This is a genomic window from uncultured Dysgonomonas sp. (assembly GCF_900079725.1).
GTDB lineage: Bacteria > Bacteroidota > Bacteroidia > Bacteroidales > Dysgonomonadaceae > Dysgonomonas.
Window position 1 is genome coordinate 4,119,713 of sequence record NZ_LT599032.1, and the last position, 57,671, is coordinate 4,177,383.

The 57,671-nt window shown below is 39.6% G+C and carries 47 protein-coding genes and 1 pseudogene (2 of these 48 running past the window's edge); 29 read left to right on the forward strand and 19 right to left on the reverse strand.

Translation table 11 applies throughout. The annotated features are described in order from the left end of the window. Window positions 1–992 carry the 5' end (the start) of a methionine--tRNA ligase gene (gene metG / locus QZL88_RS16955; protein WP_296945123.1) on the reverse strand. 1,081 nt of this gene lie to the left of the window's left edge, so the window shows 992 of its 2,073 coding nt (coding positions 1–992); its start codon is at window positions 990–992; its stop codon lies beyond the left edge, outside the window. A gap of 208 nt (window positions 993–1,200) precedes the next feature. On the opposite strand from metG, the gene eco reads away from it, so the two are divergent. From eco to QZL88_RS16970, 3 genes are all read left to right on the forward strand, one after another. Then, window positions 1,201–1,695 carry a serine protease inhibitor ecotin gene (gene eco, locus QZL88_RS16960; RefSeq protein ID WP_296943064.1) on the forward strand — a complete coding sequence of 165 codons (495 nt, stop codon included), beginning with the start codon at window positions 1,201–1,203 and terminating at the stop codon, window positions 1,693–1,695. An 84-nt stretch (window positions 1,696–1,779) separates the two neighbouring features. Then, a complete protein-coding gene (locus QZL88_RS16965) occupies window positions 1,780–2,301 on the forward strand; it encodes a hypothetical protein (RefSeq protein WP_296941046.1) in 522 nt (173 codons plus the stop codon). Then, a complete protein-coding gene (locus QZL88_RS16970) occupies window positions 2,223–3,122 on the forward strand; it encodes an IS3 family transposase (RefSeq protein ID WP_296945052.1) in 900 nt (299 codons plus the stop codon). Before QZL88_RS16965 ends, QZL88_RS16970 begins: the two co-directional genes overlap by 79 nt. Window positions 3,123–3,183: 61 nt before the next feature. On the opposite strand, the gene QZL88_RS16975 is transcribed toward QZL88_RS16970, so the two are convergent. From QZL88_RS16975 to QZL88_RS16990, 4 genes are all read right to left on the reverse strand, one after another. Then, a complete protein-coding gene (locus QZL88_RS16975; protein ID WP_296943066.1) occupies window positions 3,184–4,014 on the reverse strand; it encodes a LytTR family DNA-binding domain-containing protein in 831 nt (276 codons plus the stop codon). Window positions 4,015–4,116: 102 nt separating this feature from the next. Continuing rightward, window positions 4,117–4,908, reverse strand: coding sequence for a LiaF domain-containing protein (locus tag QZL88_RS16980; RefSeq protein ID WP_296943068.1), 792 nt, complete (start codon window positions 4,906–4,908; stop codon window positions 4,117–4,119). 115 nt (window positions 4,909–5,023) lie between these two features. Then, the gene (locus QZL88_RS16985) at window positions 5,024–6,667 is read right to left on the reverse strand and encodes a hypothetical protein (protein WP_296943070.1); all 1,644 of its coding nucleotides are present in this window, start codon (window positions 6,665–6,667) and stop codon (window positions 5,024–5,026) included. A gap of 315 nt (window positions 6,668–6,982) precedes the next feature. Further along, window positions 6,983–7,171, reverse strand: coding sequence for a hypothetical protein (locus tag QZL88_RS16990; RefSeq protein WP_296943072.1), 189 nt, complete (start codon window positions 7,169–7,171; stop codon window positions 6,983–6,985). 212 nt (window positions 7,172–7,383) lie between these two features. Here QZL88_RS16990 and QZL88_RS16995 point away from each other — a divergent pair, with 212 nt between their 5' ends. The 5 genes from QZL88_RS16995 to QZL88_RS17015 all read left to right on the forward strand — a co-directional run bounded on the left by QZL88_RS16995 (window position 7,384) and on the right by QZL88_RS17015 (window position 12,549). Then, complete coding sequence (locus QZL88_RS16995; RefSeq protein ID WP_296943074.1) at window positions 7,384–8,076, forward strand: helix-turn-helix domain-containing protein; 693 nt, start codon at window positions 7,384–7,386, stop codon at window positions 8,074–8,076. Between the two features lie 554 nt (window positions 8,077–8,630). Further along, window positions 8,631–9,902 carry a serine--tRNA ligase gene (serS, locus tag QZL88_RS17000; RefSeq protein WP_296943076.1) on the forward strand — a complete coding sequence of 424 codons (1,272 nt, stop codon included), beginning with the start codon at window positions 8,631–8,633 and terminating at the stop codon, window positions 9,900–9,902. Between the two features lie 99 nt (window positions 9,903–10,001). Then, window positions 10,002–10,526 (forward strand): SPOR domain-containing protein, encoded by a 525-nt coding sequence (locus QZL88_RS17005; RefSeq protein WP_006799694.1) that lies wholly within the window; start codon window positions 10,002–10,004, stop codon window positions 10,524–10,526. Window positions 10,527–10,831: 305 nt separating this feature from the next. Further along, the gene (locus QZL88_RS17010) at window positions 10,832–11,764 is read left to right on the forward strand and encodes an SPOR domain-containing protein (protein WP_296943079.1); all 933 of its coding nucleotides are present in this window, start codon (window positions 10,832–10,834) and stop codon (window positions 11,762–11,764) included. A 23-nt stretch (window positions 11,765–11,787) separates the two neighbouring features. After that, entirely contained in the window at window positions 11,788–12,549 is a 762-nt protein-coding gene (locus tag QZL88_RS17015) for an MBL fold metallo-hydrolase (RefSeq protein ID WP_296943081.1), read from the forward strand. Between the two features lie 8 nt (window positions 12,550–12,557). On the opposite strand, the gene QZL88_RS17020 is transcribed toward QZL88_RS17015, so the two are convergent. The 5 genes from QZL88_RS17020 to QZL88_RS17040 form a co-directional block, all read right to left on the reverse strand. Then, entirely contained in the window at window positions 12,558–13,136 is a 579-nt protein-coding gene (locus tag QZL88_RS17020; RefSeq protein WP_296943083.1) for a flavin reductase family protein, read from the reverse strand. Continuing rightward, window positions 13,133–13,594, reverse strand: a complete 462-nt coding sequence (gene pyrI / locus QZL88_RS17025) for an aspartate carbamoyltransferase regulatory subunit (RefSeq protein WP_296943085.1) — start codon at window positions 13,592–13,594, stop codon at window positions 13,133–13,135. Before pyrI ends, QZL88_RS17020 begins: the two co-directional genes overlap by 4 nt. A 15-nt stretch (window positions 13,595–13,609) precedes the next feature. Next, the gene (gene pyrB, locus QZL88_RS17030) at window positions 13,610–14,527 is read right to left on the reverse strand and encodes an aspartate carbamoyltransferase (protein WP_296943088.1); all 918 of its coding nucleotides are present in this window, start codon (window positions 14,525–14,527) and stop codon (window positions 13,610–13,612) included. A 339-nt stretch (window positions 14,528–14,866) separates the two neighbouring features. After that, the gene (locus QZL88_RS17035) at window positions 14,867–16,060 is read right to left on the reverse strand and encodes a saccharopine dehydrogenase family protein (protein WP_296943090.1); all 1,194 of its coding nucleotides are present in this window, start codon (window positions 16,058–16,060) and stop codon (window positions 14,867–14,869) included. Between the two features lie 105 nt (window positions 16,061–16,165). Next, complete coding sequence (locus QZL88_RS17040; RefSeq protein WP_296943092.1) at window positions 16,166–17,986, reverse strand: hypothetical protein; 1,821 nt, start codon at window positions 17,984–17,986, stop codon at window positions 16,166–16,168. A gap of 369 nt (window positions 17,987–18,355) precedes the next feature. Between QZL88_RS17040 and atpD the strand changes: the two genes are divergently transcribed. From atpD to QZL88_RS17095, 11 genes are all read left to right on the forward strand, one after another. Beyond that, the gene (gene atpD / locus QZL88_RS17045) at window positions 18,356–19,870 is read left to right on the forward strand and encodes a F0F1 ATP synthase subunit beta (protein WP_296943094.1); all 1,515 of its coding nucleotides are present in this window, start codon (window positions 18,356–18,358) and stop codon (window positions 19,868–19,870) included. An 11-nt stretch (window positions 19,871–19,881) separates the two neighbouring features. Continuing rightward, window positions 19,882–20,130: an ATP synthase F1 subunit epsilon gene (atpC, locus tag QZL88_RS17050; protein ID WP_006799684.1), complete on the forward strand. Its 249-nt coding sequence runs from the start codon at window positions 19,882–19,884 to the stop codon at window positions 20,128–20,130. Between the two features lie 3 nt (window positions 20,131–20,133). After that, complete coding sequence (locus QZL88_RS17055; protein ID WP_296943098.1) at window positions 20,134–20,535, forward strand: hypothetical protein; 402 nt, start codon at window positions 20,134–20,136, stop codon at window positions 20,533–20,535. A gap of 3 nt (window positions 20,536–20,538) precedes the next feature. After that, window positions 20,539–21,651 carry a F0F1 ATP synthase subunit A gene (gene atpB / locus QZL88_RS17060; RefSeq protein WP_296943100.1) on the forward strand — a complete coding sequence of 371 codons (1,113 nt, stop codon included), beginning with the start codon at window positions 20,539–20,541 and terminating at the stop codon, window positions 21,649–21,651. Window positions 21,652–21,710: 59 nt separating this feature from the next. Continuing rightward, complete coding sequence (gene atpE, locus QZL88_RS17065; protein WP_006799681.1) at window positions 21,711–21,959, forward strand: ATP synthase F0 subunit C; 249 nt, start codon at window positions 21,711–21,713, stop codon at window positions 21,957–21,959. A 99-nt stretch (window positions 21,960–22,058) separates the two neighbouring features. Further along, a complete protein-coding gene (atpF, locus tag QZL88_RS17070; protein WP_006799680.1) occupies window positions 22,059–22,559 on the forward strand; it encodes a F0F1 ATP synthase subunit B in 501 nt (166 codons plus the stop codon). A gap of 5 nt (window positions 22,560–22,564) precedes the next feature. Next, a complete protein-coding gene (locus QZL88_RS17075; protein WP_296943103.1) occupies window positions 22,565–23,119 on the forward strand; it encodes a F0F1 ATP synthase subunit delta in 555 nt (184 codons plus the stop codon). Window positions 23,120–23,196: 77 nt separating this feature from the next. After that, on the forward strand, window positions 23,197–24,783 hold the full coding sequence (gene atpA / locus QZL88_RS17080) for a F0F1 ATP synthase subunit alpha (protein WP_296943104.1): 1,587 nt from the start codon (window positions 23,197–23,199) through the stop codon (window positions 24,781–24,783). Between the two features lie 7 nt (window positions 24,784–24,790). Then, a complete protein-coding gene (locus QZL88_RS17085) occupies window positions 24,791–25,678 on the forward strand; it encodes a F0F1 ATP synthase subunit gamma (protein ID WP_296943106.1) in 888 nt (295 codons plus the stop codon). A 248-nt stretch (window positions 25,679–25,926) separates the two neighbouring features. Next, window positions 25,927–29,556, forward strand: a complete 3,630-nt coding sequence (locus QZL88_RS17090) for a tetratricopeptide repeat protein (protein WP_296943108.1) — start codon at window positions 25,927–25,929, stop codon at window positions 29,554–29,556. Window positions 29,557–29,682: 126 nt separating this feature from the next. Further along, on the forward strand, window positions 29,683–31,785 hold the full coding sequence (locus QZL88_RS17095; RefSeq protein WP_296943110.1) for a DUF349 domain-containing protein: 2,103 nt from the start codon (window positions 29,683–29,685) through the stop codon (window positions 31,783–31,785). Window positions 31,786–31,856: 71 nt separating this feature from the next. On the opposite strand, the gene QZL88_RS17100 is transcribed toward QZL88_RS17095, so the two are convergent. Together QZL88_RS17100 and QZL88_RS17105 are read right to left on the reverse strand one after the other, a co-directional pair. Beyond that, window positions 31,857–32,969, reverse strand: a complete 1,113-nt coding sequence (locus QZL88_RS17100) for an ABC transporter permease (RefSeq protein WP_296943112.1) — start codon at window positions 32,967–32,969, stop codon at window positions 31,857–31,859. Window positions 32,970–33,047: 78 nt separating this feature from the next. Continuing rightward, window positions 33,048–34,154: an ABC transporter permease gene (locus QZL88_RS17105; protein ID WP_296943114.1), complete on the reverse strand. Its 1,107-nt coding sequence runs from the start codon at window positions 34,152–34,154 to the stop codon at window positions 33,048–33,050. A gap of 101 nt (window positions 34,155–34,255) precedes the next feature. Between QZL88_RS17105 and QZL88_RS17110 the strand changes: the two genes are divergently transcribed. Then, window positions 34,256–34,606 carry a four helix bundle protein gene (locus QZL88_RS17110; protein ID WP_296943115.1) on the forward strand — a complete coding sequence of 117 codons (351 nt, stop codon included), beginning with the start codon at window positions 34,256–34,258 and terminating at the stop codon, window positions 34,604–34,606. A gap of 40 nt (window positions 34,607–34,646) precedes the next feature. On the opposite strand, the pseudogene QZL88_RS17115 reads toward QZL88_RS17110, so the two are convergent. The 7 genes and pseudogenes from QZL88_RS17115 to QZL88_RS17145 all read right to left on the reverse strand — a co-directional run. Continuing rightward, a pseudogene (locus QZL88_RS17115) lies at window positions 34,647–35,360 on the reverse strand (ABC transporter ATP-binding protein); the annotation flags it as partial. Between the two features lie 29 nt (window positions 35,361–35,389). Further along, the gene (locus QZL88_RS17120; protein WP_296943118.1) at window positions 35,390–36,301 is read right to left on the reverse strand and encodes an ABC transporter ATP-binding protein; all 912 of its coding nucleotides are present in this window, start codon (window positions 36,299–36,301) and stop codon (window positions 35,390–35,392) included. Window positions 36,302–36,355: 54 nt separating this feature from the next. Then, window positions 36,356–37,027: a helix-turn-helix domain-containing protein gene (locus QZL88_RS17125; protein WP_296943120.1), complete on the reverse strand. Its 672-nt coding sequence runs from the start codon at window positions 37,025–37,027 to the stop codon at window positions 36,356–36,358. A 209-nt stretch (window positions 37,028–37,236) separates the two neighbouring features. Next, the gene (locus QZL88_RS17130; RefSeq protein WP_296943122.1) at window positions 37,237–37,443 is read right to left on the reverse strand and encodes a winged helix-turn-helix domain-containing protein; all 207 of its coding nucleotides are present in this window, start codon (window positions 37,441–37,443) and stop codon (window positions 37,237–37,239) included. A gap of 212 nt (window positions 37,444–37,655) precedes the next feature. Continuing rightward, a complete protein-coding gene (locus QZL88_RS17135) occupies window positions 37,656–38,555 on the reverse strand; it encodes an HlyD family efflux transporter periplasmic adaptor subunit (RefSeq protein ID WP_296943124.1) in 900 nt (299 codons plus the stop codon). 4 nt (window positions 38,556–38,559) lie between these two features. Next, window positions 38,560–39,819: a TolC family protein gene (locus QZL88_RS17140; RefSeq protein ID WP_296943126.1), complete on the reverse strand. Its 1,260-nt coding sequence runs from the start codon at window positions 39,817–39,819 to the stop codon at window positions 38,560–38,562. An 11-nt stretch (window positions 39,820–39,830) separates the two neighbouring features. Next, the gene (locus QZL88_RS17145; RefSeq protein WP_296943128.1) at window positions 39,831–40,451 is read right to left on the reverse strand and encodes a TetR/AcrR family transcriptional regulator; all 621 of its coding nucleotides are present in this window, start codon (window positions 40,449–40,451) and stop codon (window positions 39,831–39,833) included. A gap of 716 nt (window positions 40,452–41,167) precedes the next feature. Between QZL88_RS17145 and QZL88_RS17150 the strand changes: the two genes are divergently transcribed. From QZL88_RS17150 to QZL88_RS17190, 9 genes are all read left to right on the forward strand, one after another. After that, a complete protein-coding gene (locus tag QZL88_RS17150) occupies window positions 41,168–43,327 on the forward strand; it encodes an elongation factor G (protein ID WP_296943129.1) in 2,160 nt (719 codons plus the stop codon). Window positions 43,328–43,425: 98 nt separating this feature from the next. After that, window positions 43,426–44,307: a hypothetical protein gene (locus QZL88_RS17155; protein WP_296943131.1), complete on the forward strand. Its 882-nt coding sequence runs from the start codon at window positions 43,426–43,428 to the stop codon at window positions 44,305–44,307. Between the two features lie 101 nt (window positions 44,308–44,408). Next, window positions 44,409–45,374 (forward strand): DUF5106 domain-containing protein, encoded by a 966-nt coding sequence (locus QZL88_RS17160; protein WP_296943133.1) that lies wholly within the window; start codon window positions 44,409–44,411, stop codon window positions 45,372–45,374. Beyond that, a complete protein-coding gene (locus QZL88_RS17165) occupies window positions 45,374–45,880 on the forward strand; it encodes a hypothetical protein (protein WP_296943135.1) in 507 nt (168 codons plus the stop codon). The genes QZL88_RS17160 and QZL88_RS17165 overlap by 1 nt, the downstream gene beginning before the upstream one ends. An 88-nt stretch (window positions 45,881–45,968) precedes the next feature. Then, window positions 45,969–47,243 (forward strand): efflux RND transporter periplasmic adaptor subunit, encoded by a 1,275-nt coding sequence (locus tag QZL88_RS17170; protein ID WP_296943137.1) that lies wholly within the window; start codon window positions 45,969–45,971, stop codon window positions 47,241–47,243. Window positions 47,244–47,261: 18 nt separating this feature from the next. Next, the gene (locus tag QZL88_RS17175; RefSeq protein WP_296943139.1) at window positions 47,262–50,360 is read left to right on the forward strand and encodes an efflux RND transporter permease subunit; all 3,099 of its coding nucleotides are present in this window, start codon (window positions 47,262–47,264) and stop codon (window positions 50,358–50,360) included. A gap of 157 nt (window positions 50,361–50,517) precedes the next feature. Beyond that, the gene (locus tag QZL88_RS17180; protein ID WP_296943141.1) at window positions 50,518–51,702 is read left to right on the forward strand and encodes a TolC family protein; all 1,185 of its coding nucleotides are present in this window, start codon (window positions 50,518–50,520) and stop codon (window positions 51,700–51,702) included. Between the two features lie 241 nt (window positions 51,703–51,943). Further along, on the forward strand, window positions 51,944–54,769 hold the full coding sequence (locus QZL88_RS17185; protein ID WP_296943143.1) for a triple tyrosine motif-containing protein: 2,826 nt from the start codon (window positions 51,944–51,946) through the stop codon (window positions 54,767–54,769). Between the two features lie 306 nt (window positions 54,770–55,075). Further along, window positions 55,076–57,671, forward strand: partial view of a TonB-dependent receptor gene (locus QZL88_RS17190; protein ID WP_296943145.1) — the 5' portion only. It continues 488 nt past the right edge of the window; 2,596 of the gene's 3,084 nt are visible here — the first part of the coding sequence; it begins with the start codon at window positions 55,076–55,078; its stop codon lies off the right edge, out of view.

The window sequence follows — 57,671 nt, forward strand, 5'->3', positions numbered from 1 at the left end:
GGAACGTTTTCAGGTAAGATAAACGAGCCTTCTGCTTTCAGCATAGCAGGGAATACGATGCAATGGAATACGATATTGTCTTTACCGATGAAGTGAAGTAATTTTGTATCTTCCGATTTCCACCATTTCTCCCAGCTGTCAGGTAACAATTCTTTTGTATTCGATATATAGCCGATAGGTGCATCGAACCATACATAAAGCACTTTTCCCTTGGCATCCGGCAGAGGAATAGGTACCCCCCAGTCGAGGTCGCGGCTTACGGCACGGGGTTGTAATCCCATATCCAGCCATGATTTGCATTGTCCGTATACATTCGATTTCCATTCCTTATGATCTTCGAGTATCCACTGGCGAAGCCATGACTCGTGTTTATCGAGAGGCAGGTACCAGTGTTTTGTTTCGCGCATTACAGGCGTTGAACCGGAAATTGTGGAACGGGGATTCTTCAGGTCGGTAGGACTTAAAGATGTTCCGCACGATTCGCACTGGTCTCCGTATGCGTTCGGATTGCCGCAATGCGGACATTCACCCATTATATAGCGGTCGGCAAGGAACATTTGCGCCTCTTGGTCGAAATATTGTTCGCTTGTTTTTTCTTCAAAATCTCCGTTTTGGTATAGTTTGAGGAAAAAGTCAGAAGCTGTTTGCTTATGTATCTCCGAGCTTGTACGTGAATAGATATCGAAAGATATGCCGAAGTCTTCAAACGACTTTTTGATTATGGCGTGATATTTATCTACGATATCCTGTGGCGTCACGCCTTCTTTCTTGGCGCGTATGGTAATAGGTACGCCATGTTCGTCAGAACCTCCGATGTGTATTACTTCCTGGCCTTTCAGCCTGAGGTAACGCACATAAATGTCGGCAGGGATATAAACGCCTGCCAGATGTCCGATATGGACAGGCCCGTTGGCATAGGGGAGGGCCGATGTAACGAGGGTTCTTTTGAATTTCTTAGTCATATAGTATATTGTTTTATATTTTTTCAGAATATCAGGATGCAAAGATAGAAACTAAAAAGGAAAAGATATTTTTTTTATAAATTAATTCGTTCCTATTTTCCATGTTAAGAAGATTATATAAACAAATAGGTCTGTCCGGATGTTAACTAACCGGAGATATAGATGCAGCTTTTTAACATTTTATTCATCTATATAGTATAAGTGATTAAATATAGGTATTAATTAAAAGTAAGGAAAAATGAAGAACTTAACAAAAACAATGCTGACACTATTTTCGGTAGCCGTATTATTATCATTCACAACATCAATGAATGCGCAGAATCAAAAAGTAGATTTAGATAAAGAACTGGCTGCCTTTCCTAAAGCGGAGGGTGATATGGTAAGGCACGTAATAGAAATGAAAAAGAAATCTGACGAATCATTGTACAAAGTAGAAATAATCCCGGGAAAAGTGATGAGTGTAGACTGTAATCATCACTCGCTTATGGGTAAACTGGAGGAAAAAGACCTGCAAGGTTGGGGATATACTTATTATGAGTTTACTTCCGACGGGCAAACCCGTTCTACAATGATGGCTTGTAACAAACCGAATGAAAACAGGTTTGTGAGCGGTCAGACTCTTATCGTAAGATACAACAGCAAATTGCCGATTGTAGTATATGCGCCAAAGGGGTATGAAGTGAAATACAGGATATGGAAAGCCGATAAAGAAAAAAGTTCGGTAGAGAAGTAAGTATTGCAATATAAAAGAAAGAGCCTGAATCAATGCAGATGAAGTGAGCCCCAAAGTTTGGACAAAAAACTTTGGGGTTTATTTATGAATAAAACACATTCCTTTTCCGACCGTCTCATGTATATGCATCTGCTTGAAGACGGTTACAGTATCAATTACGTAAGTACAAAGTATGGGATCGGTTTTAAGCTCTTAACTTGTTTGTGGATTCAGTATAAGCAGCATGGTTTAGAAGCCTTACGCAAAAAGAAGAATATTTGTGCAAGTGGAGAGCTAAAGCGTACAATAGTCTCCGATATTGAAAATAATCATTTATCTTTGGTTGAAGCTTCGTTAAAATATGGAGCAAGCGACAGCCGTATATCCACTTGGCTACGGATAGCCAGAACTGACGGTTTGAATGCGCTTGATATTACAAAAAAACGAGGCCGCGCAAAAGGTATGGGAAGACCTAAGAAGAAAGCACCTGAGACGGAACTCGAAAAGCTCCGTGAAGAGAATCTTAAGCTCAAAATAGAGAATGAGCTATTAAAAAAAGTGAAAGCCTTAGTCGAAGAAAAGGAAGCCCGTCTACGCAAGATTGGGCGCAAGCCATCCAAGGACTAAGGCAGAAAGGTCATGATCTTCAAACAATACTGAGGATCCATGGGATGGCTCGCTCAACCTTCTATTATCATATATCCCGTATTAACAGCACAGACAAATATGCTGATATAAGAAAACGTATAGTTGATATTTTTGAAGCTCACCACAAACGTTATGGGTATCGTCGGGTGTATATGCAGCTCCTAAATGAGGGATATTTGATTAATCATAAGACGGTGCAAAAACTTATGGCAGAAATGCATCTGAAATCAAAAGTCCGTAAGGTAAAATATAAGTCATATAAAGGAGAAGTTGGCAGGATTGCTCCTAACGTACTTAATCGTGACTTTAAAGCTGAAAAGCCATACCGAAAATGGGCTACAGATGTTACTGAATTTAAAATTGAGGGTAAGAAGGCATATCTTTCTCCTATTATTGATATGTTCAATGGGGAAATCATATCTTATACCATATCCGACAGTCCTGATTTAAAGATGGTTATGGATATGATAAAAAAGGCTCAAAATAAAGTGAACATAACCGGCGAACTTATTTTGCACTCAGATCAGGGATATCATTATCAACATAAGCAATATCAGATGACACTTAAAAAGAATGGAATTATACAAAGCATGTCTCGCAAAGGTAATTGTTTGGATAACGCTGTTATGGAGAATTTCTTTGGCATTATGAAGTCTGAATTACTATATTTGAAGAAATTTAAGAGCATCAGTGAGTTTAAAAAGGAACTGACAGAATACATCGAGTATTATAATAATGAGAGAATCAAACTTAAATTAAAAGGAAAGAGCCCGGTAAAATACCGAACTCTATACACTTGAATTTTTTATTAATCCGTCCAACTTTTTGGGGTCAGATCACAGATTCAGGCTCTTTTATTTTTTACAAACCCAGCGTCTTTTTCAAAGCCTTATACCCACTCAGGCTTATGCGCACCTGTCCTCCGTTTTTCAGTTTCAGTAACTGGCTTTGCTTGTCATAGAGTTCTATCTGCGATATAAACTCTATATTGACTATGCTGGAACGGTGTACCCTTACAAATTTATCTTGTGGCAACCCGCTTTCGAACGATTTCATGGTTTGCTCTTTCAGGAATTTCCCCTTTGTAGAGTGTATCATTACATAATCGCCTTCGGCCTGTAGGTGTATGATTTCGGATACCAGCACTACATCTATCTTTTGCCCGTTTTTTACGGCAATACGTTCCAGTGTTTCATTATTTTCAGTTTCAATCACAGGCTCTTGTATATTGTCCGGGAGTTCCTTGTCCTCTTTCTCTTCCCCAATCGTTATACCGGCAACCTTTTCCTCCGATGTGTACAATCGTGTAAATATTGTTATTGTAAGACTGTATACGAGTAATGCCAGTACCGTACGTATAGGAACCGTGTGTAACAGGGGTGTCCATTCTTCTTCGGGAAATACCAGGTATAGAATCAGGTACTGGATACAGAGCCAGCAAGCTACAAAGAGAATGGCCAATGCACTGTAATTGATAAGTTGTTGCCTTACCGGAAAAGATGAAATATGACTGTATTGAGCTATATTCCTCAATAATAGGAGCAATCCCGAAAGAACAATTCCCGATATGGCTGAATCAGTAGTCAATACAGATTCTGATACATCCACCAGCGATTTCATACATATGTATAAAATAATGGCCGCTGACAATGCAATGAGAATATGTATGTAAATCAGTTTGCGGTTTTCCATTTCACAGAGTTTTAAGTGAAAGAAGTATTTGATGCAACGTTGTTTAATAGTAACCGGCTATTACTGTTGCAGATACAAAATTAAATAAATGGGCCTGGGACCTTAGCTTCTTATTTCACCACTTCCGAACATGGCACTCCCTTTTATAATAAGGCGTGGCGCACTGCTTTCTGATATTTTATTGCTGATATGATAGCGTTTGTCTTCGAACGAACCAAGAAAGGAACTGCTTTTTAATTCTACAGTCCAGTCGGACGGTGTATATATGACAATACTGCCAAACATCACATTAGCCTCGAGTATACCGGGGTATTCGCTTAGGTTTGCCCTGCGCAAATCTATAATCAGCTCACCAAACATCACATTGGCTTCTCCTCCCTTGAAGTTTTGCGAGAGAACTATTTGTTCAGAGCTTCCGAACATCAGATTTTTATCAACATAGTCAGCACTGTTTTGTTCTGCCGGATTATAATTGTCATTTGTTGATTCATATCTGTATTCTTTACGATGGCCTCTTTTCGAAGAAGGGAATGAGCGGCTTATTACTAAAAGAATACCTCCGGCAATAAGCAGAACCGGCCAATATGTTTTAATATCGACATCGAATCTTACAAAGTGTTCAGGAAATACGCTGCACAAAACAGGATAAATGAAAAAACATCCGATAGCTATGAGAAAGAAAGCTCCGACAAATTGTTTTTTTAATAAGTTCCAAATACCTAATACGATCAGGAGCATCTGCCAGGATATAAGTATCCGTTTATATTCTATAGGTATAATACCAAGATTGAGGAATAGGTATATTCCACCAAAAAGAATAAGAAAAAGAGCAAATCCGATTCCATTTCCCCGGTTTCTCTTAAATAGGTATTTATCTTTAAAATCTCTTTCCATAAGAATAAGTTTTGGGTTTCTGATGTAAAAGTACATTTGTTGAAGTTAACAGGCAATGATAAATCGACAAACAAATACTATTTCCCGATGAGCGAGGAATAAATAACTGCAAATATTATTTCATTTGTTTCACTCGGAATCCATCCTGCAGGCTGTTCCCTCTGGCTTCCACTGTGTTTATATCCTGCATTTTCCATTCTTCGGCAATAGCCGCATCTCCTGTACACGGGAATATGCCAAAGCATGAACCCGTCCTTTGAGTGGTTATATAGATAGTGATACTATCGCTGATTTTATGGGGGATTATTTCGAAGGTCAGGTTATGCGATGTCTTTTCAAACAGGGCCGAATCCTCCATTTTATATTCTGCCGGATAAGGGCGATAAAGCATTACCAAAACATAATCCTTTATATTTCTTTCTTTTAAAGCGTGGTAATACTGACTGCCGGCTTTGGCAAAAGATATGAAAATGAGTATGGTAAAACCTGCAATAATAATGTTTCCCGTTTTTGCTCCCACTCTTTTATTGTCTTTCAGTATCAAGGAAATGGCAAAAAACAGCATGGCGAATATTACTCCCGCGCAAAACCTGAAATCGCGAGCAGTCAAAAGCCAATATATCATATTTATACTTAATACAACGAATATGAAATACATATATGCCGGGGTGTTCCCTTTCTTTCGGATATACCAAAAGCCTGTAATAAAGACAGCGATAACCGACAGGAAGAAATAAGTTGTCCATGACAGGAAAAAAGTAGAGAACGTCAGGTTTTCCAGATAATGGGGTATAGCATAGCCGAAACCTCCGTTGCCGATTTCACTGATGTATTCACGTTGTTTGATAAGGACATATTGCGGCACTTTCCAGTCGAAGGAAAACAAATCTATTTCTCCTAACGGATACACCAGATAGCCTGTAATGATTACATTCCGTATGAGCCAAAGTATGATGACAGCCATAGCACTGAGACACGGAAACAGCATTTCTTTATATTTCTTTTCTTTGACCAGTTGATATATTACATACAAGCTAATCAGGCAGAGCGGAGCGAAGAGTAGTTTATACGTTACCAGACTGATGATGACGAATATATACAACAGCGGCTTTTTTCTCAGATTGTCCGGATATAATATCAGGCTCGATATAAGATAGAAGACGGCCAGATTAGGAATTGTATCGGTAGAAGTATCTGCAATGCCTTCTTTCGAAAAATAAAATAAGAGAAAGTATAAAACGAGCAGAATCAGGCGCTTAATTTCGAATCTGCTACTTATTGTTTCATATAATATCCATATGGCCAGCAATATAGCTAATGCGCTCTGCAAACCATAAACAGGTTGCCCAAACAGGAAACGTAATGTAAATATGGAGCTAAGCAGCAGGTAATTGGAGTTGAATCCCAATCTGTCTTCGAAATTCCCCAATCCGGGAATAACAGCAAAATCTTCATTCCACCGGATATTTTGGTAATGGTAATAATTGGGGTCGAAACTGAGGAAGGACGAATAGAGGCACAGGATGCAGAACGAAAACAAAGCCAGGGCTATAATTAATAACCGGATAATAGAAAGTCCCTGTATCTTTTTTAGAATGCCATTAACCGTTTTTTGTAAGTGCTCTTTCCTGAAAATCCAATATATAATCAATAAACCTAAAAATGTAAATAATACAAATTGATTAGACGGGACAAATAGCGATGATAATGATAAGGGAATCAGAATGGCGCACAATCCGATAAGGAAGCGGTCTGTCAAAGAATAATTTGATTTACTTCGACATAAAGCTTGATATAAGTATGTGAAAAAATCCCCTGTGGAAAACAGGACGAATAAAATAATAAGCCAGGATACGAGTATTGCAATCATTATTTAGCCGGAATCGTTAAGGCCGTGAACCTATTTGTTACTTCGAAAAATAAAAACGGAAGTATATTATAATTTTATTATTTCATAATAGGCAAATATATAAAATATTTATTGATGTATTGTTGGCCGTATAGGGCAAAAAATAGTAAAGATGTTGCTATGCAATACCCGGACACGGGATGTCTGTGCGAGCAGGTGAAATTTTCACCCTTCGGAAGAAGATTTATTAGATGAATTATCGTCTGGGATTTGATTTTCAGGATAATATTCTTTACTCAACCATGTTTTATTGCATTTTGTACACGTAATAACATGGTCAACAAAATCATAGAGTAAATCATGAGTATCTCCTTTATAACAAGGCTCTTTTAGTATTTCATCAGCATTTTCCATAGAATAATAAACCTTTAATAATCTGTACAAAGATACGAAAAATCATAGTGTCTTTGCCTCCTGCTGGTGCGGACATCTTGTCCGTGTCTTACTCATAGAGCAAATTTTTTACTGCGCAAGACACAGACGGGATATTCGCGCGAACTTCAAATTTATCAAAAAAACTTTATCTATATAAGAAACTAATTATTAAACATTAATATTTAAGCCTTATGAAGTATAAAGAAAAAATAGCCACAGAAATTATCCGGATGATAGAACAGGACTTGTACAGCATTTCTGAAATCTGCAAAACATTTAAAATCAGCCGTAAAACATTTTATGAATGGAAAAAGATTAAACCTGATTTTAAAGAAGCGGTAGAAGAAGCCATCGACCACCGCGAAGATGTAATGATAGCCTCGGCTCGGATAGGGCTAAAACAACTGCTCGAAGGTTATGTGCAGAAAAAGGAGAAGATCACTTATGTCCCCGACAAAAACGATCCGGTAAACGATGTGGAGAAATGCCGCATAGTGGAAAAGAAATTCTGCCCACCGAGTATCCGTGCCATAAAGTATGTGCTTGACCGCGAAGAAAGGAAAAAGGATAGAGACCGCTTACTGGCATCGGAGCGCCGTCCGCTGATCATCGAAGTGCAGGACGAGGAAACCAAACGTGAGCTGATGGTCTTGCAAGAGAACGGTTTCCGTCCGGGCGGCTCACTCAATCCGGAGGTAGTTACTGCTGTAGATAGGAAACTGGAAGAAGAACTAAAAGTGAAAAGTGAAGAACGAAAAATTGGAAATGGGCAAGTTGTGGAACAGACTCCTGTCGCTCAACCACCTGCCGTCCCGGTAGAGAAACCCAAGCCGAAGAATCCCTATCCGTTTTTGCCTCCGGGATATACGTCGAGGACGGATTGAGGAAGTTTATAAGAGAAAAACGAAAAATTATACGAGATGCAAACTGTTACCTTTGTTACTTTTTTGGTAAACTGTAGGGGGCAAAAGCCAAAGTTGCCTGTCAAATTGTTTCCCTCTTTGTCATTGGCTCCGCTTTGCTCTGCCGAACGTTGTATCTGAATGCAATGAAGAATCTCGACCCTTCAGACAAGAGATGTTTCACTCCGTTCAACATGACAACCAACGGTCACAGGAGCGTAGCGTATGTAAATAGATAGTGAAAATAACTTTTGACACACCCTCGTTGGTCATTGCGGGTGAAAGATATTTCGCCCCTACAAGAATGCTGAATGTGTTACCTTAATTATTCATTGTTTTCAGTGTTACTTTTGTTACTTTTTGCTATCTATGGTCTTTTCTTTCGGGATTAAGGGCTGTTAATATAGAATGCTCCCTGTAAAAAGAATCTGAAACAATGGGCGGGATTTAAAATATTTTTAACTTTGTAACTGGAATATTGTTATTAAACATACAGAAATAATAAAATAGGTCTGTGACCTAAAAAAACAGATAGAATGTTGACGCTGAAAACCATTAGTGAGAATCCGGAGCTGGTTATTAAAAAACTGGCTAAGAAACATTTCGACGGAAAAGAAATAATAGGAAAAGTGCTGGATATAGACCAGACCAGAAAAAAGACGCAAACAACACTTGATGCAAGCCTCGCCGAATCCAATAGCTTATCCAAACATATCGGGCAACTGATGAAGGAAGGGAAAAAAGCTGAAGCCGAAGCCGCAAAAAACAGGGTGTCGGAATTGAAAGGCGAAAATAAAATACTTGAAGATGCTTTGCGTCAGGCCGAACAGGATTTGCAGGATTTATTGGTACTTATCCCCAATCTTCCCGCCGATGAGGTGCCCGAAGGCCGCACACCTGAAGATAATGTAGTGGAACGTACCGGAGGTGCTATTCCCGAATTGGGGGAAGATGCGCTGCCTCACTGGGATCTGGCGAAGAAGTATGATTTGATAGATTTTGAACTTGGTGTAAAGATATCGGGTGCAGGTTTTCCTGTTTATAAAGGAAAGGGTGCCCGCCTGCAACGTGCATTGATTAATTATTTCCTGGATAAGGCTCGCGAAGCCGGATATCTCGAAGTGCAACCGCCTTATGTCGTGAATGCAACTTCGGGTTACGGTACAGGTAATCTACCGGACAAAGAAGGTCAGATGTATCACGCTACTATAGATGATTTATATTTGATACCGACGGCAGAAGTTCCGGTAACTAATATTTATCGTGATGTAATTTTGGAAGAGAGGGACTTTCCTGTAATGAATACTGCATACTCTGCTTGTTTTCGTCGCGAAGCAGGTTCATATGGAAAAGACGTAAGAGGACTGAACCGTTTACATCAGTTCGATAAGGTAGAGATTGTACGTATCGATAAACCGGAGCATTCCTATCAATCGCTGAAAGAAATGGTGGCTCATGTTCAGTCACTGGTAGAAGAGTTGGGTTTGCCTTGGCGTATTCTTCGTCTGTGTGGCGGAGATATGAGTTTCACTTCAGCTCTTACATTCGACTTCGAAGTATTCTCTGCGGCACAACAACGATGGCTGGAAGTAAGTTCTGTATCTAACTTCGAAAGCTATCAGGCCAACCGTTTGAAATGCCGTTACCGTGACGCCGATAAAAAAATACAGTTGGTGCATACCCTGAACGGAAGTGCTTTAGCCTTGCCGCGTATAGTTGCCGCTTTATTGGAAAATAATCAAACGCCCGAAGGTATTCGTATACCGGACGCATTGGTACCGTATACCGGTTTTGAATTTATTAATTAAAGTGAAAAAGGAACTATTTGAGTCAAGAAACTGTTATTTTAAATAGTTAATGTATTATTTTTGTGCTAATTGTTAAAACTAAGATAATTATAAAAAGTTATGAATAAAAAATTAATTGGAATCGGATTGGCTATTGCCTTTGTTATAGGTTTTGGTTCATGTAAGCCAAAGCAAAGTGCCTATAAATCGGTGTATGAGGCAGCTAAAGAAAGGGACGTGGAAGATAATACAACATCGGCTGCTGTTTCTAAACCGGCAGAAACCACGCCAACATATACTGCAAGTACAAATGAATCGGTAAGAAAAGAAAAAGTTACTCCGGTATATGAAAGTGATGCAGCAGGATTGAAAGCATATAGTGTTGTAGTTGCTGCTATGGCTATGAAACCCGGAGCAGAATCATTGAAAGAAAGATTCGGAAACGATGGTTACAATATTATTCTGGCTCGTAACGAACAAGGTATGTACCGTGTGATTATCGCAAGCTACGATTCTAAAGAACAAGCTGTAGCAAAGAAAAACGAAATTTTAGCAAAATATGCAGAATTGGGTGAGCCTTCTACATTGAAAGCTAAATATGGTATCCCATTCAATGACTGGTGGATACTTCAGAGAGAATACTAATTCAACAGATAAATAGTATAAGGCAGGGGGAGCAATTAATGTTTTCCCTGTTTTTTTGTTATCTTATTCAAAAAAAATTATCTATATGTGAAGGGTTAAGAGAAACCCTTTCAGAACTCCTTAATTTGTTATGTAATTATAAATAATCAAAAGTTTAAAGAAGCGGTTAATCTTACCACGTTAAAAGTGGTCGAGTTTTGTAACTTTCTTTGTATAAGAATATTGTTTCCTTTTGTTTTTTTCTATCTTTGTATATCAAACAGCAATAAAGGTTTACTATTTCATTCGCAAAACACATAGATTTTATGAAAATATCGGTACACACAACTTTACTTTTAGCTTTTATCTTTCTTGCTTTACCATGTAAATCTCAGAAAAATCAGGATAAAAAATATAAAAGTTTTTATCATTCGGTGAATAAAGCACATGGAGAAATGCCGGTGCAAACCAGCCGGGTTGCAGACTCGGATATTATAATCGAAAAAATAACAGTGGCAGAGTTAGATTCTGTGATGAAAAATCTAACAGGTGTAACAGATATCATGCAGGGCGGAAAATCGTTATTGCATCCGGTTGTTACATTGGAATTAGATCCTTATTCTTCTGCTTCTCAGGCTCTGTTTGGCTGTGTTGAAGGTTTGGACAGGATTCCTGAGGTCGGGAAAAGTACTCCTGAGCCGAAAATTCAGAGCTTCCCGATGGTGAAGAAGACCCGTATAATTGCGGCTGTAACTCCTACTTCTACAAAAAAAACAACAGAGACAGAGCGTACAACTATGGTGCCATCGGGTACAACAACTCCGGTAAGAACTGCACCAAAAGCTACTACAGTTGCTCCGAAAACAGAAACAGCAGCACCAGCTTCAAAACCATCGACGTCATTTCGTTCGTTCAATGATTCCGACTGGAAATTGTTTCGTTCTGTGGATGTGAAATTGGTAGATCAGGCAGATAATGGATATATGAAGAAATATGCTATTGTGCTGGGGACTTTCAAGAGCCTTAACAATGCAGAATTCATAAAGCGGACATTTAATGGATTAGGAGAACGCTCCATTGTAGTGAAGAGTAATCAGGGAATATATTATGCCTTGCTAGGTAGTTATGATTCAGAGGCAGATGCTATCCAAAAACTAGAAGAAGTAACAAAAAAATATACAGAAGGAGTTTCAAAGACAAGGCGCATAAGCCGTTTTGGAATACCTCTCGACGATTTGTGGATTTTGATACTTAAATAAGTGAATTAGAATAAATTGAAAGAATGAGGATTAAATTCTTGGGGACAGGGACGTCTACAGGAGTACCTGAAATAGGATGTCGATGCGAGGTGTGTACCTCCGATAATATAAAAGACAGACGCTTACGAGCGTCTGTCTTGGTGAGTATAGATGGCACAAGATTGTTGATTGATTGCGGCCCCGATTTCAGAGAGCAAATTATGTATGAAGAATTTGCTCCTATCGATGGCGTATTACTTACGCATGAGCACTACGACCATGTTGGAGGATTGGATGATTTGCGGCCGTTTTGCAAATTTGCGGATGTTGATATTTACGCCAATGATATTACGTTAGATGCGCTAAGGAAGCGCACTCCTTATTTTTTTCTGGAACATAAGTATCCGGGGGTTCCCGCATTATTATTACATGAAGTAGATAAGGATAGATCTTTCACTATTAAGAATGTGGAAGTGCAGCCCATAGGCGTAATGCATTATAAACTTCCTATTCTGGGTTATCGTATCGGTAAATTTGCATATCTGACAGATGTAAAGTCTATTCCGGAAGAAGAGTATTCCAAATTGGAGGGCTTGGAGGTATTGGTCATAAATGCTTTGCGCCTGGGAGAACATATATCACATCTGAGTCTGTCGCAAGCATTGGAGGAAGTAGAGAAGATAGCACCTAAGAAGGCTTACCTTATCCATATGTCGCATGGTATCGGTTTGCATGATATAGTGCAGCAGACTCTGCCTGAGAATGTGTTCTTGTCCTATGATGGGCTGGAGGTATCTATATCGTGATACGATATTTATAATTCCTCGTCTTTCTTCTTTCTGACGGTCCAGCCGAATCCTCCGATTTTATTGCCCAGTTCGTAATACTGGCCGTGCGAATAAGCTATGGGATTTGCGTCTTCGAGACTGAATTTGCCTGTTGAGCTGTCGATGTATTTCTCGTCTGCTTTCACGTTTACTACGTCGGCAATAAACATATCGTGTGAACCGAGACTGAGTATTTCCTTTACCCGGCACTCTATATTTAACGGTGATTCTTCAATGATTGGGGCCTGTACTACAGAAGCTTTTCCTACAGTCAGTTTCATTTCTTCAAACTTATTGAAGTCTTTCCCTGATTTCACACCGCACCAATCGGTTGCATAAGCCAGTTCTTCGGTGGTGATGTTTATCACAAACTCCATATCACGTTTGATGATATTGTAGGAATGACGTTCGGGGCGAACTGATATATAGCACATTGGCGGATTGGTGCATATAGTTCCCAGCCAACTGAGGGTAATGATATTATACTCATCCGGATGGCTTCCGCAACTAATCATGGCGGCAGGCAAGGGATATATAAGTGTTCCCGGTTTCCAGTCTTGTTTCATTTCAGGATAATCTCGTCTTTCTTTATTTTTACACTGCAATAATGGCATTGCAACTCAATATTCTCTCTGTCGATAACATCAAATTTTGTAGCCATGGGTTCATTGTTGGTAATACATTTGGGGTTGTTACACTTCATTATGCCCTTTATTTTTTGAGGAAGGATAACTCTTTTCTTCTCCACTACAGTATAGTCTTTGATGATGTTTAATACAACATTAGGAGCTATTAAGGCTATCTTGTTAATAACTTCTTCTTCAAAGAATTTGTCGGAAATCTTGATGATACCTTTGGTATTCATCTTTTTGCTTTCCAGATTATTACCTATGGTGATAGGATTGCTTAGCTTTTCTAGTTCAAGTAGTGAGACTACTTTGAAAACTACATTTGAAGGTATATGATCTATTGCCGTACCATTGCAGAGAGCAGCTACTTGTAATTCTTTCCTTTGTTCTTTCATGTCTTTTAAATGCAATTATTCTACATTAATATTCAACGCATCACATATAACGGCTTCGCGGGTGAATACTCCGTTCTTAGCCTGCTCAAAATAATAAGCCTTAGGGCTGTCGTCCACATCCTGTTGTATTTCATTGACACGAGGAAGAGGATGTAATATTCTCAGGTTCTCTTTAGTATCTGCTATCATATCTTTTTTGAGGATATATACATTCTTCACTTTTTCATACTCCATCAGGTCTGTGAAGCGTTCGCGTTGTACACGGGTCATGTAGAGTATGTCTGCATTGTTTATTACTTCGGGAGAGAAGTCTGTGTATTCTTTATATCTGATACCATGCGTATCGCAGAAATTTTTGTATGTCTCAGGTAGTCTTAATTCTTCAGGGGCTACAAAGTTGAATGTAGGATTGAAGTGGGACATCCCGATTATAAGAGAGTGCACGGTACGTCCGTATTTCAAATCTCCGACCACTGTTAGTTCGAGATTCTCCAGAGTTCCCTGTGTTTTAAATATAGAGTAGAGATCGAGCATTGTTTGTGTTGGATGCTGGTTGGCTCCGTCTCCTGCATTAATGATCGGTATAGAAGATACTTCCGATGCGTAGCGTGCAGCCCCTTCCAGATGATGGCGCATAATAATGATATCGGCATAATTATTTACCATGGCAATCGTATCTTTGAGTGTTTCCCCTTTCGAAGAACTGGTAGTTGCTGCATCGGAAAAACCAATGATGCGTCCTCCCAGTCTGTTTACTGCAGTCTCAAAGCTAAGACGTGTACGCGTAGAGGGTTCGAAGAAGAGGGTGGCGCAGACTTTTCCTTCCAGTAATCTTCGGTTAGGATTTTCATCGAACTTTTTAGTCAGGTTGATTATTCTCAGAATATCTTCTTTAGAATAATCAGTAATGGATACCAGGCTTTTGTTGCACATATATTTAATCCGGTTTTAAGGTTGCAGACCTATTTATTACTTTATTAAATTTAACTGCGATAACTAATTCTATCGAGATAATATATCATTAAGAACTTTATTTATATCAAAAAAATCCTCGAAAAAGAGAACTTTTTCGAGGATAAATTATCTATATATTAAAATCGTTATTACAAATAAATAGATTGTCTTCGGGTATAAAATGATGATTTCGCATATATTTTCTCATGACAATCTTTATTATATTATTGTTCAAAGATAGATACTTTTTTTGAGATAATTGGTTTGTTCTATAGAAAAAAAAGAAGCCTCAAAATAGAGGCTTCTGATTATATCTGATTACATTTCAAGATCTATATCGAACAATTCGTGCCAAGGCAACCCTTGTTTATTCAACTGTTCCATAAACGGATCTGGATTAAATTCTTCTACATTGTATACTCCCGGTTTATGCCAAAGGCCTTTCATAAACATGATGGCTCCTATGGTTGCCGGCACACCTGTCGTATAACTCACCCCTTGTGCGCCAGTCTCTTTGTAGGCTGCTTCGTGGGAGCAATTGTTATAGACATAATATGTACGTTCTTTTCCATCTTTAATACCTTTGATACGGCATCCGATAGATGTTTCGCCCGTGTAATTTTCTCCAAGTTCTCCCGGGTCAGGCAATACGGCTTTCAGAAACTGAATAGGGACGATTTCCACCCCGTTATAAATAATAGGATCGATACGTGCCATCCCTATGTTCTGTATAACGCGTAAATGTGTGAGATACTCTTGTCCGAATGTCATCCAGAAACGGGCACGTTTCAGAGTTGGGAAGTTTTTTACGAGTGACTCCAATTCTTCGTGATAGATCACGTATGATTCCTTTGGTCCGATATTTGGGTAATCCAATGGTTTATGTATGGCATGAGGCTCTGTCTCCACCCATTCGCCGTCTTCCCAGTATTTACCTTTCTGGGTAACTTCACGTATATTAATTTCCGGATTGAAGTTCGTTGCAAAAGCTTTTCCATGATCACCTGCGTTACAATCTACGATGTCGAGGTAATGTATCTCGTCGAAATGGTGTTTGGCAGCGTACGCTGTGAATACACTGGTTACTCCGGGGTCGAACCCGCAACCAAGTATTGCTGTTAGTCCGGCTTCTTTAAATCTTTCCTGATAAGCCCATTGCCAGCTGTATTCATATTTAGCTTCTTCTTTCGGCTCATAATTAGCTGTGTCCAGATAATTCACTCCGCATGCAAGACAGGCATCCATAATTGTAAGATCCTGATAAGGCAATGCGACATTGATAACCAGTTCCGGCTTGAAAGAATTAAATAGCCTCTTCAAATCTTCGACATTGTCGGCATCAACCTGTGCTGTCTTTATTTTATTCCCACCTATGGCTTCAGCAATAGCATCACATTTCGATTTTGTACGGCTGGCCAGCATTATTTCGGTGAAGACATCCATATTCTGGGCAACTTTGTGTGCCACAACTGTGCCAACACCTCCGGCTCCGATAATTAAAACTTTTCCCATTTCTTTATTTTAAGACGATTATTTTATAATGAATAAATTCGCTTTACAAAAATACGATTAAAAATGATAAATAGAAAGTATCTGTTTTCAGATTTAAAAACAGGTTTATTTATTATCGAGATATCCTTCCGGATACTTCTTTCGATGCTCGATAAGGTATTGCTCTATATATTTTCCGGCATTTTCATTCAGTGTATCTATATACTCTTTCTTTGTCCTGAATCCATCCTGTAAAGTTTTGCCCCTGAGTTCTATAGTTTCTATACTCTGCATCTTATTTCCTGTATAAGGGTAAAACGGTAAACCTTGCGGATTTGTAGAGGGTAGCTTATCATAAGTAGCGGCATACGGATTTTTTGTAAGGTAGATAGTCGTGCTTCCCATTTTGTACTCATCAAATGTATCTTCTTTAAGATTAGCAGGAAGAAGCATGAGGCCTTTCAATCTATCTGCTTTGTAAGCAGAAATTAAATTCTGTTGCTTTATCCATACACAAAAAAAGAATAATCCCAGTACCATAAGTGGTGTAATAATCCTGGCTGCATTCGTAAATAATACATTTGGCTTTTGTATCACAGATAAGAATATACATATTAAAAGGAATGCGCAACCGAATATATACCCATTCATAAATCTGAAATCGGGAGCTGATATTAACCCGAAAATGATACATGAAACAGATATTCCATATATAAAGTACAAGTTCTTGTTGATACTCTTCTTATGAAATAAGCAGTATAGTATGAAAGCAGGAGAGATGAGCACGATTGCAAATAAGAGGAGGTTTATGCAGAGGCCGCCAAAGATAACGATATTGCCTCTCAGTCCTACATCAAATACCATCCCTATTGTCTCTATATCAAAGACATATTTTGCCCACTCATATATATGGATCTTCTGTAGAACAAGTGCGGTTTGGGGCATCTTCCAGTCAAAATTGAATAAATCGATCTGATATACCGGAAAAACGAGATACCCTGTTATTATTACATTCCTTATACACCAGAATGATATTATCAGGAAAGAGGCTGTAAGAAGAAATGTTATTGTACGGTTTTTATGCTGCTTGATCAATCCCAAAAGTATGATAAGGCATACCAGACAAAATATAGCTGACGATAATTTATATGTGATAAGTGTAATTGGCAGTATAAAGGCAAGCAAAGGCTTTTCGTTTAACCATCCGGGATTCATAGACGTTTTCGCTATATAATAGAATATGCAGAGAAACGGGATAATGTCGGTACTGGTATCTGATAACATATATCCATCTATTGGAACTATAGAAAGGAATAATATTAATAATATGAGGTATTTCAGATTACCTTTCGATACGGATATGTTAAACAGTATCCAACATAGCATGAGCGCATATAATAAGGACTGCACCGTATAGACAGCTTCTCCAAAAATGAAACGAAAGGAGAAAATGGCAGATAATAGCAAATAATTCGAATTGAATCCGAATCTGTCTTCCAGATTTCCCAGGCCGGGAACAACACTGTATTCTTCATTCCACCTTATATTTTGTTGATGATAAAGAATGAAGTCGAAGAAGCCTGATGGGAAAAGTATGTATATCAGGATAGCTACAAAGACTATGACGAATAGTATTTTGTGTCCGGGTTTAAGGCTCTCTACCATGTTCGTAAAGGTAATAACGTATGATTTGAGCCTATTACGTTGAATCAGCCAGTATATAATGGTGTTAATGCCATAAACGAACAGTATATAATGATTGGACGGTAACCAGATCGAAGTGAAGGATAATACAGCAGAAACAAAGCAAATACCCAGAATGAAAACGTCCGGAAAGCCATAACGTTCATCAGTCCGGCATATCTTATTATACAGGAAGATTAGTATATCTCCTGCTGAAAATAAAATATAGAATATTATAATCCACGATAGTAAGACTGCAAGCATTATATCATCTTATTAATCACTCATGTAAAATATCTCTAAACTCAAAATTGCAGATAGGGTATTTTTAACTATTTAAAACATTGTAGTTAACTAAAGTTTAAAAGTGATAAGTGTACTTATTTTTTTTGTTGGCAAAATTACTATTAAAAATTAATATATCTATATTTGTCTTCGACATTTATAGAGGAGTCTGGTGCCACAAATTATACAGAAAGATCTTCAATATTTACTGATTCTTCAAAAGTTTTATTAATTTTAGAACTTTTATAAAAAGTGGTAGGGAGTTGCTGAGGCAATTCTTCGAGGCTTGCATAGTGCATATTTTAAGCAGACGGAAATAATAAAAAATAAATAATAAATAGAAAGCTTATGTCACAAATTGTTGGGCATGTATCTCAAATAATCGGACCAGTGGTGGACGTGTTTTTCGACACAGCCAACCCTGCATTGAACTTGCCGAATATTAACGATGCCCTTGAAATTAAAAGGCCTGATGGTCGTTCTTTGATTCTCGAAGTTAAACAACACATAGGCGAAGACACTGTACGTGCCGTAGCTATGGATAGTACCGACGGTTTGAGCCGGGGACTGGATGTGATACCTTTAGGTTCACCTATCAGAATGCCTGCCGGAGATCAGGTAAAAGGCCGTCTGATGAATGTTGTAGGTGATGCCATTGATGGTATGAGTATTTTGGATAAGGCGAATGGGAATCCTATCCATCGGGAACCTCCGAAATTTGAAGAACTACAGACTACACGCGAAGTTCTTTTCACCGGGATCAAAGTAGTAGACTTACTGGCGCCGTATGCAAAAGGAGGTAAAGTAGGTTTGTTCGGTGGAGCCGGGGTGGGCAAGACCGTACTGATCATGGAACTTATTAATAATATTGCAAAAAAACACAACGGTTATTCCGTATTTGCAGGGGTAGGGGAACGTACCCGTGAAGGAAATGACCTGTTGCGTGAAATGATAGAGTCGAAAGTTGTACGTTACGGAGAAGAGTTTGAAAAAAGCATGGAAGAGGGCCATTGGGATTTGTCGAAAGTAGATCCTAAAGAACTTGAAAAATCTCAGATATCACTTGTGTTCGGACAGATGAACGAACCTCCCGGAGCACGTGCCGACGTAGCCCTTTCGGGACTGACCATAGCAGAATCCTTCCGCGATGCAAAATCAGACGGGCCAAAAGATATCCTTTTATTTATTGATAATATATTCCGTTTTACACAAGCTGGTTCGGAAGTTTCGGCCCTTTTGGGACGTATGCCTTCGGCAGTAGGTTATCAGCCAACATTGGCAACGGAAATGGGGGCGATGCAGGAACGTATTACTTCTACTAAGAATGGGTCTATTACCTCGGTACAGGCTGTATATGTACCTGCCGATGACTTGACCGACCCTGCGCCTGCGACAACATTTTCCCACTTGGATGCTACAACGGTTCTCGATCGTAAGATTACCGAAATGGGTATTTATCCGGCTGTGGACCCGCTGGGTTCAACTTCCCGGAGCCTTGACCCTATCGTTGTAGGACAGGAGCATTACGATACAGCCCAACGGGTGAAAGAAATACTTCAACGCAATAAGGAATTACAGGATATTATTGCCATTCTGGGTATGGAAGAGCTTTCCGATGAGGACAGGCAAACTGTAAACCGCGCAAGACGTATTCAACGCTTCTTGTCTCAGCCGTTCAATGTGGCAGAGCAATTTACCGGGGTACCGGGTGTGATCGTCGATATTCAGGATACTATCAAAGGCTTTCAGCGAATATTGGACGGAGAAGTGGATTACTTACCTGAACAGGCATTTTTGAATGTAGGAACAATCGAAGATGCTATAGAAAAGGGTAAGAAAATACTGGCTCAGGCTGCTGAATAAAATTTTAGGATATGAAAAAAACAGAACTCCAACTTAATATTATATCAGCCGAAAAGAAACTGTTTTCGGGTGCTGTAGCTTCGGTGGTCATACCCGGTATTTCGGGTAGCTTCGGAGTTTATCCCGACCATGCACCGTTGATTTCACCATTGAAAGAAGGTGTAATAATTTATACGGTCGGCGGATCGGAAAAAACAGTAGAAGTGAATGGCGGTATAGCAGAAGTGAACAACGGAGTTGTGACAATTTGTGTAGCTTAAAGAATGGACTTTTTTAAAGCCAAATTAATTACTTCGTTACTGGCATTCGGCCTTATTGCAGGGGCTTTGATCGGTGCTTTGCTGTACTATCAGTTTCCGCAGTATTATCCGCACTGGTACGAAGGCATTTTGCTCTTTCTCCTGTTGTTGGAATCTTTGATTCTCGTCTATGTAGAATCGGCAAGCCGGAAGGCAACTTCGCGGCAGATGCTGAATACATATATGCTGACAAAGGTGATAAAGATATTTGCAGCACTCATTTTTGTTGGGGCATATGCAATTATCGTCAAGGAAAATATAAAGAGTTTCGTTCTTATTTTTATGATTTTCTATCTTTTGTTTCTGGCTTTTGAAGCCTATTTGTTCACTAAGATAGAAAAACGGATAAAGAAAAAACAACAATAGTATATGAAACACTATTTGAAATATGTTATAGCCTTGGCTTTTCTGTTTGCTATTGCAGGTATACAGCCTGTAGCCGCAGAGGAAGGACATGAAGCTAAGGTAGAGCAAGGGGAAGGCGAATTGAATGTAAAAGAATTGATTCTCGACCACTTGGCCGACTCCTATGAATGGCATATGGCTACTTTTGGCGATTTCCATCTGACTATACCTTTACCAATCATTGTAAAGGGTGAAACAAGCGGGTGGCATATATTTATGTCGACTAAGTTCCATCATGGGCACGAAGCATACGAAGGTTTTTATATTGCCCCCGATGGCAACTATAAAGGCAAGATAGTAGAAAAGAATGCCGCCGGAGAAGAAGTACGTCCGTGGGATTTATCACTTACAAAGAATGCAACCAGCCTGATTATCAGTTCTATCTTGTTGCTTGTTATAGTGATGAGCGTAGCCAACTGGTATAAAAAACAGGAGAAAAGCGGGGAAAAGAAAGCTCCGAAAGGATTTGTTGGTTTCATGGAAATGTTCATAATGAGCGTTCAGGATGATATTATCAAACCTTGTGTGGGTAAGAATTACAGAAAGTTTTCACCTTATCTGCTTACCGTATTCTTTTTCATCTTCTTCAACAATATCATGGGGTTGATCCCTATATTTCCGGGAGGAGCGAATGTAACAGGTAATATTGCAATCACACTGATACTGGCATTGTTTACATTCTTCACGGTAAATCTTTTCGGAACAAAGGAATATTGGAAAGAAGTATTCTGGCCCGATGTGCCTACATGGCTCAAAGTCCCTATCCCGATTATGCCTGCTATCGAGTTGGTAGGTGTCTTTACCAAGCCGTTTGCATTGATGATTCGTCTTTTTGCAAATATCCTTGCCGGACACTCCATTGTATTAGGTTTGACATGTCTGATATTTGTTACAGCGAATCTGGGAACTGTGGTAAATGGTTCTATGACTGTCGTATCGGTATTGCTGACTATTTTTATCAGTTTTGTAGAAATATTGGTGGCCTACATTCAGGCTTATGTATTTACTATGTTGTCGGCGGTATTTATTGGTCTGGCACAGGCGGAACCACATCATCATGCAGAAGAAAAACATTGATTAGAAAAACATTGAATCAAAAATAAATAAACAATTAAATAATTTAAAATTAGAGCATTATGTTACTATCAACTTTATTACAAGCAGCAGAAGCTGCAAGCTTAACAGGTTTTGGTGCTGCACTTGGAGCAGGATTAGCTGTAATCGGAGCAGGCATCGGTATCGGCAAAATCGGTAGTTCTGCTATGGAAGGTATTGCCCGTCAGCCGGATGCAGCCGGAGATATCCGTACATCTATGATTATTGCGGCAGCGTTAGTAGAGGGGGTTGCCTTATTTGCTGTTGTTGTATGCGGATTTATCCTTTAATAAATATTTAAGGATTTAAGATTTAGAGATTTAAGACCAAATGAAAATAAAGGCACGGTCTTTAAATATTAAATTTTTAAACATTAAATTAATAAAAATATGAATTTACTATTACCTGAATCTGGGCTTCTCTTTTGGATGCTCCTTTCGTTCGGTATCGTTTTCTTCATTCTTGCTAAATTTGGTTTCCCTGTGATTACCAAAATGGTGGATGAACGCAAAAACTATATACAGGACTCATTGGATGCAGCCCATAAAGCGAATGAGCAGTTGGCCAAGATAAAAGAAAAAAGTGATGAACTTCTTAACTCGGCCAAAGCAGAACAGGTGAAGATCTTGAAAGATGCTGCCGACACCCGCGACCGTATTGTAAACGAAGCGCGTGAACAAGCAAAAGTGGCAGGGGCTAAAGAACTCGAAGAAATAAGGAAACAGATACAAGCGGAAAAAGAGCAGGCTATCCGCGACATTCGTCGTCAGGTAGCCGAGCTTTCCGTCGATGTGGCCGAAAAAGTTCTTCGTGAATCTCTGAAAGACCCTAAAGCTCAGATGTCAATGATTGATCGCCTGGTTGATGAGGCTATGGTATCTAAATCTTAACTGTTATGAATGAAGGGATGATCTCTAAGCGATATGCTAAAGCGTTGTTGCAATTTGCTATCGACAATAAATCCGAAGATATTATCTTTTCGGAGATGAAGGCGCTTGCAGCTGCATTTGCAGCCGAGCCCCGGTTGCGTATGGCAATGGATAATCCTACGTTGAACGCTGATGATAAGCTCGCGCTGATTAAAGCCTCTATAGGTGGAAAAGGCAGCGATGTGTTTGTCCGGTTTGTCGATCTTGTTGTGAAAAATAAAAGGGAAGTATATCTTCGTAATATAGCATTGAGTTATGTAGACTTGTATTGTGAGTCGAAACATATCAATACGGGAAAGCTGGTGACAGCCACGCCTGTAGATACTGCTGTAATAGAGAAGATGAAGAGTTTGCTGCAAACAATCAAACCCGGAACTCTTGATTTTGAAACAAGTGTAGACCCTGATATTGAAGGAGGATTTGTCCTTTATGTCGATACATACCGGCTCGATGCCAGTGTGAAGACTCAGCTGAAGCGGATTAAACAACAGTTTGTCGCCGAAAACAGTAAGATGAATTAATGTGCCAGTATGCCAATATGAAAATGAGTGAATGAAACTCATAATTCATAATTTATAACTTATAACTAAATTGATTTATGTCTGAAAATATAAAAGCAAGTGAAGTCTCTGAAGTGCTGAAAATGCAGCTTGAGAACATTAGCAACCGCGTACAATTCGACGAGGTGGGTACTGTTCTTGAAGTAGGGGACGGTGTTGTTCGCATATATGGACTAAAGAATGCGGAAGCCAACGAGCTTCTTGAGTTCGACAATGGCATTATGGCTGTTGTGATGAACCTCGAGGAAGACAATGTGGGTGCTGTATTACTTGGCCCGTCCGATCAGATCAAAGAAGGTTTTTCGGTAAAACGTACAAAGAGAATCGCCTCCATCAATGTGGGGGATGGAATGCTCGGACGTGTTATCACCCCGCTTGGTCAGCCGTTGGATGGAAAAGGTCCTATTACGGGCGAACTACTCGAAATGCCACTGGAGCGCAAAGCCCCGGGGGTTATTTATCGTCAGCCTGTTGCGCAGCCGTTGCAAACAGGTCTGAAAGCAGTGGATGCTATGATTCCGATAGGTAGAGGCCAGCGTGAGCTTATCATCGGTGACCGCCAGACCGGAAAAACAGCAATCGCTATCGATACGATTATCAATCAGAAATCGAATTATGAAGCCGGAGACCCTGTATATTGTATCTATGTAGCTATCGGTCAGAAAGCTTCGACAGTAGCCAATATCGTTGAAACGCTTCGAGAAAAAGGCGCGATGAAATATACCGTTGTTGTTTCTGCTACAGCAGCCGAACCTGCAGCCTTGCAGTATTTCGGTGCATTTGCGGGAGCTGCTATCGGAGAATACTTCCGCGACACAGGCCGTCACGCACTGGTGGTTTATGATGACTTGTCGAAGCAAGCGGTGGCTTATCGTGAAGTATCCCTGATCCTTCGCCGTCCTCCGGGCCGTGAAGCTTATCCGGGAGACGTATTCTACTTGCACTCACGTTTGTTGGAGCGTGCGGCTAAGATTATCAGCCAGCAGGAAGTTGCCGAGCAAATGAACGACTTGCCCGAAAGCCTTAAAGGAAAAGTAAAAGCGGGAGGTTCGCTTACTGCATTGCCTATTATCGAGACTCAGGCGGGTGACGTGTCGGCATATATCCCTACCAATGTGATTTCTATTACCGATGGCCAGATCTTCCTCGATGTTGACTTGTTTAACTCAGGTTTGCGTCCGGCTATTAACGTTGGTATATCAGTATCGCGTGTGGGTGGTTCGGCTCAGGTGAAGGCGATGAAAAAAGTGGCCGGAACATTGAAAATCGACCAGGCTCAATATCGCGAACTGGAAGCATTTACCCAATTTGGCGGTGACTTGGATGCTGTAACGGCAATGACCATTGATAAAGGTAAGAAGAATACCCAGTTGCTTGTTCAGCCGCAATATGCACCAATGCCAGTAGAACGCCAGATTGCAATACTATATTGTGGAACAAACGGGCTGTTGAGACATGTACCTGAGGATAAAGTTCATGACTTTGAAACTGAATTTCTGAGAACATTGGAAATGCAGCATCAGGCAGATGTATTGGACCAACTGAAAAAAGGTGTTATCAACGCAGATATAGAGAATATTATTAAGCAGGTTGCCAAAGATACAGCCGCTCAATATAGAAAATGATTGAATTATGGCATCTCTTAAAGAAATAAAAACCAGGATTACTTCGGTAAAAAGCACAAAGAAGATTACTTCTGCGATGAAGATGATAGCGTCGTCCAAGCTTCACAAAGCTCAGTCCGCTATCGGTAATTTTTTACCATATCAGGCAAAGCTGGATGCCATTCTGACTAATCTGCTTTCTTCGGATACAAGTTACGATTCACCTTTTACTCAGACGAGGGATGTAAAAAGGGTTGCAATAGTAGCTTTTGCTTCCAACTCTTCGTTGTGCGGAGCCTATAATGCCAATGTAGTGAAGGAGTTTAATGCTACATACAATAAGTATAAAGCGTTGGGAAAGGACAATATCCTCATATATCCTATAGGTAAAAAAATAGCTGATGCAGTGAAAAAGCAGGGGCTGGTATCTCAGGGAGATTATAAGGAAATGGCAGATAAACCATCATACCTGATGGTGCAGGATCTGGCAAAAGATTTGATAAAGAAGTATATTGATAAGGAGATAGACGAGGTGGTTTTGATATACCATCATTTTATATCTACAGGTTCCCAGAAACTGATGAATGTACTTTTTCTTCCTTTCAACCTTAGTCATGCACAGGCGGACGAAGCAGCAGATAAAAATGCTGTTCAGACCGATTACATCTTGGAACCGTCGAAAGATGAGATTTTGGAGAGTCTCATTCCTACCGTGTTATATTCACGCTTGTATGCAGCCTTGCTGGATGCTAATGCGTCGGAACACGCTGCCCGTACGATGGCTATGCAGATAGCTTCGGATAATGCGGATGAACTTGTTCAGGATCTGATAATCCAATACAACAAGTCTCGTCAGCAGGCAGTGACTAACCAGTTGCTGGATATTATCGGCGGAGCTTCGGCATTGCAGGGATAAAATATTCTAAATACAAAAGAAGGGATTGTTTCAGATGAAGCAATCCCTTCTTGTTTTTTAGTATTGGTTCTATGCTTCTCTCTTTCTCCTAATTGGCTTTTTCGGAGCAAAGTGCAGATCAAACAATAAATTGCTTATTTTTGTGTTTTATTATATGTAATAATCAGCCGTCGAAATTATACGTGTCACAAAATAAAACGGTATGTGCACTATGTCTCGGACTAAGTGTACTGTTAGTATTCTTTTTTATGTCGTGTTCTAACCAGAAGAACACCGCTTTGACACGCTTCTACCATTCGGTAAATACCCGGTATAATATCCATTTCAATGCGAATGAAGCATATAAGGAGACCCTGAAGACCAGAAGTGAGGGGCAGGAAGATAATTTTTCTCAGATGTTGTATATTTTTCCCGACAATTCGGATTCTGCTACTATGCAGGCTCCCGGCGGAAGTTTTACAACTACGATAGACAAAACGACGAAGGCTATAAAGTTACATTCTATAAAAGCCAAACCCCGCCGCGACCCTAAACGCAGGAATGACGCGAAATATCAGGCATGGCTTCAGCAAAAGGAATATACTCCTTTTATGGATCAGGTATGGCTTCTGCTGGCTAAAGCCGAATTTCATGAAGCCAATTACCTGCGGGCTATAACCACTTTCATGTATATCACCAAGATATACAGTTCTGATCCCGATATCGTAGCCGAATGCCAATTATGGATCAGTAGAGCGTACACCGAAATGGGTTGGATGTACGAGGCCGGCAATATATTGCATAAGATGGAAATTGCAGGAGGAGCTCCCGAAAGCCAGAAAGCATTGTATTCGGCTGTAAAAGCCAATTACCTGATAAGAAATAAAGAATACACGGATGCGATACCACATTTGGAATATGCTATAAAGAAAGAAAAAGATAAGAATCAAAAGCTTCGCCTGAAATATCTGTTGGGACAATTATATATAGAAACGGGAAATAGAACTGCCGCCGCTAAGGCTTTCTCGAATGTATACGGGATGAATACTCCTTATAAGTTTACATTTAATTCCAAATTGCAGGAGTTACAGCTCGATACGTCCAAGAAGGCTTCCGATGTGATATCTTCTCTTAGAGGTATGGCTAAAAGTTCGAAGAATAAGGATTATAAGGATCAGGTATACAATACCATCGGGAATATATACCTGCAACAGCAAGATACAGCTAAAGCAATAGAAAATTACCGTATTGCGATAAAAGAAAGTGTCCGTAACGGATACGACAAAGCTATGGCACAGGTATCGCTGGGGGATATTTATTTCGGCAGGAGAGATTTTATTCCTGCTCAGCCATGCTATTCCGAGGCTTTACCTCAGTTGAAAAAAAACGATGCAAGTTATCCGCGTGTTTCTTTTCGTTCCGAGGTTTTGGATGAGTTGGTTGTACATGCGATCGTTGTGTATGAACAGGATAGCTTGCAGCATTTGGCAAGCCTCCCCGAAGAACAACGTCTTGAGATTATTCATAAAAAAATAGACGAACTAAAAAAAGAAGAGGAGGAACGCCTCAGGGAAGAGGAAAGGCTAAAGCAGGCAGAAGAGCAAGGTAATAGAATCACGAGTTGGGATCAACTGGAAACAAGTTTATCTCATAATATTCCTCAAAATCAGACATCTCAGACAGGAACTGCTGGTCAGCAAGGAACAGATCCTCAATTCTATTTCTATAATGAACAGACTGTAGCCCAGGGAAAAGTCGCTTTTCAGAAGCAATGGGGCAACCGCAAACTCGAAGATGACTGGCGAAGACGTAGCAAGTCGGGTATATCCTCTTTTGATCGACTGGATGAAATAAGCCTGTCGGATTCGATCAGTTCGGGACAAACGGGTTTAGGACAAGGAAATGTAACCGATCCGGGAGAGATGAGCGCTACAGAGGATAAATATTCTGTCGAATATTATTTGCAGCAATTACCCCTTACAGAGGAGGCTGTGAAAGAGTCGAACGAATTAATAGAGAATGCCCTGTTCAATATGGGGAAAATATATAAAGACAAGCTTGAAGACTTGCCACTGGCCATAGAGACTTTTAATACCGATATAAGCCGTTTCCCTGCTACACCTAATCTTGAAGAAATATATTACCAGTTATTGCTGATTTATATGCAGCTTGGCGATCAGAATATGTTGGCTGTTTACCGGAATAAATTGTTGACTGAATTTCCTCAGGGGCAATATGCTACACCATTATCCGAACCTGATTTTGAGTGGAATTTCAGGCATATGCCACTATTGCAGGATTCGTTGTATAATGAGGCCTACACTGCTTATCAAAGGGCAGATGTACAAATTGTAAGAAACAATTATCAGTCCATGAAAGCCAAATATCCATTTACGGATATGATGCCTAAGTTTGCTTTCCTGAATGCACTGTCTTATGCCCAGACCCGCGATGTAAAAGCATTGGGTGATAATTTGTCCGAAGTAGTGCAAAAGTATCCGAAAGCTGATGTCACCCCACTGGCAACAGAGATTCTGGAAAGAATAAAAGAAGGCCGGATTATATTGTCGGATGGTACGCCTATTACGGAATTTGACTGGAGCAAGGCTTATCTGGGGGATAGTGCTATGGTGGGTGAAAACGGGAAGGTTTTAGCGTATAGCGACAGCCTGGATACAGAGTATTTACTTCTGTTGATGTATAAATCGAATACGATAGACAGGAATGAATTACTCTATCAGGTAGCTGATTATAATTTTTCCAATTATGTAATTCAAACATTTGACCTGAACTTCGATACCGAACCGCCTTATGATATGTTGCAAATAAAGGGATTCGAATCGTTTGCCAATATCAGGTCATATATGAATAAGGCCTTTGGCGAAGACGGTTTGATGCACAAGGTGGACACATCTATTCTGGTATTACCTATTTCTGTAGATAACTATACCGGTATGCTTCCTCGCCTGGGATTGGAGCAATATATGACTTTCTTTGCTGAACATTACGAAAAACAATTGCCTCAGCTAGTTGCATACTGGAATAATAAAGGAATAATTGACAGCCTGACAGTACAACCGGCTGCCGATGATCCGGATGTGACATTGCCGGAGTTGCCAGAACCACCTGAGGATGATGTTATCCGCCCGGAAACAGAAAAAGAAATTCCACCTGTTGAAATAAAGAGGGATGATGAGGTTACTAAACAACCCGAAAAACCTGTAAATGATAAGCAAATAAATGCAGACGATCTGCTAACTAAAGAACAATTGGAGAAAGCCGGAAAAGTAAATGACGCAATAGAATCTGTAGAAGATATTGTGAATAATCCGGTGGATGGCATTAAGAATCTGTTTAATAAATATAAAAACAGGGAAAGCCTGACTAAAGAAGAAAAGGTGGAACAGAAAGAACAGCAACGTCAGGAGAAACAACGTCAGAAAGAACAGAAAGCAATAGAAAAAGTACGACAGGATTCTATCACCAAGACTGAAAAGGCCAAAGCCGATGCTATTGCCAAAGCCGAAAAGGCGACCAAGGATTCTATAAAAACTGTAGAAAAACAACGTCTGCAGCAAGTACAACTGGAACAGCAACAGAAGAAAGATGCTGAGCGTGCGGCGATTAAGGCCAGAGAGGACGAGCGTAAAAAGAAAGAGGACGAGCGTAAAGAGCGGATTCGTCAACAGGAAGAACGGCAACGACAACAGGAACGAGAACGAAAAGAAAAGGAGAAATCTCGCGAAGAAGAACGTAAGGAGAAAGAACGCCTACAGAAAGAACGTCTTCGTCAACGAGAAAAAGAGCGCGATGAAAAAGAAAAAGCCCGCGAAGCTGAACGTAAAGAAAAGGAAAAGCAAGCTGAAGAAAAACGTAAACAACAGGAAAAAGATAGATGATAATACCCTATTTTAGCTACGTTAGTTAAAAAACTTTATATTATTAGTTGATATGACAAAAAAAAATGATTAATTTGCCGAGCGAAAAACATAAGGTATTACCTTCATCCATTAAAAACTAACTATATGAACGAGAACCTAGAGCCCAAATTGCCTGTGGGAGACCCTTCTGACGAGAACAAAGCCGAAGAAACAAAGCCTGTGGAAGCTGATGTTGAAGCGGTAGCGAATGAATCTGCTGAAAAAGAAACCCCGGCTGAAAATGTTGAGCCAGTAAAAGAGGAAGAAACAGTTGAAGAACCGGAGTCAGCAAAAGAAGCTGAGCCTGTAGAAGAGCCTGTGGTTTCTGATGTTACTGAGCCGGCAGAAGAAGCTGCTCCAGAAGTAGAGGCAGCACCTGAAGTCGTGGAAGACCCGGAAGAGTCAACTGTGGCAGCAGAAAATAATGAGTCGGAAGACGATATAGAGCAACCTGAGGCAACTACAGAGGCTCATGTGACAAAGCACGCATCTTTGACAAAGGATGAGATAATAGAGAATTTAAAAAATCTGGCATCGCAATCCGAATTACCTTCGCGTGCAGAGGTGGAGGCATTGAAACAGGCTTATTATAAACTTCGTTCTGCAAGTGTGGAAGCGGAGAAAGCAGCATTTGTCGAAGCAGGCAATGATGCTGAAACTTTCACGCCTACACCTGACCCTAGTGAGGATGTGGTAAAAACTTTCTTAAATGAAATAAAAGAGAAGCGAGCTAGTAACGCCATTGCAGAAGAAAGACTTAAGGAAGATAATTATAATAAAAAACTTCAGATAATAGATTCGATTAAGAATCTGACTGAAAGTTCAGACGACTTTAATAAGTTATATAAAGAGTTCAAAGATTTGCAGCAACAATGGAACGATATAGCATTAGTCCCTCAGGCTAAAGTTAAGGAGTTGTGGAAATCATATCAGATTTATACGGAAAAATTCTATGACCTGATTAAGATAAACAACGAGTTCCGTGATTATGACTTTAAGAAGAATCTGGAACTGAAAACATCTATAATTGATGCTGTGGAAAAACTGATAGATGACGCGGATGCAGTGTCAGCATTCCATCAGCTTCAGAATTTCCATCAACAATGGCGTGAGATAGGTCCTGTAGCCAGAGAACTCAGAGAAGAAACCTGGACACGCTTCAAAGATGCATCTACTGCTATAAATAAAAAATATCAGACACATTTCGAATCTCTGAAAGGAAAAGAAGAGGAGAATCTGGCAGAGAAGACTGCAATTTGCGAAACACTGAAAACGATTGATTATTCTACGCTTAATTCATTCAAAGATTGGGATGAAAAGAGTAAAGAAGTAATTGAATTACAGGCAAAGTGGAAAACCATCGGTTTCGTACCTAAAAAGGTAAATACACAGATCTTTGAGGAATTCAGAGCTTTATGCGATACTTTCTTCGAACGGAAAAGTGAATTTTTCAGAGGGGTTAGAGATGAGATGGACATCAACCTTGAGAAAAAACGCTCTTTGTGCGAGCAGGCAAAAATGTTGAAAGACAGTACCGAATGGAAATCTACGGCTGATAAATTGATTTCTATTCAGAAAGAATGGAAAACTATTGGTCCGGTACCCCGTAAATATTCGGATGCTATCTGGAAAGAATTTGTTACAGCATGTGATTATTTCTTCGAGCAGAAAAAGAAGAACGAATCTTCACAAAAAGGTGAAGAACTGGAAAATCTTGCAGCAAAGAAAGAAATTATAGAGAAGATAAATAATATAGACCAATCTTTAGAAGCATCGGAAGCAATCGCTCAGGTGCGTGCCTTGGCGGATGAATTCCATAAAATAGGATTTGTTCCGTTTAAAGAAAAAGACAGGATTTATAAAGAACTCCATCAGGCTGTAGATGCTCATTACGATCGCTTGAAAGTGGATAAGACCGAACGTCGTTTCGAAGCTTTCAAATCGAATATGAGGGATATGTCGAAACAAGACAATCCAAAGCGGGTATTATACAAAGAAAGGGATCATCTGATGCACCAGTATAATAAGGTGAAAACAGATCTTCAGACTTACGAGAATAATATGAATTTCCTTTCCGTTTCATCGAAGGGTGGTGGCGGCCTTTTGAAAGACATAACTCATAAGATAGAGAATCTGAAAAATGAGATGGACTTACTTGTTAAGAAAATAGAGGCCATTGATGAAAGCCTCAATGAGCTAGAAAAATAGAGAGTCTCTTATAGAATATGAAGAAAGGATATCTTGAGCAAGATATCCTTTCTTATTTTTATAGATTGTATTCAATTTGTCTTCTTGTAACTTATTACTGCCCATATATTAAAGAACAATGCAAATCCGATGAGGACAACCATATGTGTCGTCATATCTGTTAATGCGCTTCCTTTCAGAAATACCATACGCATTACCTCTATGAAATACCTCAGAGGATTAGCCATCGTAATGACCTTTGCCCACTCTGGCATACTGTTTATGGGAGTAAACATACCACTCATCAGAATCAGTATAATAAGGAAAAAGAACATGACAAACATGGCTTGCTGCGTTGTATTCGAATAATTTGATATAACCAGTCCCAAGCCTGAAACTACAAGTGTATAAACCCCGGCAAAGAGGGCGATAGTGAGAAGGCTGCCCGAAGGAGCCAAGCCATACACTAAAGCGGAAAGCAAGAAGCAAACCGTAAGTACAATACCTCCGATAATCCAGTATGGAATCAATTTTGCCAGAATAAAGGTGAATTTATTAACCGGAGTTACATTCATCTGCTCGATAGTTCCGGCCTCTTTTTCTCCAACTATGTTCAATGCGGGTAGGAATCCGGCAAGTAAGGTAAGCAACATAACCATCAGTGCCGGTACCATAAATACTTTGTAATCGAGATGTGGATTGAATTTATTCTGAGGTACTATATTGATAACAGGCAGAATAGTTTTAGTGCTTGTTTGTACCCATTCTCCTCGTATTTCATTTCCGAAATCGCTAAGAATAGAGGTCATATAAGAAGAACTCAACCCTCCTTTGACTCCATTCACCGCATTGGCTGAAACCATTACATTGGCCCGGCCATCCCGTACTAGATTTTTTTCAAAGTCAGGTTGTATTTCCAGAATGATATCCGCTTTGCCGGATTCTATACTCTCCAAGGCTTTATTATTCGATTCAGATACGTCTGTAAGAAGAAAATATCCGGAAGAAGTTATTTTATTTACAAGACGCTCTGAATAAGAACTATGGTCGTTGTCGACAATGCTCAGGCTGATATCTTTTATCTCCTGATTCGCTGCCCAGGGCATGATAAGCATCATCATAACAGGCCATACCATTATCAATTTCGGAAGGAATTTATTCCTCAGAATCTGTTTAAATTCTTTTTCGACAAGAAACTTTATCATATTGTTAGCTTTTAGCTACTTGCTTATAACCTTTTCGCTATTTTCTCTAATCACTAATGGCTATAAGCTAATAGCTTATTAAGTGAGCCTTGTTTTGAACTTCTTTAAACTTACCACTATCAGGGATACTGCCATAACTAATAGTATTATCATCTCTTTTAATACAAATACTACATCCACCCCCTCTATCATAAGCTTTCTTACGGATGATACATACCATTTTGCCGGTATGATATCAGAAAACCATTGGAGAACCGCAGGCATGCTTTCTATAGGGAATATCATTCCCGAAAGCAGCATCACAGGCATCATCAATCCCATACCTGAGACCAGCATGGCTGCGACCTGTGTATCTACAATAGTAGAGATAAGCAAGCCTAAAGCCAATGCCACCATAATGAACAGAACGGAAACGATTGTCAGCCAGAAGAGACTTCCCGCCACAGGTACCTGTAATACAAAGACCGACAAAAGGAGTATTGTAGACAGATTGACAAAAGATAAGGTGAAATATGGAACCATCTTTGCGAGAATGATGTATATCGGCCTAATCGGCGATGCTAATAGTATTTCCATAGTACCCTGTTCTTTTTCGCGTACAATAGCTATGGATGTCATCATGGCGCATATCAGCATCAGTATAAGCCCCATTACTCCGGGAACGAAGTTATAGGCGCTTTTAAGCTGAGGATTGTATAGCATTCTTATCTCGGGTATAATCTGAAACGGAACTTTATATTCCTGCATTAGTTCCTGCTGATAGGAGGTGATAATACTGGTTGCGTAACCAGATAGCATACTAGCCTGATTTGGGTCGGTAGCATCGGTTATAAGTTGTACAGACGCTTCCCCGGTATGTAGCAGGTTATCACTGAAATTTTCTCCAAATACGATTACCAGATTAACTTTCCCTTCTTTGAATATTCTGTCCATATCATCGGGATTATTTAGTACTTCCGTAACAGTAAAATATTCGCTAGCCTGTAATTGTTCCGTGATGCGCTGTGTTGAAATATCTTTTGAGGGGTCGAATATCGCAATCTGCGTATTTTTCACTTCGGTTGTAATTGCAAACCCGAAAAGTATAATCTGCACTATGGGCATGCCAAGCAGGATAAGCATAGTACGCCTGTCGCGAAATATGTGGAAGAATTCTTTTTTTACGAAGCTTATGAATTGTTTCATCTAATTAATAGTTGACAGTTGATAATGGACAGTTGACAATGGACAGTTGACAATGGATATTTCAAAGTTTATGATTATTTTCGTTAATTATTAATTTACCAATGGTTGCTGAAAAATCGTATAACTTTGCTCTAAGAATAATAAATCTGTATAAGTGGCTTGTGGCAGAACATAACGAATATGTTTTGTCAAAACAATTACTTCGTAGTGGAATAGCTATTGGGGCCTTGATAAAAGAAGGTGAACATGCCCAGTCTAAAGCTGATTTTCTAAACAAAATGAATATCGCTTTAAAAGAAGCCAACGAAACCGAATATTGGCTTATGCTTTTGAAAGATGCAGCTTTTTTATCGGAGAAAGAATTTGTTTCCATTCATTTAGATTGTCAAGAATTAATAAAACTTCTTATAAGTATTGTAAAAACAACAAAAGAACGATTAAACAGAAGTTAGTAGTAAATAGGTTTTGCTATTCACTGTCAATTGTCCATTTTCAATTGTCAACTCTAAGAGCTTTTCTCGCCAACTGCTGAAATACTCCGTCCATGCTATCCGCATTGAACCGGTGGCGAAGATTGGCAGGGGTGTCCAAAGCTTCTATCCTGCCGTCGACCATGATAGATACCCTGCGGCAATATTCAGCTTCATCCATATAATGAGTAGTTACAAATACGGTGATCCCTCTGTCCGAAGCCTGATATATCAGCTCCCAAAACTGACGGCGGGTAGCCGGGTCGACACCACCGGTAGGTTCATCGAGAAAAACAACTTTAGGTTTGTGAAAGATAGAGACGGAGAAAGCCAGTTTCTGTTTCCAGCCGAGAGGTAATTCTTTTACGAGCGTATTTCGTTCATTTATAAAACCCAGTTCGGTCAGTATTTCATCCGTTTTGGCTGATATCTCTTTGTCTTTCATTCCGTATATTCCTCCAAACAGGCGCATGTTTTCCCATACCTTCAGGTCTTCGTATAATGAGAATTTCTGGCTCATATAGCCTATGTTTCTCTTTACGTCTTCCTGTTGTCGGGCAATATCGAATCCTGCAACCATGCCTTTTCCTGAGCTTGGGTAACTCAATCCGCAGAGCATGCGCATAGCAGTTGTTTTTCCCGCGCCGTTTGCCCCCAGAAAGCCGAATATCTCACCTCTGTCTACACTGAAGGAAATATTATCTACGGCCGTGAAATTGCCGAATTTCTTTGTGAGATTTTCCGTATGTATTACTTTTTCTGTCATTATTCGTTATTTTGAGCCAATTGCATGTAACAATCTTCGATAGTTGCCTGAATGGTATGTATTTCTATATCCTTATGTTGTTTATCGGCAAGGAAGGCTTTCAGCTCGGCCTCAGTCAGATTATTGTTGACAGTGATATGATGTGTTTCTCCAAACGTGAAACAGGTCTTCACCTTATCGTATTGCCGTAAATCTTTTAATAACTGATACATCTGATCACTCTTTACCGACCATAACGGCTCCGAAAACCGGTCTATAATATTTTGCGGTGTATCTACCTGCAAAAAACTGCCTTGCTGAATAAGTGCAATACGGTCGCAAAGCGTAGCCTCGTCCATATAAGGAGTAGATACAAGAATGGTGATATTCTGTTCTTTCAGTTTCCTGAGCATCTCCCAGAATTCCTTTCGAGAAACCGGGTCTACTCCTGTAGTCGGTTCATCAAGGAACAATACGGTGGGTTTATGTATAAGGGCGCAACTCAGTGCCAGCTTTTGTTTCATACCACCCGATAACTTGCCTGCTCTCCTGTTTTTGAATGGTTCTATTTGTTGGTAAATATCTTTTATCAGATGGTAGTTTTCCTGAATGGTCGTATTGAATACGGTAGCGAAGAATTCGAGATTCTCTTCCACCGTCAAATCCTGATAAAGTGAAAATCTACCCGGCATGTAGCCGATATGATTGCGTATCTCCTTATAGTCCCTCACTACATCAAGTCCGTCGACTGTAGCTGTGCCGCCATCAGCCAGAAGCAAAGTGGTAAGGATACGGAAAAGGCTTGTCTTTCCGGCTCCGTCGGGGCCGATAATACCGTATATCTCGCCTTGTTCCACGTCGAAACTGATATCGTTCAGGGCCTGAATATCACGGTACTTTTTACTTATATTTTGTACAGAGATAGCTTTCATTTGTTTAAGTAACTGTTTAGAAGCTGTTTGAATTATATTATTTATCTGTTTTTGTTAAAACCTGACACATCTGACAGTTTTCTTAATTTTTTCGGTTGTCATATTTTTCTTCTTTTTGTGTTCGCCCTTTCTTTTCTGTGAAGAAGTAAGTACCTGCATATCCTTTTTTGTATGTTCGTTTTTCGGGGGGAACTCGATGATGGCCTCCGCGCAGGTTTCCAATATTTCTTCCGCCGGTTTTTGATCTATACTATTATCTGCTTCTTCTATTTTTTCCAGAGTTTCGGCTTCATCCTTCATTGTGCATGCTTTAGCGGCTTTCTCCTCCCCCTGGGGAAATCGGGAGAGGCTATCCTTCTTATCCTTTCTGTCCAGCAGCATCTTTATCGTGCGAAGGTCGGGCGGGCATTCCTTTTTTGTAACTGTCTTCTGCTTGAAAACAAGTTCGCCTGTATGTCCATCGGGGACATAGATGTCTTTTTCTACCGTGGTGTAATAGCCTTCAAGTTTCTTTTTCAGTGAAGCATGGATCATCGTCATCAGTTCCGCTTCGCGGCGCACTACCGCCTGTTCCACTTCGCTGCGGAAATCGCCTCTGGTATTCATCCAGCAATAATATGTCTCACGGCTGATGCCTGTTGCCTTACATACCTGTGATACGGTGAAAAACTCGTCTTCAAGCAGGCTTACAATCTTTTCTGTCAATTCTGTACTGTACTTTGCCATAATGTTTTTGCAATATAGATAAACAGTATTTCTATTCATACAAAATTTTAACATTTTAGAGGTTAGTGGCAGAAGCTTCGTGTTATGGCCCTCCTTCCCTCGGCTACACCGAAACACTAGGCTTACAATAGTCAAAATTACTCTGTTATAACTCAAACAGCTTCTAATAAGCTATCTCAAAATAATACATAGTAGAATACCAATAATATTTAAACAGTTACTAACTCGACATATAAAATGTCATTCTTTTCCAGATAATGAATCTTATTCTCCCTCGAAAGCCAGCCGAGGGTGAGATATACATACATCTGCCTGTAACCTGTTATTTTTTCTATGTCATCAATTGTCATCATACCCCTTTCGCTGAGTAATTGCCATACTAATCCGGCATCAGCACCAATAAGATTATTCAACATATGTAATAAAATTTCAAGATTTCACAACTTCTTCTTTTAAACGGATACTTATCTTTAAAGCATCTTTCCGTAAGAATATGTTTTATTAGTTCCCGATATAAAAATATGTCCGCTATAGTTTACAGGCAATGAAAAATCGACAAACAAATGCTATTTCCCGATGAAACCGGTATCCTTATATGCCAATTCAGGATCTCAGGATTATGCTGGTTTTAGTTCAGTTTCAACTCCCCATACATCCCTTTTTTGAGGTAGCCATCGTTCTTTACGGCTATTTTTACCGCATAGACCAGATTGGCGCGTTCGTCCCGGGTCTGAATGGTTTTTGGAGTGAATTCCGATTTATCCGATATCCATGTAATCGTGCCTGTATATTCTTTCATGTCTTTTTCTCCGAAGTCGGCGAATACCCTGACCTGTTGTCCTATTTTTACTTCGGTAAGCTGACCGGAAGTAATATATGCCCGCAGAAACATATTGTCCATATCGGCAATCTTGAATAGGACTCTGCCTTGGGTTGCCAGTTCTCCCTGTTCTGCGTATTTGGATAGCACAGTTCCTTTTATCGGGCTTGTAATAATTGATTTTTGTAATTGGTCATTCAATTGGGCAACCTGTATATCCAGCCCTGTACTTTCTTCGGATACTCCTCTGTTAGAGTTTTCCAAAGTCTCGGTTTGTGCAGCCAGCTGCCTTTCCAATACCAGTATCTGAGCATTGATTTCATCTACTTGCTTCTGATTGGCGGCATTGGCCTTTACCAGATTCTCGAAACGTCTGAGTTCATTCCTTTGAGTAGCTATTTGTTGTTTCGTGGCTGCTATCTGGCGGGGTACATCTGTATAGCGGGTTTTTACCGATTTCATATTGGCCAGCAGCTGCATCTTTTTCAGATATAGCTGTACAGTGTCTATATAACCTATTTCCCTTCCTGCATCAAGGAGCTGGCCTTCTGTAATATCAAATTGCATTATCTTTCCATTGGCTTCGGCAGAGACAATTACTTCGGTTGTTTCAAATACGCCCGATGCATCATAATCGCCATTACCCCTGCCACAAGATGATAAAAGGATGGCAAAACTGAAGTAAAGTATATTTTTTATTGTATTCATGCGATTAGTTATTTGTTGTATATTTCAGATTATATATAGATAACAGCAGTTCTATTTCGTGTTGTATTTTATCCTGCTTAGCCAGATCCTCATTATTTATTTCGCGCATCAGGTCGGTTACAGTCTGTGTCCCATTAGCTACTTTTGCCTCTGCTGCACGTTTTACACTGTTGCGGAGCGAGATTATTTCATCATCGTACTTCAATAAGTCCCGGTTCTTTTCTATCTCTTGTTGTTCTTGGGTAGTTTCCAGATTTGTATTGAAAAGAAAAGTCTCACGCTGAGTAAGAACGTTATCCTGATTAATTTCTATCAGCTTTTTATCGTTTTTTTGAGTGTAAAGACTACCAAAGTTCCATGACAAACGGACTCCCCCGATATAATAGGGAGAGAAATCATTATCCAGCATATTCAATCCCGGTTTGCCATAACCTCCCGTAAGGAACAAACCCAGCTTTGGCATATAGCTTGTTTTGATCGATCTTTTTTGTGTTTCAAGGCTGTTGAGTTGTGCGTCGAAAAGTTCCAATTCGGGGCGGTTCACTTGTGATGAAATTATCAGGTCTTCCCCTTCCGGCTTTTGCAATGTGGTCCTTTTATCCAGATTCTCTCCTATTAACAGCGCTAGCATATCCAGATAGGATTTTCTGTTAGATAACAATTGTGTTTTGTTTTGCGCGGTTTTCAACTGCTCTACTTTAATAGCATCCAGATCGGCCTGATTGGCTATTCCATTTTGAATATAGGACGAAATCAGGTTGTAATTACGCTGCAATTCATCCTGTAAAAGATCATTTTGCTTTATTTTGGCATCGAGTAATAAAATGCCGAAATACAATTGATTGACCCTGTCGTTTATTGTATAGAGGTCTACATCCAATTGCTTTTTCTCTACATCGGCATTTGCATTGGTTATCTCTTTTTTTGAGCCGATTGCACCTCCATCCCAGATAGTCTGAGTGATGTCTATCGTTGCAGAATACTGGTCTTTGCTTAGTCCTTTGATATCTATCCCCGGAACGGAAATTGGTATTTTGGTTACTTCCGACTGATAAGATGCTTTTGCCGACAAAGAGAACTGAGGCAAATATCCTTTTCCTGCATTCGACAGATTATACTCTTTCGATTTCTCTATCAGCTCGTACCGTCTGATAAGCGGATAGTTCGCTTTTGCTTTCCGGTGACAAGCCTCAAGCAGGAGAGTTGCCTGAGAAAAAGCCAGGGATGGGATTGAAAACAAAAAAAGTAACAAGTATTTTTTCATAATTCCAGCGGTTATTCATCTATTTTCAACATCATTTTTATCCATTGTGGAACAAGTTTCCGACGCTCATTAATGAAGTTGGTATAATCATCTTCAGTCATCGGACTATGTATGCTTATCAATAAGGGTTTACCTACAATAGGGAACACAGTCATTGATACGATATTTATAAAGATTTGAAGTGGGGCAATTCCTTTTATTCCTTTTTTATCCATCTGTTCCTGTATCTGCTTGTAGAAGTAATTATTCTTTATGAGATTTTCTGAAATCCCGATTTTTTCTATCAGCTTCTTTGGATTGGCTTGTATTTCACTTAATACAAATAATGGTAAATTGGGATTTTCTAAAAGAGAATCTACATAACGGTTTGCAATTAAATCTATTTTTTTTGACAATTCTGTGTTTTCATCATTGACGATCCCAACTATCAGTCCGAACATTTGTTGCATACTTTCTTCCATTATTATATCGAACAGCTTTTCTTTACTGCGGAAATAATAATTAAGTAATGCCAGATTTATACCCGCTTCGTCGGCTATATCACGTGTTCGGGCTTGTCCGTATCCTTTTTCCTGAAACACTTTTCGGGCAGCTTCCTTTATTTTTTCTTCTGTCGATATATCTTTTTCCATAAGTAAATCATTATTGTTGTGATGCAAATGTAGATTGAATTTTTGATTTAATCAAATGATTAAATAATTATTTTAAAAAATATTTTTAATTATTGTATCTAATAATAGCGGTTTTTTCTATGTTTCTTCAGGGCAAATGGAATTTAATCTTTTAGAAAAAGTTTATCTATATAGTAAGCTATTAGTTTTCTGCTGTTAGCTTATAGCTCTTTGAAATATTGATAGGCCCCTTCAATCCCGTAAGGGTCAGAGCTGTTAAGTTCTAATTTTTCATACCCTCTGTGTCATGTTGAACGGAGTGAAACATCTCGTTTCGCAGGGGCGGGATCCTTCGTTCCACTCAGGATGACAGCAGAAAATAACAGAACAAAGTAGAGAACTTAACAGCCCGGACCCAAAGGGGCACTTACAGAGAGGGGAAAAGGTAACAGATAGAAAATAGTGGAAAAAGTGTAACCTTTGTTACCTTTTAAAGAAGAAAATCGGCTCGAAAAGTAGTTGTTTGTATTGATTTTCATTATTTTATCTTAAATGATAGTAAGTGAAGACATGGAAACTGTATGAAGAATAGATATTTTTTAACATGTTAGCATATTTAGCCTCCTAAAAATGATAATTTCCTCAAAACATTTCACTAATTTTGGAAATGTCGCCTCTAAATGAGGCTATTTTGGTAAAAGGTATAATAATATTAACCATGTAAAACATTTTTAGCCATGAGAACTTACCAAACACAAGAAATCAAGAACATAGCTATTCTTGGTAGTTCGGGAGCGGGCAAAACCACTCTCGCCGAAGCCATGCTCTACGAAGCGGGTGTCATAAAACGCAGAGGAAGTGTTAAGGACGGAAATACTGTCTCGGACTATTTCCCCGTGGAAAAAGAATACGGATATTCCGTTTTTTCCAGCATTTTCTCTGTGGAATGGATGAATAGAAAACTTAACTTTATTGATTGTCCGGGATCTGATGATTTTGTCGGAAATGTCGTTACCTCGTTGAATGTGACAGATACGGCTCTGATGGTGCTGAATGCCCAGTATGGTATGGAAGTGGGTACCATAAACCAATTGAGATATACTCAAAAATTTAAGAAACCGGTGATTTTTATTGTCAACCAATTAGATCATCCAAAGGCAGACTTTGATAATGTGGTTTCTCAACTTAAAGCCGATTATGGCGAAAAGGCAGTATTGGTACAATACCCGATCAATTGCGGAGAGGGCTTCAATGCTGTTGTCGATGTTTTGAAATTTAAAATGTTCCGATGGAAACCAGAAGGCGGTGTTCCTGAGGTTCTTGATATACCTGCCGAAGAATTAGATAAGGCAGCCGAATTGCAGCAAAAACTGATAGAGGCAGCTGCTGAGAATGAAGAATCCCTGATGGAGAAATTCTTCGAACAGGGTACACTGACCGAAGACGAGATGCGTATGGGTATCCGTTGGGGGTTGGTAAACAGGGATTTATTTCCTGTATTCTGCGTATCTGCCGAAAAAGATATGTGTGTGCGCCGTACAATGGAATTCCTTGGCAATGTAGTTCCTTACGTGCGCGATCAGCCTGCACCTGTGAATACCGAAGGAGTGGAAGTGAAGCCCGATTCGGATGCGCCAACCAGCCTGTTCTTCTTTAAAACAATGGTTGAACCGCATGTAGGTGAAGTTTCTTACTTTAAGGTAATGAGCGGTAAGGTTCATGAAGGAGATGATCTGATAAATGCCGACAGAGGCTCGAAAGAACGTATCGGTCAGATTTTCTGTCCTGCAGGACAACAGCGTTCAAAAATAGAGGAACTGGTAGCCGGAGATATCGGAGCAGCGGTAAAACTCAAAGATGTACGTACAGGGAACACTTTAAATGCAAAAGGTACTGATAACAAGTTCAATTTTATAAAATATCCGGATCCTAAATATCGCCGTGCTATAAAGGCCGAAAATGAGAAGGATACGGAAAAAATGAACGAGATTTTGCAGCGTATGCACGAGGAAGACCCTACATGGGTAATAGAAAATTCGAAGGAGCTGAAACAACTTATTGTATCCGGGCAAGGTGAATTCCACCTGAAAACATTGAAATGGAGAATAGAAAATAACGATAAGATCGCCATTGTATATTCCGAGCCTAAGATTCCATATCGTGAAACAATTACAAAGGCTGCCCGCGCAGATTACCGCCACAAGAAACAATCGGGAGGTGCCGGACAGTTTGGTGAGGTGCATCTGGTCGTAGAGCCTTATATTGAAGGTATGCCATTGCCGGAAACATACAAGTTTAACGGTCAGGAATTTAAGGTGCAGTCACGTGACGTTCAAACTTATGATCTCGATTGGGGAGGAAAACTTGTCTTTGTCAGCAGTATAGTCGGAGGTGCTATCGACGCGCGCTTCCTTCCGGCAATATTGAAAGGGGTGATGTCGCGTCTGGAACAGGGGCCTCTTACAGGTTCATATGCACGTGATGTTCGTGTGGTTGTTTATGATGGCAAGATGCACCCGGTAGACTCTAATGAAATCTCATTTATGCTAGCCGGACGTAATGCATTTAGCGAAGCATTTAAGAATGCCGGCCCTAAAATCCTTGAGCCGATTTATGATGTAACAGTATCCGTACCATCGGATAGGATGGGGGATGTGATGGGAGACCTCCAGAACCGCCGTGCCATGATAATGGGTATGGAAAGCGACAGGGGAATAGAGATACTGAATGCCAAAGTGCCGTTGAAAGAAATGGCGAACTATTCTATCTCGCTTAGTTCACTGACCGGAGGCCGTGCTTCGTTTACAATGAAGTTTGCAAGTTATGAACTTGTGCCGTCCGATGTTCAGGACAAGCTATTGAAAGAGTACGAGGCAAGTCAGAAAGAGGAAGATTGATACTGACAAATTGATTATAAGAAAAGGAAAGTTCCGCATAATACCGGGGCTTTCCTGTTTTTTTCGGCAAATGAATTATCTATATCTAAAAAAATATTATGAAAAAAAGTTTTATCCTGATTGTTCTATTTCTATTGATAAAAGTATCCTATTCTTTCGGGCAAGGATATAATATTATAAACCATGTTTTGACAGATGATAACAGATATTACTATATGGGTTCATTGAAGGAAAGTGGTCCAACCACATACCAAAAATTAAAAATAGAGATTTTTGGAGGCGATTTCTCAAACTCCATAGCAACTGACACCTATTCCATAAATACACGTGGAACCAATTTTATAAATATAGAAAGGCGGGGAGGTACGCCATCTAATAGTTACGAATTAAGAGTGTATAAGAATGGAACGCAATTCGATTTTGTAATTAAGATGAAATATAACTACGTTTCTATTTTTGTTCAGTCATGGATTGTGGATGGACTTATAAATCAGATAAGCTCTATAGCTCCTGTTAGTATTACAAAATACGATCCTTCAGGAAAAACTGATGTAACAGATACCTTTCCACGAAAGATTATAAGTGCTACTGATGAGTCTGGCAATATCGGTATAGGCACTCTATCACCACAAGCGAAACTGGATGTAAAAGGGACAATCCGCGCTAAAGAAGTAAAAATAGAAATGAATGCCGGTGAAGGAGCCGATTTTGTTTTCGATCCGGACTATAATCTCAGATCTTTAGCCGAAGTGGAAGCTTTTATCAATGGAAATAAACATTTGCCGGAAATCCCGTCAGAGAAACAAATGACTGAGGATGGATTGGATATGAGTAAAATGCAGATAAAACTTTTACAAAAAATAGAAGAGTTGACTTTATACATTATTCAACAGCAAAAGCAACTTAATGAGCAAAGTAAGAAAAATGCAGAGTTAGAGGAAATGATAAAGAAAATACATCAGGACTTAAAAGATAAATAAATACTATATGTAAAAGGGTAGGTGAAAATAAGTTGGTATATCCTCTTCCTTTGTATTGATGTTAAAATGCTATCTTTGCATATATTTAATTGATATAGAATATGAAATACTTTATACGGATAATGGTTGTTGCCGCACTCGGATTTTATTCATGTAGTAATAATAAGCCGTTGCAGAATAACGTATCTGCACAGCAGACGGAAGTAGAGGAGAGAACGGCACTGGAGCTACCCGAGGTGCCGAAAGAACTTACAACCCCAGTCGACAGAGCCAACTTCTTGATTACCCATTACTGGGATAACTTCGATTTTTCAGATACAACATATATTCATCTTCCTGACATTACCGAACAGGCTCTGGCAAACTACGTCCAGATTCTTCCGATAGCAGATAAGAATATTGCCGAACAATCTATAGCGGCTTTATTGAATAAGGCAGAGCAGCAGAAAACACCGGAGATGTATTTTTTCTTTACTAAGAATTTCGAGAAATATCTGTATGACCCAAACTCTTTCATGCGTAATGAAGAGTATTATATTCCGGTGGCTAAATACGTACTAGCTGATTCGGAAACAGGGGATGTGGAAAAAGAGAAAGTCAGATTCAAACTGGAAATGATGGAGAAAAACAGGCCCGGACAAATAGCTGCTGATATTACCTACACCCTGAGTTCAGGAAAAACGGGGACACTTCACGGGTTAAATGCAGGATATACCTTGCTGATGTTCTACAATCCCGATTGCCATACCTGTGCAGAGAATATAGCCTATTTGAAGCAATCCCCCATTATAAATAAGATACACGAATCGGGTGGGCTTAAAGTGTTGACTTTCTATCCCGATGCAGACTTAAGTATCTGGCAAAGTCATCTGAAAGATATTCCCGCATCGTGGGTAAACGGTTATGATAAGAACCAGACCGTATTGAACAAAAAGGTTTATGACTTGAAAGCTATTCCCACACTTTATCTTTTAGACAAGGAAAAGCGGGTATTGCTGAAAGATGCTACAGCTCAGAAAATCGAATTTTATCTGAGAGATCATAATCCGATGCTATTTTCCGATTAATGAAGTGGATAAGTGTCAGACTTTTTAAGAAAAAATCATATCTTTGTGATATGAAAAAGGTAAAACGACTGGTCACTCTGACTTTATTGATGCTTGCCAATATATTTTTATTGGCACATACGGTTTTACCTCATTCTCATCATGATGGTGCTGTTTGTTTCTCTCTGGAGGAAATAGTTCATCAACATCATTGTTCGGGTCAACATGATGATTCCGGAGATTGTTGTTGTGAACACGATAAGCATCATCACCATTCAGGATCGGAAGATTGTAATCTGAAGGAAATTGTCCTTCGACAGAATAATGACCTTCATGAAGATATACTGCCTTGTGCTAATTGTCTGTCCTTACTGTTTACAATAAATCCCCTGAGTGAGCTTTATCTGGAAGCTCCCGAATTCGGACAGCGATTAGAACAAAAACCTTATTTAGAAAACTATATTCCACCTTTCGTAGGCTCAGTAAAAAGTCTGCGAGCACCTCCCGTATCTTATTTTTTAGGCTAATTTTTTATAGAAACTTTATCTATGTCATTGAGAAGAGGATGGTATTCCCTCACTCTTTGTTATGGCAAAAATCTAAGAAATAAGAATAATGAAAAAATATATTATTTATTTCGCCTGTCTGTTGGCGATATTGTGGAGTTGTAATTCCAAACCAAAAACAGACGATCACGCGGGACATAATCATACATCCGAATCGCAAGAAGGTCATAGTCATGCAGAAGGCGAGGAGTGCGATCACGATCATGAAGATGAAGCAGAGCACAATCATGCGGAGGGTGAAGAATGCGATCATGATCATGGTAAAGAAGGGCATTCTCATGAAAAAGAAGAACAAGCTCATGGTGATGAAATTTTATTTACCCCCGAACAGGCTAAGCAGGCCGGCTTGGAAGTGTCTAACGTAAAGCCTGATAAGTTTCATCAGGTGATAAAAACCAGTGGTCAGATATTATCGGCACAGGGCGATGAAGTAACTGTTTCCGCTACTTCGAGTGGTATCGTATCTTTTAATAAAGCGTCGTTGAATGAGGGCGCAGCTGTAAAAGGAGGCGAATCTCTGGTTAGTATCTCATCGAAGAACCTAGTCGATGGAGACCCTTCCATAAAAGCGAAAACAGCATACGATATAGCTCAACGCGAGTATCAACGCGCAGAATCTCTGATCGGGGATAAGCTGATTTCGCAAAAAGAATACAACGAAATAAAGCTGAATTATGAGAATGCAAAAGTCTCATATCAGGCCATAGGTCAGCGCTCGACTGCAAGAGGCATCAGTATTTCCGCTCCTATCAGCGGGTTTGTAAAAAGCAAACTGGTATCAGAAGGTCAATATGTGGACGTGGGCCAGCCTTTAATGACTGTGACACAGAACAGGAAGTTGCAGCTTCGGGCCGATGTGTCGGAACGCTATTATAAAGATCTGGGAAGCATTACATCCGCTAACTTCAAAACTTCGTATGATAATACGGTTTACCGTCTTTCAGACCTGAACGGTCGTATTGTCTCGTATGGTCGCTCCACAAACAGTCAGGAGTATTATCTACCTGCTAATTTTGAGTTTGATAACGTAGGACAGGTTGTTTCCGGATCTTATGTGGAAGTTTATCTGCTGGGACAGCCGAGGGAAAATGTTCTGGCAATCCCGGTTTCCTCTCTAACAGAGGAACAAGGTATTTATTTCGTCTATTTGCAGACTCATCCCGATGCCTACAAAAAACAGGAAGTAAGGATAGGAACAAATGACGGTAGCCTAGTAGAAATACTTTCGGGATTAAAGGCGGGAGACAGGGTTGTAAGTAAAGGTGCATATTATATCAAACTGGCATCGGCTTCAGCTGCTATTCCTCATGCTCACGAACACTAAAAATGGGAGGAATAGATAATGCTTAATAAAATAATACAATTCTCTCTCAACAACCGTCTTGTGGTGTTGATTGGCGCGGTGCTCTTGCTTATAGGTGGGTTCTATACCGCAAAGAATATGGAAATAGATGTATTTCCCGATCTGAATGCACCTACCGTGGTGATAATGACCGAAGCAAACGGAATGGCTCCCGAAGAAGTGGAACGCCTGGTTTCTTTTCCTATAGAAACGGCTGTAAACGGAGCTACAGATGTGCGTCGTGTACGGTCGTCTTCTACTACCGGATTTTCAGTGGTCTGGGTTGAGTTTGATTGGGGGACCGATATATATAAGGCCCGACAGATCGTTACCGAAAAACTAACAGCTCTGGGCGATGCCCTGCCCGAAAATATTGGCCAACCTACTTTGGGACCACAGTCATCAATCCTTGGGGAAGTAATGATTATCGGTCTGACTTCAGATTCCACTACAATGCTCGACTTACGTACTATTGCCGACTGGACAATCCGCCCGCGGCTTTTATCTACAGGTGGTGTGGCTCAGGTTACAGTAATAGGTGGAGATATAGAAGAATATCAGATACTCATCGATCCGGGACGTATGAAGCACTATGGCGTAACACTGGATGAAGTATTGCAGGTAACACGCAATATGAATCAGAATGCGTCCGGCGGTATCTTATACGAATATGGAAATGAATATATTGTAAGAGGCGTGCTTCAAAGCGCAGATGTAGGGGAATTAGGGAAGGCTGTTGTGAAAAAAGTAGGTGAAAGTCCTATTCTACTTAGTGATGTAGCTGAGATAAAGATAGGAGCAAAGACCCCAAAGTTAGGGATAGCTTCGGAGAAGACAAAACCTGCCGTATTGATAACTGTCACGAAACAACCAAATACCAATACAATAGAACTGTCTGAAAAACTGGATGTTTCACTAGCCGAATTGCAGAAGAATATTCCGGCTGATATAAAGATATCCACAGATATATTTCGTCAGGAACGATTTATAAACAACTCGATAAATAATGTGCAGAAATCACTGTATGAAGGAGCGATATTTGTAGTTATTATTTTGTTTATATTCCTGATGAACGGGCGTACTACATTCATCTCCCTGATGGCTTTGCCTTTGTCGCTACTCACGTCTATCCTTGCACTGAAACTAATGGGGTTGACAATTAATACGATGAGTTTGGGAGGGATGGCTATCGCAATCGGGTCATTGGTAGATGATGCTATTATCGATGTGGAAAATGTTTTCAAACATCTGCGCGAAAACAGGCAAAAGCCGAAAGAAGAACAACTTTCTGTGCTAACGGTTGTTTTCGAGGCCTCGAAGGAAGTACGCATGCCGATATTGAATTCCACACTGATTATTGTTACCAGTTTTATCCCGTTGTTTTTCCTTAGCGGGATGGAAGGGCGTATGCTTGTTCCACTGGGTATTGCCTTTATTGTGGCCTTGTTTGCCTCTACCGTTGTCGCCCTTACAGTGACTCCCGTATTATGCAGTTATCTATTGGGTAACAACAAGAAGAATAAGGAAGAAAAAGAACCTGTCTTTGTGGTTAAATTAAAAGCTGTTTATGAAAAAAGCCTGCATTGGGCATTGGAAAAACAGAAAATTGTGCTGGGAGTGACAGGAGTATTGCTAGTGTCTGCTATTATTATATTCTTTACATTCGGACGTAACTTTTTACCTCCATTCAATGAAGGTTCATTTACTGTGACGATAAATACCCTACCCGGTATTTCGCTGGAAGAATCAAACAAAGTAGGAATCATGGCTGAACAGGCTATGCTTAGCGTACCCGAGATACAGACCGTAGGCCGCAAGACTGGCCGTGCCGAACTTGACGAACATTCGTTCGGAGTGAATACGTCCGAGATAGAAGCTCCGTTTATGCTCAAAGATCGTTCTCAGGAAGATATGCTGGCCGAACTTCGCGAAAGGCTGAATGCTATTCCGGGTATCAGTGTCGAAATCGGGCAACCGATATCGCACCGTATAGATCATATGCTTTCGGGGACTAAAGCCAATATTGCGATTAAGTTGTTTGGTACGGACCTGAATAAGTTGTATTCGTTAGGCAATGAAATCAAATCTTCGATAGAAAGTATCGAGGGGGTTGCCGACCTGAATGTTGAACAACAGGTAGAGCGTCCGCAATTGAAGATAACTCCAAAGCGTGAGATGTTGGCTAAATATGGCATTACTTTACCACAGTTCTCCGATTTTGTAACAGTAATGTTGTCCGGTGAAGTTGTATCGCAAGTTTACAGGGATGGTAAAAGCTTTGACCTTACATTAAAGGGATCGGACGATTACAAGGACCAGGCGGACAAAATCCGCAACCTGATGATAGATGCCGGTGATAAGAAAATACCTTTCGAGTATATTGCGGAGATAACTTCATCCACAGGGCCCAATACGGTAAACCGTGAAAATGCCCAGCGTAAGATTGTTGTTTCTGCCAATGTTGCCGATCGTGATTTGCGCAGTGTAGTGAATGATATCAGGGAAAAGATCGACGGAGAAATTACGTTGCCGGAGGGTTATCATATAGAGTACGGCGGACAGTTTGAGAGTGAGCAGGCTGCATCGAGGATATTGCTTATTGTCTCTGTCTTTGCTATTATGATTATATTCTTATTGTTGTTCAATCAGTTCCGGAATATCACTCAATCGGCTGTAATACTTCTAAATCTTCCGTTGGCCCTTATCGGGGGAGTATATGCTATTTTGTTCACTTCGGGAGAAATCAGTATTCCTGCTATTATCGGATTTATAGCCCTGTTCGGAATTGCCACCCGAAATGGCATTCTGCTGATGGCGCATTACAATGACTTGGGTAATCACGGATATTCTGTGAATAAGAGTATCCTGCAAGGATCTCTCGATCGTTTGAACCCAATATTGATGACTGCTTTATGTTCGGGGTTAGCCCTTATTCCATTGGCTATTCAGGGAGACCTTCCCGGAAATGAGATACAAAGCCCAATGGCAAAAGTTATACTAGGGGGACTACTTACATCAACTTTATTGAATATGTATGTCGTACCTATTATCTACAGGATGTTGAAGAACCGTAAAGAGGTAAAACAAGAGATTGTTTGACAAGTAAATGAAAACAATTGATAGGACATTCTAAGAAGATGACTCAGTAGGGGCGAAATATTTTTCGCCCGTTAGCTATTGCGGGCGAAAGATATTTCGCCCCTACATTTCAAGATGTTGTATTAATTTATTGACTATTTAAATGAATTGTTGAATTATGAGAACAGTAATATACATACTTTTATTATCACTCCTGTCTGTTGTTAGCGTTGAGGCACAGGATGATACATTCAGTAAGGTGTTGGAAAGCATAGAAACGAACAATACAACACTGAAGGCGTACCGGGAACAAGCCACAGCCGATAAGATCGGCAACAAGACCGGAATAAACATGGCTAACCCGGAAGTTGAGTTTGGTTATCTTTGGGGGAGTCCTGCCGGAGAAGGCAACCGTACCGATCTGAATGTAACGCAATCTTTCGATTTTCCTACTGCTTACCGTTACAAATCACAGTTAGCGGCAGGTAAGAATAAGCAGGTCGATTTGACCTATAACCAGCAGCGCAGGGAAATTATGCAACAGGCGCGCGCTTTGTGTGTGGAACTTACTTACCAGACAAAATTGAATGAGCAACTAGCCCAACGTCTGGAATCTGCACGGGAGTTATCTGATGCTTACCAGAAACGTTTCAACCAGGGAGATATAGATATTCTGGAGAGGAATAAAACCAAACTGGATTTACTCAATACAGAAAAGCTGTATCAGATAAATATGGTTGAAATAAATACGCTGAACGCCGAATTACAACGGTTGAATGGCGGAGAACCTCTTGCATATCCGTTTGATAATTATCCGGACTATCTTTTTCCGCTTAATTTTACAGAATGGTTCGAAAGAGTAAAAGAAAATAATCCCTCGTTGCGTCTGGCCGAACAGGAAGTTGAACTAAGCAAAAAACAGGAGCAACTGACCCGTGCTCTGAATCTGCCGAAGATTACAGCCGGATATACAAGCGAACGCATTCTCGGTACTACATTGCAAGGTTTTACAGTAGGTGTTTCCATCCCTTTGTGGGAAGGAAAGAATACCGTAAAACACCAGAAAGCACAGACTGTAGCTTTGCAGATGCAGCACGCTGATACCAAAATACAATTTCAGAATGTATTAAAGAATCAATATGATAAAGCTTCTAAACTTTCCGTATTACTGAATGAATATCAGGAGACGCTGAAGGTTACGAATAATCGCGACTTGTTGAAGAAGGCATTGGATAAAGGCCAGTTGTCTCTCATCAACTATCTGCTGGAACTTTCGGTATATTATGAAACAATAGACAGGTATTATGAAACGGAACGGGATTATCAGCTTGCTGTGAATGAATTGCAGCAGTGGGAAAGATAGTTTCTTAAATTATTAATTATATATGGAAGGCATCCGCTATTGTCAGCAGATGCCTTCACTTTGTCTGTTTCATATGAACCAAGATGCTATAAGAATGTTATTTTAATAAAATTGTGTTATTTTTGAGTGTCGAAATTGAACGTTTTAAGTAGCGAGAGCAGAAGCAAAGTTTATTTTGATTATGCCGAGTCACCAAAAACGACTAATGTAATTGAACCCTCCTTAAAAAACTGTAGATCTTATGAAGCGATTATCCGGATATATTATCTTAATCATTCTGCTACTAACTACCATCTCAGCTTTTTCTAATAAGCCGCATATTATAAACCTGTATAGGGAGAAATATCAGGCTGATAATAAAAACTGGGCAATAGGGCAGGATGAACGAGGAACTATGTATTTTGGTAATGATATAGGGCTTCTCGAATTCGATGGTATAGAATGGAATCTTAACCGTATACCAAACTCATTGGTGGTCAGGTCTGTCGCAGTATTGTCGCACAAAACTATATTTACGGGTAGCTATGAAGAGTTTGGCCGTTGGGACAGAGATATTTCGGGAAAGCTCGTTTACACGTCCCTGAGCGATAGTTTGGATAAAGCTCTTTTCAAAAATGACGATTTCTGGAAAATCTGGATTACAAACGATTGCGTCTATTTTCAGTCGTTTAATTCTATATATATTTATGATTATAATACGATAAAACGAATACCGTCAGATAAAGCCTTCTTATTTCTTACAAAAGTCAGGGATGAATTTCTTGTGCAGCAAATGCTGGGGTCGCTTTTCCGCCTTAAAGAAGATAAACTTGAACGAATAGAAGGCAGTGAGATTTTTCAAGGTACAGATGTTCGTGTTATTCTTCCTTACAAGGAAGATCAATATCTTATCGGTACTACATCAAAAGGTATTTATATTTATGATGGGACAGCTTTTAAGGAGTGGAGTCCTGTACTTTCAGGCATAATGAACTTGAAGGAGTTGAACTGTGGAGTATTTTCTTCAAAAGGATCATATTATCTGGGTACTATTTTAGATGGAATTTATGAGGTTGATATTAACGGTCGGATTATAGATCATATATCTTCTGAAAGCACACTACAGAATAATACAATACTTTCTTTATATGAAGATAATCTGGGGAATATCTGGGCTGCTTTGGACCGGGGGATCGCATATATTCAATATATCGAAAATATGAGTTGCTATACCGATCCGGGAGGAAACACCGGCGCTGTGTATTGTGGTGTGCTTTGGGACGACAAGCTATTTATCGGAACCAATCAGGGGGTATTTTATATCGCAAAAGAGGGGTTGAACAAACCTAATGCACTTTCAGATATGAAACTGATAGATGGAACACAGGGGCAGGTATGGGCACTCAAAGTTGTTGATGATGTCCTTTATTGTTGCCATAACAAAGGTTTGAAAGAAATTCATAAAAACTTATCAGTTAGTAATGCTTTTGCTATAGGTACAGGTGTATATAATTTGTCTGAGGCTAAAGTGAGGGACCGTGATCTATTGGTACTTTCCACATACAGTTCAATACGGATCGTAGATAAGAAGACCGGCCGGGTTTATACTCCCGGTCAGATATCCGAACCGATTATAAATGCGGAGTTTGATCATTTAGGAAATATATGGCTCGAGCATTTCAACAGGGGAGTGTACCGTTGTAAACTGGAAGATGATTTCTCGGGTTTCAGGTCTTTTTCCTATTATGGAGGTAATAATAAGGATGGACTACCCTACAAGATGAAAATATTTAAAGTCGGCGGACGTATTGTCTTGCTAGGGAACAATCAGTTTTATACATATGACGATATAGAGAATAAGATCGTGCCCAGTTCTTTGCTAAATGAATGTTTCAGCACTGTACATAATATAAGGAAGGTAATTCCGATAAGAGAAAATCAGTTTTGGGCATTGACAGAGGCTGCTATTTATAAATTTTTCTACGATGGTTATGAAATAGCTATAACGGAGAATTATAATTTAGGAATGAACTTGTCTTTAGTCAATGCATATGAAAATGTTTCCATACTAAATGAAAGTACTAATCTCATATGTCTTGATAATGGTTTTTTATTATATGATAAAAAGGAAGAAGCAACAAAGAAACTTTATAAAGAATTACCTGCTCCATATATTGAATTTATGCGGACTGTAAATATGGAAGGCCAATCAGAATATAAGGATTTAACCGAAGATGCCGAAGTCTCTTATAACTTCAATACAGTTACATTTGGTTTTTCATCCAATAATGCATTTGCTTCTAATCTATCATTTCAGTATATGCTGGAGGATGTGGACAAGGATTGGTCTACACCTCAAAAAGTAAATACAGTTTCTTATGCCCGTCTTCCCGAAGGAAAATATAAGTTTCTGATACGTGCAATAGATAGTTTGGGAAATTATTCCGAACCAATATCGTACGAGTTTGAAATACTTTCACCCTGGTATCAGACTATCTGGGCTTATATTATTTATGCGCTGATAATAGTCGGAATATTATATATTACATGGTTGCTTATCCTTCGCCGATATCGCAATCTTCATTTACAAAAGATCAGATATAGAGAAACCAGACGTTTGAGGGTGTTAGCCGGAGAATTGCAACAAGAAGTGGAGCAGAAGAGCGCAGAATTGCTTACTCAAACATCTTTTATAATACAGAAGAATGAATTGATTCTTAGAATAAAAGATATCGTGGATGATTTTTATACAAAAAATAAGACGAATGCCTTATTGCCTTTATATCAAAAAATAAATTCTCTTCTCAATAATAATATGAATTCAGAAGATGACTGGAAAATGTTTCTTATAAAATTTGAAGAGAAACATACCGGATTCTTCAAAAAAATGAAAGCCTTATATCCTCAATTGACGAATAATGACCTTCGGCTTTGTGCTTGTCTTAAACTAAATTTGGAAACAAAAGAAATAGCTTCGTTGATGAATCTTTCTATAAGAGCCGTAGAAAATAGCCGTTACAGGCTGCGAAAAAAGTTAAATATTCAGCCGTCTCAGAATTTAAATGAGTTTTTTCTAGAGATAGATTGATATTTTTAATCTGTTGTTTATTAGTTGTTTATTTTTATTTGAGAGGTAATAGTGAGGTGGTGGTACTGTTAAAAACGAAAGGTAAGTAACTACGGTGTATTAACTATTCAAAACACTTTTGTCAGATTATCTACATTTGACATAAAATCTAATATCACGACCCAGATACGATATGGTAATCTAGTATCTCTTTCGCAACCAGAATTAATGCCTTAAAAAATATATTAAGAATAATTACCATTTCCTTTTCAGTCGTTCATAGTAGATTTTTGTTTGATAATGTGTGTTTAAATAAAAAGTAAAACTATGAAAATTAAACCTAAAAGAACATTTATTACGTCTGGAGCCAGTTCCTTCTTTATGAGGGGTCTTATGTTCCTTACTTGCCTTTTATTGGTGAGTACAGTAAGTATCTATGCTCAGACAAAAACTATCACCGGTAAAGTGACGGATGTAACCAGCGAACCTCTCATTGGTGTGAGCATTAAGATACAGGGAACTACCACTGGTACTGTTACAGATGTAGACGGTATTTATTCCCTGGCTGCCAAATCAGGAGATGTATTGGAATTCTCTTATGTGGGAATGAAGACGCAATTGGTTACAGTAAGTGCTCAGTCTACCATAAATATAACATTGGAAGACGATGCCCAACTGCTTACCGAAACGGTTGTGATTGGATATGGTTCAGCGAAAAAACGTGATTTGACAGGCTCTATTGTTAGCATTAAGGCTGGTGAAATAGCGAACAGGCCATCTGCTAACCCATTGGCTAGTTTGCAAGGTAAAGTCGCAGGGGTGCAGATTGTGAATACTGGGCGTGCCGGACAAGATCCGGAGATCCGTGTTCGCGGAACAAACTCTCTTAATGGCTATACACCTTTGTATATCGTAGATGGATTATTCTCTGATAACATTAATTACTTGAATCCGGCCGATATCGAGTCTATGGAAATTCTTAAAGACCCGTCTTCATTGGCTATATTTGGTGTACGAGGGGCAAATGGTGTTATTATAATTACTACAAAGAGAGCTAAAGACGGACAAACAATAGTTAATATAAACGCTTCGGTAGGATTTAAGCATATCGCCGACAGGATAAATGTGACTAATGCAGCCCAATTTAAAGAGTTGTATAATGAGCAAAGACTTAATCAGGGTGTAACCACACCATTTGATTATACTGCATGGCAAGCAGATACAGACTGGCAGGATGAGATTTTCCAAACAGGATTTGTGACTAATAATAACGTTAGTATTACCGGTTCCAGCGAGAAGAATAAATTCTATTTAGGATTAGGATATACTTCGGAAGAGGGATCTATCAAGTCAGAGAAATATACTAAAGCAACTGTTAATCTGAGCAGTGATTACAACGTTACTAATTTCTTGAGATTCGGATTTCAGGTTAATGGATCCAGATCTTTACCACCCGATGCAAAAGGCGTGGCAGGAGCAGTCAGAGCAGCACCTATAGCTCCTATCTATGGTGTATATACTGATCCGCTTACAGGCAAAGAGGAAACTCTATTACATACAATGCCCGATTTTCAACGTTCACAGGTTTGGAATCCTTTGATTGCCACACAGTTGCAAGGTGATCATAATAAAGCGACTAACTATCGGATTGCAGGGAATATATATGGGGAGGTTGATCTTATGAAATCTCTGACATTTAAAGCAACATTCTCTTTAGATTATTCTACAGGCGACTCGAGAAGTTATTCTCCTCTAGTAAACGTATATAATCCGGATATAAAGAATAAGGAGATGATAAGCGAATATGAATCTATCAATCAAAGTAAGAATCATAGTTTGGTTGCTCAACAGGATTATATTCTGACTTATAGCAATCAATTTAATAAACATGGCGTGACAGCGACAGCTGGTATTACAACTAATTATAGGGAATCTTCCAGTTTAGGAGGTGGTCGCAGTCAAAAATATGGAGATTTTGATTTCTCTATACCAAACAATGATCCGGACAAGTGGTGGTTGACTTCAATATCCAATTCATCAATGACCAATAATGGTAGCCAGTTTAGAAGATTTACAATGTCTTATTTATTGAGAGGTCTTTACAATTATGATAATCGTTACTTATTTAATGCATCGTACAGAAGAGATGGATCTTCGGTATTCCGTAATGTAGGAAATACATGGGATGACTTTTACTCTTTTGGTGGAGGTTGGATCGTGAGTAGCGAATCTTTTATGGAGAATCAGAGTGCTATTGATTATCTGAAAGTGAAAGGTTCTTGGGGTGTTTTGGGATCTGAAAATACAGGAGGCCGTAATTATCCTTCTTATCCGGGGTTAAACTCTTCAGGAAGTGCTGTTTTCGGAGACAATATATTGACTGGATATAGTACAGCCTATCTTCTTCAGAATGTTGGTTGGGAAAAAACATATTCATGGGAAGCCGGATTTGAAGCTCAGTTTTTGAATAACCGTTTGAGAATAGAGCCGGTTTATTATAGCAAGAACACAAAAGATATTCTTGTAGTAACAGAAGCTATTGCAGGGATACAAAATGAGATGCAAAACTTGGGTGAGGTACAAAACAGAGGAGTTGAGTTAGCTGGTTCCTGGTCTGATAAAATAGGAGAGTCGGGTTTCAATTATACCATTGCAGGTAATCTCACTACTATAAGCAATAAGGTGAATAAAATAGATGTTGAAGATACTGCGGCTAAATTGGAGAACGGTGTATCGCGTACTATCAAAGGAGAGCCGATCGGTTATTTTTACGGATATAAGGTAATCGGGGTGTACCAAAACTATGAACATATAAAAAATTCTACGCCTAATTCCCTTGGTACTGTTAGACCCGGTGATTTGATATTTGCAGATATTGACGGGGATGGTAAAATTACAGACAAGGACAGAACCAAAATTGGTA

Bases quoted from the DNA above. Each gene is read 5' to 3' on its own strand.
- QZL88_RS17100 (WP_296943112.1), bottom strand. From the start codon at position 32,969: ATGATAAAGTTTCTTGTCGAAAAAGAATTTAAACAGATTCTGAGGAAT.
- QZL88_RS17015 (WP_296943081.1), top strand. From the start codon at position 11,788: ATGAGGATTAAATTCTTGGGGACAGGGACGTCTACAGGAGTACCTGAA.
- QZL88_RS17040 (WP_296943092.1), bottom strand. From the start codon at position 17,986: ATGCTTGCAGTCTTACTATCGTGGATTATAATATTCTATATTTTATTT.
- QZL88_RS17165 (WP_296943135.1), top strand. From the start codon at position 45,374: ATGAAGTGGATAAGTGTCAGACTTTTTAAGAAAAAATCATATCTTTGT.
- pyrB (WP_296943088.1), bottom strand. From the start codon at position 14,527: ATGTGCAACAAAAGCCTGGTATCCATTACTGATTATTCTAAAGAAGAT.
- QZL88_RS17075 (WP_296943103.1), top strand. From the start codon at position 22,565: ATGAATGAAGGGATGATCTCTAAGCGATATGCTAAAGCGTTGTTGCAA.
- QZL88_RS17175 (WP_296943139.1), top strand. From the start codon at position 47,262: ATGCTTAATAAAATAATACAATTCTCTCTCAACAACCGTCTTGTGGTG.
- QZL88_RS17130 (WP_296943122.1), bottom strand. From the start codon at position 37,443: ATGTTGAATAATCTTATTGGTGCTGATGCCGGATTAGTATGGCAATTA.
- QZL88_RS17090 (WP_296943108.1), top strand. From the start codon at position 25,927: ATGTCGTGTTCTAACCAGAAGAACACCGCTTTGACACGCTTCTACCAT.
- atpF (WP_006799680.1), top strand. From the start codon at position 22,059: ATGAATTTACTATTACCTGAATCTGGGCTTCTCTTTTGGATGCTCCTT.
- QZL88_RS17055 (WP_296943098.1), top strand. From the start codon at position 20,134: ATGGACTTTTTTAAAGCCAAATTAATTACTTCGTTACTGGCATTCGGC.
- atpD (WP_296943094.1), top strand. From the start codon at position 18,356: ATGTCACAAATTGTTGGGCATGTATCTCAAATAATCGGACCAGTGGTG.
- atpC (WP_006799684.1), top strand. From the start codon at position 19,882: ATGAAAAAAACAGAACTCCAACTTAATATTATATCAGCCGAAAAGAAA.
- pyrI (WP_296943085.1), bottom strand. From the start codon at position 13,594: ATGAAAGAACAAAGGAAAGAATTACAAGTAGCTGCTCTCTGCAATGGT.
- QZL88_RS17150 (WP_296943129.1), top strand. From the start codon at position 41,168: ATGAGAACTTACCAAACACAAGAAATCAAGAACATAGCTATTCTTGGT.
- QZL88_RS17085 (WP_296943106.1), top strand. From the start codon at position 24,791: ATGGCATCTCTTAAAGAAATAAAAACCAGGATTACTTCGGTAAAAAGC.
- QZL88_RS17160 (WP_296943133.1), top strand. From the start codon at position 44,409: ATGAAATACTTTATACGGATAATGGTTGTTGCCGCACTCGGATTTTAT.
- QZL88_RS17125 (WP_296943120.1), bottom strand. From the start codon at position 37,027: ATGGCAAAGTACAGTACAGAATTGACAGAAAAGATTGTAAGCCTGCTT.
- atpB (WP_296943100.1), top strand. From the start codon at position 20,539: ATGAAACACTATTTGAAATATGTTATAGCCTTGGCTTTTCTGTTTGCT.
- atpA (WP_296943104.1), top strand. From the start codon at position 23,197: ATGTCTGAAAATATAAAAGCAAGTGAAGTCTCTGAAGTGCTGAAAATG.
- QZL88_RS17120 (WP_296943118.1), bottom strand. From the start codon at position 36,301: ATGAAAGCTATCTCTGTACAAAATATAAGTAAAAAGTACCGTGATATT.
- QZL88_RS17155 (WP_296943131.1), top strand. From the start codon at position 43,426: ATGAAAAAAAGTTTTATCCTGATTGTTCTATTTCTATTGATAAAAGTA.
- QZL88_RS16965 (WP_296941046.1), top strand. From the start codon at position 1,780: ATGAATAAAACACATTCCTTTTCCGACCGTCTCATGTATATGCATCTG.
- QZL88_RS16980 (WP_296943068.1), bottom strand. From the start codon at position 4,908: ATGGAAAGAGATTTTAAAGATAAATACCTATTTAAGAGAAACCGGGGA.
- atpE (WP_006799681.1), top strand. From the start codon at position 21,711: ATGTTACTATCAACTTTATTACAAGCAGCAGAAGCTGCAAGCTTAACA.
- QZL88_RS17185 (WP_296943143.1), top strand. From the start codon at position 51,944: ATGAAGCGATTATCCGGATATATTATCTTAATCATTCTGCTACTAACT.
- QZL88_RS17010 (WP_296943079.1), top strand. From the start codon at position 10,832: ATGAAAATATCGGTACACACAACTTTACTTTTAGCTTTTATCTTTCTT.
- QZL88_RS17095 (WP_296943110.1), top strand. From the start codon at position 29,683: ATGAACGAGAACCTAGAGCCCAAATTGCCTGTGGGAGACCCTTCTGAC.
- QZL88_RS17170 (WP_296943137.1), top strand. From the start codon at position 45,969: ATGAAAAAATATATTATTTATTTCGCCTGTCTGTTGGCGATATTGTGG.
- QZL88_RS17035 (WP_296943090.1), bottom strand. From the start codon at position 16,060: ATGGGAAAAGTTTTAATTATCGGAGCCGGAGGTGTTGGCACAGTTGTG.
- QZL88_RS17110 (WP_296943115.1), top strand. From the start codon at position 34,256: ATGGTTGCTGAAAAATCGTATAACTTTGCTCTAAGAATAATAAATCTG.
- QZL88_RS17135 (WP_296943124.1), bottom strand. From the start codon at position 38,555: ATGAATACAATAAAAAATATACTTTACTTCAGTTTTGCCATCCTTTTA.
- QZL88_RS16990 (WP_296943072.1), bottom strand. From the start codon at position 7,171: ATGGAAAATGCTGATGAAATACTAAAAGAGCCTTGTTATAAAGGAGAT.
- QZL88_RS17140 (WP_296943126.1), bottom strand. From the start codon at position 39,819: ATGAAAAAATACTTGTTACTTTTTTTGTTTTCAATCCCATCCCTGGCT.
- eco (WP_296943064.1), top strand. From the start codon at position 1,201: ATGAAGAACTTAACAAAAACAATGCTGACACTATTTTCGGTAGCCGTA.
- QZL88_RS17020 (WP_296943083.1), bottom strand. From the start codon at position 13,136: ATGAAACAAGACTGGAAACCGGGAACACTTATATATCCCTTGCCTGCC.
- QZL88_RS17145 (WP_296943128.1), bottom strand. From the start codon at position 40,451: ATGGAAAAAGATATATCGACAGAAGAAAAAATAAAGGAAGCTGCCCGA.
- QZL88_RS17105 (WP_296943114.1), bottom strand. From the start codon at position 34,154: ATGAAACAATTCATAAGCTTCGTAAAAAAAGAATTCTTCCACATATTT.
- serS (WP_296943076.1), top strand. From the start codon at position 8,631: ATGTTGACGCTGAAAACCATTAGTGAGAATCCGGAGCTGGTTATTAAA.
- QZL88_RS16975 (WP_296943066.1), bottom strand. From the start codon at position 4,014: ATGGAAAACCGCAAACTGATTTACATACATATTCTCATTGCATTGTCA.
- QZL88_RS17005 (WP_006799694.1), top strand. From the start codon at position 10,002: ATGAATAAAAAATTAATTGGAATCGGATTGGCTATTGCCTTTGTTATA.
- QZL88_RS17180 (WP_296943141.1), top strand. From the start codon at position 50,518: ATGAGAACAGTAATATACATACTTTTATTATCACTCCTGTCTGTTGTT.
- QZL88_RS16995 (WP_296943074.1), top strand. From the start codon at position 7,384: ATGAAGTATAAAGAAAAAATAGCCACAGAAATTATCCGGATGATAGAA.